Raw genomic sequence first — 57,671 nt, 5'->3', positions numbered from 1 at the left:
TGTTGTAGGGTGACCAAAAAGCTCGATAATCGGAAATTCTTTTAAACGGGCCAAAAAGTAAGTGGTGAGTGACAATTCATATTGGTGAATATTACTGTAGGCTGACTCTAGCTTTGATCTAAGCGTATCGCCTTCGCCCAAGGAGGCTAAATATTCGATAGTTTTAGAGAATGCTGAAAGTGCCTCAAAATTTAGCGTCCCAGTTTCCCAGCAATTCGGAGCGTAGGTTGGCGCAGGCTCAACCTTGTATGGTTGGTATTTCTCTAGCAGTGCTTTACGACCATATAAAACGCCCAAATGCGGTCCATAAAATTTATACGCTGAACCGACAACAAAATCAGCATCTAACTGGCGTACGTTAAGTATTTGATGTGGCAGAAGATGGACTGCGTCGATAAATGCGACACTGCCATTCGCTTTAGTCAGTTCAATGACCTTTTTAATATCGACAATTGTGCCCGATAGATTACTCGCGGCAGTAACTGCGACAAGACGGGTTTTTTCATTAAGCAGAGACTGAAATATGTCTAAGTCCAGGTTACAGCTGGCATCTTTGATGGGCACATAGTGCACTTTTACGCCTTTGTCTTTAGCGGCCATCGCCCATGAAGAGCGATTTGCACCGTGGTCAGCGTCACTGAGAATAATCTCATCGCCGGGTTGCCAATCTTGACTCACCGCTCGACTAAAATGGAAAGTCATACTCGTCATATTCGCGCCAAACACGATTTCATCTTCTGATGCTGCGCCAAACAGAGCCGCTGCTTCTTTTCTGCAATTATCCACCAGACTTACGGTGCTTTCGCTGACAAAAAATTGGCCACCGAGGTTCGAATTACCACAGCTCAAATAATCGCCAAAGCCTTCGATCACCGATTGTGGTAACTGTGTTCCTCCGGGTCCATCGAAAAACACGGGTGACCGACCATTATTTAGTGCCTTTAACGCGGGGAATTGGTCACGCAAGCTCATTACACTGTTTTGATTAAGCGGTAAATACGAAGACATCACGCACTCCTTTTTCGCCCGCTTCACTTGAGAGGGTCTCAGAAATATGGTGGAAAAACCTAGAGTCATTCAGGATAACAAACTGGTTCTCTTCCAGAACGGTATTTAAATGTGGGTGCTGCTCGACGGGAGAAACAAAGATCTGTGTAAAGCCGCCAGCGATATTCTTCCGTTGCACACAGAAAATACCAACAAAGCGGTAACCGTCTTGGTGGATTCCCTCCGGTGCAGGCGCGCTTGTAGCGTTAGATTTACACGTGACTCGAATTTGGTGAACATGGACGACAGAATTATCTTTATCTGTCCCTGTTCGCTGCATGAAGGATTTAAGTATGTGCTGGAAACACGGTGTTTTCACCATCTCGTCATCCATTTCAGCGAAGTCTCGCTCTACATCACCAACAATTCGGTTAAAATCTGATGACTGGGTAAATGTGCTGTGAGGTAACCTCACTAGTCCTGTGTTTCCTGCTTTAAACTGTGCATAGGAGCGATAGCGGTGATCACTGTCTACGTACTTATCAGCCGGTAAATCGTCAAAGTAAGACGAAAGTTGAGGGGCAACATTTTCCGGAGTTTGAAAAACTTCTATAAGAAATTTATTTTCCATTTCCATGGTTTGTCCTTGTGTAGCTCATGCTTTATTTGGTTAACAAAAATTTAACAACGAGCTTATTATCTCGCGTATTAAGATTTTATCAATACATAAACCCAAGTACGTTGATATATTCTAGAATTAAAACCTGTCTAATCAAAAATTGAAACTAACAACCATAAAAAACCGTCAGATCAGGATGTAACACTACAATGATTTATTAATGCAACATCATTATGAGGTATTTATATAAAAACCAATCAATAAAACCATAAGAAAAAGTAAGCTTGTCGAAAACTAATTCAGCTCGAGATTTTGCTGTGAATTTAGTGACAAATAACATCAATGTCTTGACGACAATTTTTGCCGTCAAGGCATTGGACGCTATTCCAAAACTTTATACGTAATGCGTAATGCTATAGGCGAAAGAATAAATGAAATAATACCAGCAGCGGGCCACGCTAACAGAAATGCATTTCCCCACATGTCTAAAAATTCTGGCGTATACCCTAAGTTGATATACGTCACCCACAATGTCATCAATGAAGAAAGAAAAAATGACATTATTACAGTGAACAAAACACGCTGTTTCATACTAGATACCTTGATGGTGTTGATGATGGACGGCAAATACTATATTTTATAGCCATATATGAAATCTAGGCATTATTTTTGGTTCGTAAAACCCAAATATGGAATTGAGTATGTTTGATGATATTTCGTTATTTATAGCAGTAGTGGAAGCCGGCAGTTTAAAGTCAGCAAGTGAGATTTTAAAAGTTCCGTCATCTACCGTGAGTCGACGCATAAAAGCATTGGAAGTCGAATTTGGTTGTAAGTTATTGAATCGAAGTAGCCATCACTTTGAAATGACAAGAGAAGGCCATAAGCTGTTTGACAACGCATATTTCCATGTGAACTCAGTTGGCTCAATTATTAATGAAATTCAAGATGACATATCAGGGGATAAAGGCCTCATCAAGGTTATTGCACCAACAAACTTGGTTGCCAGTTGTTTACAAAGAAATATGTCTTGTTATTTGCATCAAAATCCAGAAATAGATCTGGAACTGGAGTTGAGTAATAGGCTTACTGAGTTCTATTCGTCCAACGCTGATTTTGCGATTAGAGTCGGTAAACAAAAAGATTCCGACCTTACCCAGCTCAAGTTAGGCCGAATTGAAACAATACTGGTTGCGAGCCCTTTATATATTGAATCCCTAAGCAAACTAGAAGACCCCCAAGATCTTGAGGGAGCAGACATAATTATCAGCAAACCGTTGACATCGTCGTTGGCGCTAATTGAGTGTTCAAACACAGATAATCGAGTAACCTTCAAGCCTAAAAAAAGAAGGATATTGGTCAATGATTTACAGGTTGCAAAGCAGTTTTCAACCAATGGGTTAGGTATCACATTGTTACCATCAACGGAAATAAAAGAGGAGCTCAAAAATCAACAATTGGTGCGAATTCTACCAAATTGGCAAGGCATAGATAGAGATGTGTATGCCGTTTGGTATCGAAGACAGCTATTGAGTTCCAGAGCGTCGAAGTTTATTGATTACTTGAAAATGAATGTTGAATTTTAAATTGGGTGTTTGTAATTGGCGCTAAATCTTAATGTCATTGAGCTTATGGAATTCCTCACTTAGAACAATTGATCCAGAAATAGTGACATCCATGAGATGCAGTTCGTTCGGATTGGGATAGGGCTAAAGAGGAAGATATATACAGCGATTGTGTCTTGATGTTGCTTCTAACAGAGCAAAGAAAGTTTTGTGTGTTATCTATGCGGTGGGATGAGATTAATACCGTGAATCAAACGTGGATTATCCCTACGTCTAAGATTAAAAGTAAAAAGCCGCATGTGGTTTCGCTATCAATAGAGTCCATGAAGATCCTTAATCGTCGTTCTAAAAATGCACAATCGGGTGATGAGTTCGTATTTCCGAATAGGCGTTCACATAGTGGTCATATTGCAGAGAAGTCGGGAGAGGGGAGTTTCTGGCGAAGAATCATTAAAAAGATGGGGAAGAGCCGAAAGTTGTCATCAAGGAATGGGTAAGCAGAACACCGATAGTTTCTGAGCTACTGAGAGGAGAGGTCATATTGAAAAAGTGGCGAAATTAGATAGCTTTGAAATTAAAGTATGAAGGCCTGATTTTTATTCAATATTCAATATAGTAGAGTGGCTAGCGAAAGCTATCACGCATTTATGCCCCTGCGAGATTTTCAACGGGTAGATTTTAGTTAGCGGTAGGTTTTCTTGTATCAAAGGATTTCTACGGACACCTGTTTTCTCCCAAAACCTTTTAAAAGTAGCATTTATAACAAGTAACATATACCCGCATAATCATTCATGTTTGATATGATAATTAACTCCAAACTGGGTGAGAAATTTTGGAAAATTCCGTTGTTTCGATAAAAGTAGAATCACGTTGAGTATGAAAAAGTGAAGTGTAGATAATTATGGTATAAATAAGTAAGGTCGACCGTCAATATTACTTTGGCTAAGTGTTGTTATTGCATCAATAGGAAAACTCCAATGCAGAGTACAGCTCCCTTTTTCTGTCATCAAAACGTGCGATCCTTTGTCAAGCCAAAGCTTCTCTCCAACAGCTACCTCACTACCATCAATAAAGCATGATTCTGTTTTGTCACTTTCAATGACGTACCAACCTGAACGTAGCAATTTTCCTTTAACACTTGATTCAGTCAATAATCCCAAAGTTAACAGTGAAGGTGCAATTGAAACATAGTGTTGATATAGTTGATGATGATCGTTTTCAAGTAACCAGCTTGGTACCCGATAGTTTTCAATTACGAGTATCGGTTTTACTTCCTGTAGCTGATCCCACACGTTGTAGTTACCACCATGATAGTTTTCAATCTTTATAGCAGAAGTTCGCCAGTGATAAGTTGACGGTCGGAATAGTCCTATGCCTTCAAATGCAAATACAGCGTCGTCTTTCTGTGTTTGTTGTTCTATAAAGGTTTGTAATGCGATTTGGTGCTCGTTACTGTGCCGAATTGGGTATTGACCAGCCCGAACAAGTAAAATAACAAATACTGCAATATAAAAGCTCACTCTAGCCTTCGTCCATTTCTCCGTTGAAGTAACAGCATATTGCACAGAAAAAGCAACAAACAAAGCAACCAAAGGATAGAGTGTAACTAAGTTGTAAGCATGATAATGCGGATTGGCAGCAATGGATAAAACTACTAATAGAAATACAACAATAAGACATTGTCGTTGTATCGAAGAAAGCGTTCTCCTCTCAATTATCGAAATACGCATTCCAGTAAGAACGAGTAACCAGAATAGTATATCTCGAATGAAATACTGTACAAGCACATTAAACTTAAGCGAATTTCCATCGCTGTTGTGCGTGCTTGAATAAAAAAATAAATCGCGAGTGGTATCGAAAAACAGATTTAAAGAAGGTAACCCGATTGTTGCTGTAGATAACACTGCACATAGAGCAACACCACTCAGCAACGCGCAAAAATCAATTATCAATGCTCGTATGGACCACTTTTCGCTTAATCGAGCCAATTCATAAACCCCAATCACTGCACAAATCAAGATTGCCTTAAATTTGAACAGTATTGCTAAGGCAAGAAAAAATCCGGCCCAAAACATTTTTTTAGCGTCACTATTACGCTGAACATAAAGAATAATGATTGTTTGGAGCCAGAGAAAGAGAATGATGAGGTCTGGGCGAAGGTCTATCCCACGAGCTATCATTGCAGATGAAGAAAAAAGCAAAAGTAACGTTGTGAGTGCTATGTTTATAGAAAAGAAATAACGAATGAGCACATAAACTTGGCAACTAATGGCACATAGCACTAAGAGAAAAACAGAACGAAATACATAAACAATTTCAAATTGTTCGCCAATCAGATAGTAAATCGGTGCCATCCAGTCGAATAGTAACGTGTAGCTATCAACGTTAAAATCGACTTCTGGAACCTTTCCAGAGCTCATTAACCAAGTGGTATAAAGAGCCATGTAATCATCATTGACGAGAGCGACATTAAATACGATGTAAACATAGAGACCAAAAGACAGACACAAACCAAGGCAGAGTAATTTCCTTACTTCTATGCTATTCATATCTTCTTCAGCATCCAGATTTGTTTTGTTTTAAAAGCACTTGGCCAAACGGATTCCAACCACTTTAGAGGACGCATTAAGAAACCGGGAATAAAGTTGTAAACAACGCTAGGGAAAATGAGGATGGATTGAGTACATATAACTTTAAAACCATGGGCTTGAGCTAACTCATTAATGCTGTTTGTATCATTTGTATATATCTTTCCACCAAGTTGCTTAGAAAGTAGTTTAGTCCAAGTTCTAGGAGACCAATTTAAGCTATCAAAAATCAGATAACCCTTCGGCACGATTAAGCGTTCAAACTCAGAAAACAACCGCTCTTGGTCATCACAATGAAATAGAAAACGACTGGATAAAATGACGGAAAAATACCTATCAGAAAAAGTTATGTTGTAGATGTCTTGATTCGACAAAGTGATTTTTTTCGACAGTGGATTCAATTTGCACACAGATAGCATCTCACTAGAATAATCTGCCCCATAAATTCTGTTGAACCCAACTGAAGTAACGGTAGGAAACATTCTCCCAGTCCCACATGGGATATCCATCAACGAATCTTTCAAAGTGCACTTTTCAAGGAACAGAGAGAATAACTGCTCTTCAGACTGATGGACGAACAGCCCACCGATATTAGAAAAGCGTAATTTTTCATATTGCTTGACTGTATTGGTGTCACTATAGAAATCTTGTTTTTCTTGTCGGTTCGTTTTGATAATTCACCTCGATTTATTGTGATTATGAGCGAACTTGATTAAATACAATACACTTCATTAGTAGGTACATAATCGGGAAACGAATTAATACAACCAAAATCTGTGCAATAAGAACATCTATACCTGCCACACTTTTCAAAATATAGAGTAATAGCAAACTGAATGTTAACGATGCCACCATAATGATAAAAAACTTTAGAAACCTTTTCGTACTGACGTCAGCCGAAAAAGTGTACTTTGAGTTCATCATATAACTGAGCGCAGTCCCAGCAATAAAAGATAGAGCTGACGCCGCCAAGTAGTAGACATTAACGTAGAGCAGTCCACAAAATACAAGATAGCTAAAAGAGGTATTGAGTATACCGACCGAACCAAATTTAACTATTCTCATCGTTACGTTTTATGTTTTGGGTATATCTAACAATGTAGTCGGGCCTGTCTTGTCCTTGCTCAAAAATTCGCCCAACATAAGACCCAATTAAAGCAATAAAAAACAGCAGAACTCCAGAGAAAAAGATTTGGAAAAAAATAATAGATGTCCAACCATCAACTGCTGTTCCGTAGATAAACTTACTGAGGAACGCCTTGGTCAAGTAGATCAAGCTAAGAGACCACATTAAGGTCGAAATCATGAACATTAACTTTATGGGAAAGCGGGAGAAGTTAAGTACGGCATCAGAAGCCAACGCTATCATTTTAGCTAGCGAGTATTTTGTCTCACCAGCATGCCGACCATTGCGTTTGTATTGAACAATCGTTTGATTGAACCCAACAATGGCGAAGATCCCCCTCAAGTATTTATGTTTCTCACGAAAACTAGTGATGGCTTCTCGTACTGGTTTTGTAAACGCTCTAAACTCACCACAATCTTCAATCAAATTAGCTGAAGAAGCGAAAGATAAGAAGCGATAAAATAATTTTGCACTAATAATTTTAAAAGGTGTTTCATTACTTCTAGAAAGACGCTGTGCATGGACGATATCGAAGCCTTCACCAACCTTCTCTAAAAACTGCTCCATCAATTCAGGAGGATCTTGAAGATCAATGTCGATGGTTATATTAATGTCTCCTGTCGCCACTTCAATGCCTGCAAATAGGGCAGTTTGTTGCCCAACATTCGCAGCAAGGTGAACAATCACTAGTCGACGATCTTGCATCGCTAATTGATCTAAAATAGCAGCACTTTTGTCTTCACTTGCGTCATTAACTACCACAAACTCAAACATATACCGATCGTAACGTTCGGCAATACTACACAAACGGGCGTAGTACTCTTCAATCACAGATTCTTCATTAAAACACGGTGCTATAAAGCTAATCTTGTCCATAAGTTATACACTCTCTTATTCGAGGCCGAGTTTTTGGGAGTAACCAGAAATAAACCCTTCTAATGTGAAATTCTCTTTAAACTGTTTCAATTGGCTGTTGGATAAACGTTCGAGTCGGTTTTGATCAACGCACTGTTCTATCGCTCTAGCGCTAGCAGTCATATCTTTAATGTCAATTTTAATTGCGTTAGATTCAAACTGAATTATGTCAGTCAATTGCACAAATTCCGGAATAGCGATAGGTAAACCACAAGAAGCTGCTTCTACAATCAGATTGGGGGTCAGACTAGTTCCGATACAGGTTCTCAACGGCAAGATGAGTAAATCTGCTTTTGCCATCTCTAAAGCAACATTGATATCCGCCTTAAAGTGGATACATGTATCGAGATTACGTCCCCTCACCATTTTCTCAATGTTTTTTTGACTACCAAATCCACTTAGACAAAGCGTGAGATCAAAGTCTATGATATTGCGCTTTTTCAATGTTGCTGCTAATTCTATTAATACATCTAGCCCTTTTGAAGGCTTAGCATGCCCAATGTAAAGCAACGACATTTTGCTCGATTTATTTAAGACTTTTGGTGGCGTAAATCGTTTTGAGAAAACGCCATTCTGTACGAAGTGTATCAGAACGCTTGATTGAGACGCCAATTGCCGTTTTTGATATTGACTATGAACTATCGTTTGTTGAAAGTAGCGTAATAACCACCGATATAGTGGTGCAGTAATAAAAGAGTTAAACACCAATAAATGGAAATAACGAACCCAATTCCGAAGAAAAAATTTCCCATTAGACCTAAACTCTTCATAAGTCAGATATGACTGCCAAATGGATAACGTCGTTTGCTTATGATAACGAGATTTTAAAAAGAGAAATACAATCAGTAATTCTACTGGCGTGGCAATATGTATGTTCACTTTCGACATCGGTTTCAATTGAAGAAGTAGGTTAACTTCCTTACAAAGCCGAATGAGATTCAGAAGGCCTTCTATAAGGGATTCGTAACGGCTCTTCTTACGGAACGTGTGTTGATTTATTGCTACATGAGACTGAAATTCGATAGGTGAAACTGTGACTATTTGATGCCCATTTTCAGTTAAGCACTTAGCTAAGTTCACAAAGTTTTTACTCATCGCTTCTTTTTGGTCGCTTCGAAACCTAGCAATAGCTAAGATGACAAATTCCATTTAATTCTCCACCACTTACCTCACAATGTTAATATGATATCAAATTTAAGTGACCTAAAAGTCCTGGTAGACATAAAAAATTGGCTACATTGAGAGGTAACACATAAGTGAGACGTAACTAACTTTAAAGAGAAAGTGCTTAAAAGGTAACTGGGGTTTGCATGTTCTCCTGCAAATTTGAAAAAATAACTCTTATAACGTAAATTATTAGTGGAAGCTTTAGCCCTGTTTTGTGCTAATCAATCACCGCCAAAAACGGTAGTAGTTGACACTTGGGATGCGGAAAGTCACCTCGATGGTGATATCGTCCAAAGTTACTCACTAACAATGGTCCAAAACCTTGCTAGTGAGTAGAGTCTATTAGATGTTAGTAGCCTTGACTCTCTACAAACATTGTCAGTACAGTTACGAATCGTGACTATGCGAAAGCAACTTAAGATTGTTAAAAAACTTTTCATCCGATCCGTTCCTGGCTCTGCCCTTATACATGAAGCTACCAACCTAACCTGATTTTGCAGACCTTCAAAACCGTACCTCGGTATGAATTAGCGTATCAATTTTTCACGTTTACATTCCATATATCCACTTCGGATAAATACAATTTAAAGGAACTAAATATGAATAGTCTAAATCTATCAGGCAAATACTCAAACATGGTAAATCGAGAAAAAGCGGCAGAGTACCTAGGCGTTTCTGCGGGTACGTTAGCGGTTTGGGCAAGCACAGGGCGATACCAATTACCCTTTATAAAAATTGGTAGAAAGGTTTTGTATGCTATCGCTGATCTGGATGCATTTCTAGAAAACAGAACCGTCACTCAGACTTACTAAGCGATAAGGAATTCAATATGAACACTTTAGCGTTAGTAAACAGTCAAGGTTTAAAGCCAAAAAGGACTTTGCTTTTTCCAGATAAAAATGAGCAAGGACAGCCACTAGGTACGGCAGAAAACCTATTTAATCTGCTTGAGCATTTAAATATCAAGCCTGCGCAAAATTTGATGAACTTAGAGTTTGAATTATTTATCAACGGAGAACCATTGGCACAAAGTTATGATTCAAAGCGAAGCTTTTTGATCAGTGAGTGCTTAAAGGAAAATTTACCCAAAACTATCATCGACGGCCATCTATCTGCTCTTTGTGAACGAAATCCGTGTCATCCTGCACGTGATTATTTAGAAGGGCATCAATGAGATGGAAACTCTCGTGTTAAGCCGTTGATTGCGGCCATGAACGCAGTAGACCTAGAGATAGCCATGCTGAAATGGCTTATTGCGGTTATTGCCTGTTTGTATGATCAGTTTTTTTCTAACAAATTGGTACCAGTTCTACAAGGTGGTCAATCATTTATGAAAACCACCTTTATTAGCCTAGTCGCTGATTAACTATCTAGTTATAAGACAAAAACACCAAGTGGATCATACATTCTATATGAACTTATATTTATATGAACTTATATTTATATGAAATAGATTAGGCGTATTGCAAAGTGTTCTGGGACATCACACCTATTCGAAAAGTACCATGTGTTTTTATTTTCAGCTGGATTAATTGATTACTAGTTCTTAAACATGTCATCAGCACCACTGTGGCACCACAGAAAGAAGAGAGTTGGTTTAATTTTTTGATTTTAAAGAAATAAACAGAAGAAATGGTGTCCCCTACAGGATTCGAACCTGTGTCTAAGACTTAGGAGGAGTGAGTCATTTTTTGACAACTATAAATTAATCTTAATAATCAATTAATTATAATGATAGTTATAATTTCATAGTTTAGATGTAGTGCGTTTATTGAAAATTTAATATTAGTATTTACTTATAATGGGTGGTTTCTCATTTCAGCTAAAGAAATTTGTCGCCTATTATTTGATGAGTTTTGAGACTTGGCGTGCTCAAAGTTAAGGATAGTAAAAATAGGTATAGCTGAAAAAGTGGTCAAACGGGTTAAAGAGTCTATGAATTACTGGTAATGATACAACTATTTGGTATCATTGCGTCCGCGTCCCCATAGCTCAGCTGGATAGAGCGTCCCCCTCCTAAGGGGAAGGCCGTAGGTTCGACTCCTACTGGGGACACCATTTCTATTGTCAATATCTATATCATATAACTGGTAGTTAGCAACTCGATTTAGGGTAATCGCTGCTGCTGTCTATCGTAGCCGTTTTATGCCAATCATAGATTTGAGATTCGTATAATTAGAGTTATCTTGTAGCGATACCTACTTTCCCTGCTAGCTTCAGATCTTCGACTTTGAATTCAGCGCTAAATAGTCTTCTTTTAGGTTTTGATGACAAGTGCCTTTGGTATTTCAGGTATGGTTCGCGGTGAATACCTCAATATCTTTCTTTATAGTTGTTGCTGGAGCGTTTTCTGGTTTAAGAGTTTCTAGCCCTCCTATAGTCGCCCCTGCTCTTCTTTGAGGTGGAATATTAACCTGAATCGTAACTCCCCTCTCATAAAACTACAGCCGCTCCTTCGTTCAATAAAAAATCATGCTACATCAATGCTTTATTTCATACAATTACATTAAATAATGTGAAATGCATTGATTCAAGAGCAATTACTCTAATGTAGGTGTGCTTTATACTACATATGCGCAAGAGTGAATAATATGAGCCTATATAAAGTAACAAAGCACTCGATGGTTTTAATCATTACGCATCAACCATCAATTGCACTCAGTTAACGAGCTGCAATACACGTAGGCCACTTTAGGCACAACCGTTGTACTTAAATTATCTCTTAGAAGGAATTATCTTTGAAACAGTATCTAGTATTATTTTCTGGTGTCGCCATGTTATCAGGATGCCAGTTAACACCCAAAGCAGACGTGAACGAAACTTATAACATCCCTGAACCAATCGAAGTAAGTATTAGCATCGATAGCTCCGTACCATCATCCTATTTTCAACAAGAAATCAACAAAAGACTATCCAACAATGGAAAAACTTTTGTAAATACACGCTTTGTATCGAATGTTCCTAATTTACCTGCAATCTACACTACGCAAGGATATGAGCATGATTCCATTACTAACCCAAACTTCGCTAGATACGTCATAAGAACGACTTCTGATCAAAAGGTTGAAGGTGGATATGACCACAATTACCTGTTCTACAAAACTGAGGATGGTAACCACAAGTTCTACTTGAAGGCTGATACAATTGAGGGGGGAGGGTATGGATTTACAGACTCAAGTTCAAAATTAACCCAATTCTCGTTTTCAGAGCTTGAAAACCAGTTTAGAAAGAATCTCAATGAGCTTAACTATATAAGCTACACCAATGTTCAAGATAAAGTCGAAACCTATAATGGAACCTCCACACTAAAAAATGATGATGTTACAGCTTTCGCGAACATACAGCGTATTTACAAAGGTTCATACTTAAGCACAAATACCAAAACAGATTCTGAAAAAGGAGGGAGCTTTGTCGTCGGAAACACCAGGGTTGCATTCGTACTTTACCCCTATAAGAATGTCTCCAAACTTGAGTTTTCGTTTGAACAAAAATTTACGGAAACACAAAAATTCAATAGTTTCAACTCCGAAGATCCACTCTACGAGCAGAAGTACCCTCTCAAAACGACCTATGTAAACAATTTTGATAAGCCTATTATCAAAGAGTTTATGGCTGCGTTTAACAACTAAAAGTAATCAAGACTCCTGGAATGAACTACATGGGGGAGGTGAAGTGTATTGCTACCCCCCCCCCTCTAGGCTAATAATCGATGCAACAATCATCACTGGTTCATTATATCTTAAGTGGTATTTATTGCATTTAATGAAGCTTATATAAATAAGGAAGTTAATATGCCATTTCGAATAGTTGTAACTTTTCTTTCAATGATCATCATTACCTTATCCAGCCCCACTGTGGCAAATAGCTACCAACAGGGCAACTATCCTCGCTTTTCTAATGCCAAGTTATTTACCACAGGTGAAACAGTAAGCGGTAGACCCAACGTAGTGTTGTCAGCTATTGAAAATGGCACAAGCATAGATTTAGGTTCGACAGGTCGATTGTCTGGTGTAAAGCAATATCTATTCCCCTCTAAAAATTTTGGTTCTAATTACACAGTTGATAAGCTAGCGTCAACCTCCTTTACACGCTCAATATCGAATGTTGTCGGAGAGTTTGCTTGCGCAGAGTATCGTTTTAGGAATAGGTTACCCGAATCCGATGGATGTAATGGTTATGTGCATGACGACGGTAAGAAAGAAGGAATGCCATTTGTTTCGGGCCAATTTCAATCAAACCCGCTTGAAACGCATATTGATGATCAAGTAAATGGTATTAGCTTCACTACATACCTAAAAAGTGTAAACGATGTACCATTAAATTCTGCATTTGGCAGCGTACATGAAATGGGGGAGTTTTTTGGTAAGTTTGCAAACAAGAAATCAATAATACTAAGTGTAAACTTAGAGGCGTATTGGTGGAGCACTGACAAGCAAAGGACGAATCGAATCAATATCGAGCCTGAAGTGTACTTCATAGTACTACCTAAATCAGTTGATATTGCCAACCAAAGAGACCAAAACTCTGCAGCAAAATTTGCAATAGAAAACTCAAAGATATTAATCATTAAGTAAAAAGGCGAACATTTTACATACCGACCCTAGCAGATTATTGGGTGGGAATTTTAATGAAATATATAAAATCACTAGATAAAAAAACATTCAAGTTAGTCATACTGAAGCAAGCAAATATTAAGGACAGAAATATGAAATTCAAAAACATTGCCATAAGTGCAATTTGCGCAATCGCCTCAATGATAGTACCAAGTAATAATATCGCACAACGTATTGCTGAGATATTCGTTAAATGTAGCGAGCAAAGCTAACGCAATTCAACTTCCGCCTCACTATAAAACTAAAGTGCGTTGATTTGCACCAAAGGATTAACAATGAACGTAAAGACTCTCGTATTATTAGTTGGGTTACTTAGTTGCAGCATGGCTACGGCTAGTGACGAAACATACTTGAAGCTAGATATCCCCTTTAATCAATCTACGGATAGCAAATCTGAGGCTGAAGCGTGGGGAATGTGCGGCAGCGCTTATGCTTTCGGAATGTATCTTGTTCAAGGAAATGATAGCCTTGTGCAAAGATATGCTAGATCTAGTCGTGGGGCACGAATAGCAAGCATCATGTCTAACTTCAAGCGAAGTATGATTGAGCAAGGGATAGATGGAGCAGACATGCCAAATACAGACAGTGAGTTATGGAAAAAATCCCGAAAATTCGGCAATACCTTATTTGCAGACCAAACTTCTATATTAATGACTGATGCCCAAGTTGACCGAGAATCTCTCAATACTAAATTATTAAACACTTTGTCCCAATGTGATCAAAACGTAGATTCTCAAAATTATTATGTAAACTTCTGGCATTATTACGCCACTATTAGTCTATTAGCTGACTAGGAGGTGTTAACATTAAATCATGGAGTGAACCTGCGTTACTATTCCCTGCTCACTCGTATAAATCGTAAGCGGCACATGAACCCCGCATTCAATTTAGCTGACTGGCATCTTATGCTCTTAGCTCCACAAATTAAGGAGATAAGAGCATGGTTAATCGACGTAGTGTTCAGGAATGGCTGGGGCTATTACAGCAATACGAAAGCAGTGCTTTAACCCAGAAAGAATTTTGCCGACAGAACAAGCACAGCCTTTCTATTTTCTTTGCTAAACGATTCTCCCTGCAATTTACAGACGACTGTCGTCAGGGTGGTTTTGTTCGGACAGAAGTTATGGAGAAAACTACCCATTTCCAAGTTGCTCAACCCGCACTGGCGAATATGACGCTCAATTTTAACGACGTCAAGTTGAGCGCACCCGAGGTTTACTTCTATCGGGAGAGCGTGGATTTTTGAAAGTCCATTAACGGTCTTGCCGCCTTTATCGAAAATGAAACTGACCTATCGCTTAGCACAGGCGCATTGTTACTTTTTACCAATAAACAGCGCGATAAGGTAAAGGCAAAGCGGATATGGCCTTGGTTAAAATCCAGAAGCTATATGAAATAGTGTCAAGAATAAAAGGGGTGAGCGCGGAGCTAAGGCGAACTGAGCTGCAAGCTTATGCAAAACCGCTACTTGATGAGCTTTATCAGCGGCTACCACACAGAAAGTGATGGGCTCTAGCTCGTTATGTAAAGCTATTAACTACGCGTTCGGTCAATGCTCTAAGGCTGATACGTTATATAGAGGGTCAGCCTTAGAGTATCGATAACAATCGTGCTGAACGTGCAATTGAACCGCTAGTGATTGGCTGAAAAACTGGTGCTTCTCAAATAACGGCAACGGAGCACAAGCGAGTGCCATGCTTTACAATATCATCGAGACGGCAAAAACAGACGGTCTTATCCTCTATGACTATCTGTTCAAGTCTATGAAGAGGCTGACTAAACAAAAGTTTGGTATCGACTCGCAGTTGTATTAGAGCTTCAAACATTAATATCTCACCCATGGAGCGAATACTTTATTAGTTCAACAATTTCAATGAATTGTAGTGACCTATTAATGATTAATATACTTATTATAGGATATAACCATATGATTTTAGGTCATTTTATATTGTGATTATTATCAGTTTACCTAATGATTGTTATTTAATAAGTGGGTCTTAACTTATTGAAAGTAATGAGGTAGATTAAGTATTAGCTTAATTATAAAAAATACTTAAAATAGGGAGTTTATATGTTTGTCGTTATTATGTGGTTGGTTTTTGCAGTATTAGTAGGGGTTTATGCAAGTAATAAAGGGCGAAGTGGTGTCGGCTTATTTTTTGTTTCTCTAATTTTATCGCCTATAATTGGCTTAATTATTGCTTTAATTATGTCTCCAAACCAAGATAAAGTAGAGCAATCCTCTATTGCATCTGGCGATATGAAAAAGTGCCCTTTATGTGCTGAGCTTGTCAGAAGTGAGGCGTCAGTCTGTAAGCACTGCTCTGCTGAGCTTACTTAATTAGATTTGTGTATTTATTAATAACTAATTAAAGAGCATTGTGGCTAGAGTGGAAGAATTACATTGAAGTATCAGGTATATCAAGCCCGACATGGTCATGTTATCACTGATAGTTTCAATATAGATCTCGATACGTATCAGTTAGTAGAAAAAATTAACAATACAATTATAAATTGATTTCTCATTGTACTTAAGTAGTATCTTGAAACCTTTTTGGGCATGTACATGATAATTACCAAACTGCCAATACCACCGCTTAGTGAAATGATCTTTAAAGTGGTCAATATGCATAATTTTTTCCCTAAAAAGGAACTATATGATCACAACTAAATGTGATCGTAAAATGACCTAAGAAATGTTCGCGATCTCACTTTGTTCGCCTTAGTCAGTTCAAAAATATTAAATTTAGATTAATTAACATTTTTATCAATCATATTTTTAAGTTTAATATGTTCCTTTCTTCGCTTTAACAAATCTAAAGGAAATATGTATGGTTTATTTGATTCTTATTATCGTTTTAATTTTTCTTGGCTTTGCCATGACTAAAAATGTACAAAACAAAACAGACGAAACCAAAAAAAAAGCTACGAAAGAAAAAGTGGTTGAAGAAAAATTAAGTATGGTTCACAAAGCAAAAGCATCTGAGTTCATTCAAATGTATATCAAAAACGAAGATGAGTATCAGCAAAACCCAGCGTTAAAAAGAGTTTTCGTAAACATTTGTACTGATCCAAACATTGAAGAGACATGTAACATAGAAAGCGCTATTCAATTAATGGTCGCTCCTCCAGATAATAAACTTGAGAATATGGAAAAACTTAAAAAGCTTGCTGAATTGAAAGAGTTGGGAGTGCTCACTGATGAGGAATTTAATACTAAAAAAGCAGAACTCCTGGCTCTAATTTAGAGAGATTGCAACTAGTTTGTATCCATCTGTGTTAGTCGAATATGTTAGGCCATCTTTTATATTTCCCAGTTTAGAAAGTCATACAAGCGGCAAGCCTGCCGCTGCGGTGGTCTCGGGTCTAGTGGTCTATTGAACTAAATGGGATTTAGGCTGTAATAGACTTGTTCAAATGTATCAGCGATATGTTTCAATGGAACAGGGTAACAATTGAACATCTCGAATCAGCTATTTTTAGATCAGCGGATAAACAGCATCACCCCATAGTTCACCACTCCCATCCATCATTATAGAAATAATTGTTGGAACAACACTTTCTAACACAGCGGTACAATCTCTTAGTTGACCCCTATTAGCTGAACGGTTGTAAGTAGCCCCGCCATGGATTAGCTGATTTCGTAAAGTGTATAGCCTGGAAAATACGATACTCAGGACTGTTACGGTGTCATTACTAGACAGAGCTTTGTTAGCAGTAAATTTTGCTTTGGACTGCTCATGCTTCCATTGGTCTTGGCTAATATCACCAGATTGGTATTTCCAAAATGACTGGAGGATAAATTCATTATCTAAGATTAGCCTTATTGAAGTGGAGTATTGAGACCAAACTAATTCAGATAATTTGTTATCCCTATCTAATGATACGATTTTAGTCAAAAACTCTTGGTACAAACCACGTTCACCAAAATCAGCCTTATAATCGAAATCCTGAGCATAGGCTGCGTTGAAGGCTATCCAAAGAAATATGTATCTCGAGTCATGGTCATCGCACATTTCTGCCTTTTTCAGCCAACTAAGTGCACGGTGGACGCGCAGAGATAGCGCTTGAGGGTAGGAATCTCTCTCTTGACGGTGGCGCTATTTAAGTACCTGATACATATGTTTTCCCAGAAGTTATTTGACTGTCTTAATGTTACCCGTGTTGGCATCTTATGCAAGTTGGTTATTATGGTGTTATGAGTTAGAGTAAACTTTAAATTGATTCATACTATTAGCCTAAATCTGCAACAGGTATCGATTTCAGAGGTGGGCGAGAGAGGGTTACCTGAAAATGGAAAGAATATTAATGAGGAAAGCGAATGGGTTCTTTCTCAATACAAACTGAGCAAGCTATAGAGTACAGTTTTATGCAAGACTTACAGCTTCGTAGCCGTGTAACACGTAAATGGTTCGACCTCACTGAATCTGCAAAGCAACTCATAAAGTCAAAAGATGCAAAATCTATCGCGAAAGCAGAAAAGTTATTGTCCAAAGCATTGAAGATAGCTCTTAAGGAGCCACTAGCGAGAGCTTCAACTTGTCATGACTTAGGGGTCTTGCACTTTTCATATCACGCTGAATTACCAGGTGGTACTTACCATAACCTAAATAAGGCTATTCAGTATTTTAATCGAGCAATAGACACTCCTCAAAGGCAGCGTTTCCCTGAGAAGCACGCTTCCAGTCTCTCGCAATTGGCAGCTACCTATCGTAGGGCTGCACATGATTATCTTTGGCCTGATAAAGATTTAGATTGCCTAGAAAAGGCCAAGTCACTTCACATTCAAGCAATTGATTTATTGCTTAATAGTGAAGTTCCTAAGGTGATTAGAGATGGTCAGCTTTCAATTATCCACTTTAATCTAGCGAGCGTACTTTTCGATCAAGGGTTTAACCAGAAAGCATGTGAGTCACAAGCGAAATCAGTTGAATTGTACTTAGGTTACATGAACTACAATTTACCACCTTTTATGAATGTTATGGCTCCAGAACAAGGTCTCGGGTTAAGTTTTGCGAGGTTGATACATTTCTCAGACTCTCCAAAACACAAAGAGCTATGCGAGACCATTTTAGATATAGCACCTCAGTTCGGAATTGACCCTATTAAAATTATGACAATTAACCCTGAGGTAGATATAGCTAGACCTGAACAACAAATTGATTACTTGGTGCGGACTGCAAAAACCAAACCGTCACCAGAAAACTTAAAGCAGCTATTGAAAAAGCAATACGAACTGATGGAAATTCGGCGAACTTGCAAGAGTGATGCAGAAGCCGATGTATTAGCATCTCTAGTTCAAAGAACATGTTCAGGACTTGCTCGTATACTAGTGGAACAGAACGATTTAACTGCTTCATTCAAGTTACTTGAAAATTGTAGTGCTCTACGTTTTTGTGAAAGCGCAAACAAACATTGGCAAGTTCCAGAAAAAAAAGTTTGTTTGCCTTTACGTAGTGATTTACTTCAGGTGGGGTCTACTTATTTTAATCTGAATGAACTTGCGTTGATGTTAGAGCATTTAAGTGAAGAGGATGTTGAGGCAGCACTAATTGAGGTTTTTGAAAGATCAGAGGAAGATTCAATCATAGAAGAAGTTCGGGCATCTAGCTACTTCTACGAGCCTGAACTGTATCCTGCGGTGCTTAAGGGTGCGATAGACGGTAAAGATTCGATTGCATTTCTACGACAAAAATCAAATGACTGTTTAACTGACTTTCTTAAGATTGAAAGTTTAATTGACGAGCTAGATCCTGCATTTTTGAAACGGAGAAACGGTGACTATTCAGTTCAATTCGAGCACTTTTATGATGCATTATGTAAGAACCCTAATTTAACTTTGGTCAGAATTGACATTGAGTCGAATTACGACGATGTACTTATTTTGGTCGCTACGATGAATGCTGGAAAACCAATGGTGACAGGCCATAGCATTAGCTTACCAAGAAACTTAGTTAATGATATTGGTGAATATGTAAAAGGAAACGCTGATGGTCTTAGAACTTGGGTTCTAGACTTCATAAACTGGCGTGAAATATTACCTGATGACTGTAAACGCCTTGGATTGTTAACCTCTTTTTTTGCATCACAGATACCGTGGGCTGCTACTGGAATAGAGGGTGAAGAACTTTATACATTGGTTGATGAGATTAATTGGCTTCCAACTGTTCTTTACCTTTGCAACCATGTAACGCACTTTAATAAGCGTAATGGTACAAAAAGTATCAATGGCGGCGACACACGTTTTCATAATGTAGCGAATGAACATGCCTCAAACCTAATGACAGATATTCAGAAAAATGATTTTGTTGGTGCGATTAGTAGCAGTGAAGTCTTATCCTATTATGGCCATTGCGTCCATGAGGTTCCCAACAGACCCTCTCTTAAAACGACGCATTTCGAATTGAACGATTTAGAACTCGTCAATCAAGTTGCTGGTATGGAACGAGTTGAGTTCTGGGCTTGCCAGAGTGGTAGTAACATCCCTTTGAGTGTTTTCTCTATTCCAGTAAATGAAGCGTTTGGTTTTGATATGCGGATGATAGAGTGGGGTGCAGTGAGTTCAATTGGTTCATTGTGGGCGTTGCCAGATATTGTTACAGCATATATAAAGTCTCACTATGACCAACTTGTAAAAAATGGTACTTCGCCATCTAAAGCTCTACTTGCAGCTCAGCGTTGGTGGGTTACACAAGGAGCTAAAGCTGAACTTAACAAAATGAGAGAGCTTGGATTGTCTCCCTACCTTAATACCTTAGGTTGTAATGAATCTGTAGACGGGCTTTTGGGGCCAATGAAGACAAAAGAGTCGCGGAATGAGGATGAGCTACAACAAGCAGAAAGATTGTTCCTACATCCTTCTTCTTGGGCTGGTTTAAGGTTTTGTGGGATAGCAGAGCAAATCAACCAAGCAGTTTGTAAAGAAAAAGTAGACCTTACGGATGGTGAAACCAGTCAACTAAAAAACCTGTTAGCCAAACAAAAATTTAAGTCTGGATTTATAAATTATGCGTGATGCTGATTTGTCGCCAATTAACGATTGGAGTGTAGAAGGTCGTAAGCAGTATCTTGAGGATCACAGAGTAATCGTTGAGGTGATTTTATCTAAGGCTCTAGAAGAGTTGTATGGGCCCAAGTTATCTAGTGTTTTTGGTCGTCAGGACAAAGCGAAAAATAAAATTCTAAATATGTTCGTCTCTGAGAGTTTTGATCATAAAGAGCTGCTCAAAAAGAGCATTCCTTGTAATTTAAAGCTTTTCAGTCAAATTGATTTTTGGTGTAAATACAAAACAGGCATCAGTATTAAAGGTGCTCAGCAAGTACCTTTAGATTCTGACCTTTTAGGTAATGACGGTTTGGCAGGCAATGATCTTGAACACGATATAGAAAAGCTCTCAAACTACTTACCTTTGTATAGCCACTCTGTCGCACCAGACATGGTTGGCTACTGGTTATTAGCGAACAAAAAATTATTAGATGAGTTGAGTGGCTTTATTTATGTTGACGTAAATGTTAGTCAAAATCTAAAGGGGTCACCAGCAAAAAAGTCAAAGTACAAAGCGGATGCTTCCTTTAGATATATTTGCATTTATCTTCATCTCGACGCAAAAGTGTCAGGTTTTGATAAGTATCTGGCTAAGTATTTAACTAGAGGGAAGAACGAGCCCCAATATGTTTCAGAGGGGGGGGAATCTCACACTGAAAAACATGAGGTTCGTAAGTCCATTACTCGATTAATCGGATACTTACATATGGTTAGCGGCGATGACCCTACTGCTTTATGTCAGAAGCTACTGAATTCTGCTGGTAGAAAAAGTTTATTAGACCAATATGAAATTAGTCGTGATTATCCTGAGTACGAAAAACTAAAAAATCAGCTATCAGAATTGAAGTCTCCAACAAAGGAGGAAACTTGATATGGCGTTAGATAAACTTTCATTGGACGAGATGGTTCAGGGGCTAAACACTAATACAAATGACTGGAAAGAACTAATTAGCGAGCCAGAACGTGAACGAGTATGGAGCGAGGCTGTTAAGCGTAGAGAAAACTTGGATCGGTTTTGCTATTTTTCTGCCAAATGGCCGCAGTTTGTAAATCATTACCAGCAAGCAAAGCGCTTTCTTAAAAAGTCTATCAACTCTCCAAAAGTCTCTCTGATGGGAGAAGAAGAGCTATTAGGTGATTTAGCTTTATCATTAAATGAGAAGGACAGAGTAACAGATGCGCTTCTTGTTACTGTCGAATGGGGAAGCCAGCAGATAGTGGAGATTCAAGGCGAGCAATCCGTTCAGTTCAGTAGTGAGTCAGAGATTCAAATACACTATAGGTACGAGGACTCTGAGGGTTGGATAACATCAGATCAGAGCTGGGAATTCATCCCAGATGAGGGAGCTGTAATGCTTACTTTTATAGATGTCGATGTGATAACTGATGACCTAATTGAAAGTTTAATCAAAGCTAAATCAGTGTCTTATATGATTTTGTTGCCATCAGTGAAATAAAAAGCGAAAAAAAACCATTTTCTATGCGTATAGACGTACCAACACAAATAAAGGTATGTCTAAATGCAAAACATTGTATTCAAATTCCCACAACACAGTTCTGAGCTGTCTAGCTCAAATTCTGACTGTATCTGTCTTGTCGACAAAAAAATCTGGCGCGAACTGCCAGGATCTACCCGCCAAAAAACAATCGATGTAGTAAGTGCGATTGCAAACGGTACTTCGTGTACTTCGCTTGGTGGAAAAATCGTCAAATCTAATCCATCCCTGATTCGATTTAGAATCGGACGAAGCTTGCGTTTGATTCTATCGCAAGGGAAGCACCACCAAGTGTTCAAGCTTTTCCGACGCCAAGGTTATGAAAAGCACTTCAAGCACCTTTGATAAACCGCGTTATTTACTCGTTATAGGTTGCGAAGTGTGTACTTGAGAAAGTCGTAAGCCTTTGTAGCCGCTTTTCAGAATCAGGATTATGGATCTTACTATGAGCAAAACTAATAAATGTCTAATAGTTACTTTTGATTTTACCCAAAGAGGTAAAAGTGCGACCAGCTTTGCGGCGGGAGTATTGCTGTCTGCATGTAAGCAACACCAACACTATGGTGATAAGTTTTCAGTAGATCACTTATCTATCGAAATGAACGAAAATAAAGTGGAAAACCCGTCTGTAAGAGAGATTGCTAACGAAATCGACAATCAATACAAATTGGAAGAGCTACATGGTTTAGCTATCGGGTGTTACATGTGGAACACTGATTTGATTGAGCCCTTGATTACACAATGCAGAAAGAAAGGTTTTCAGGGCAATATCATCTTGGGTGGGTATCAAATTCATGAGGATACATGTGAGAAGCTCTACCCTGGTGGTGATATCTATCTGCCAAGCTATGGAGAAGTATCGTTACCAGAGGCCTTCATGCAGGAAAAACTTCTCCATAAATTAACTCTGACTAATCAGGTAGATTTTGGTTCACTTGACTCACCGTACTTGAATGGTGCCATCGAGATTGCTGAGAACCAGCCAATGATACATTGGGATACCCAACGAGGCTGTTACTATGCCTGTTCATTCTGTGCTCATCGTGATGTCGCAAACAACAAGGTCTATGATTTCCCACTCGAAGCTATCAAAAGTGAACTGCGCCTGTTTAAAGAGAAAAACGTTCAACGGATAAACGTGCTTGACCCTATCTTTCGCAAAGGGCGCAGATCCTACGAAATCTTGGAGTACGCAATAGAAATTGAATTGGAAGCAGAGCTGGTTTTTCAAGTTCGCTTTGAGGACATTAATGAACGCCTCCTAGGATTGTTTTCTAAACTTAATACTTACCTTGAGTTCGGCCTACAGACAGCCATCAAGGCTGAATCTGTCGTAATTAACCGTCGTAATAGTATTGAGAAAGTATCTTCAGCTATCGAAATGCTTCAAAGCAAAAACATGTCATTTGAAGTCAGCCTTATCTATGGGTTACCAACTCAAACACTAGATAGTTTCTCTCAAAGCGTCCAATTCCTTCAGAGTCGTGATGTCTTGAATATCAAGGCATTTCCACTGATGCTGCTGGAAGGAACGCAGTTATCGGTAGATAAAGAGATATATGGAATTAAAGAAGGTCTCATTGATGAATCGGGGATCCTACATGTTGTCGAAAGTGACAGCTTCACGAACGAGGAATGGAAAGCAATGAGAAATCTAGCTACTAAACTAACAAAGCAGGGGGTGACAACATGTTTATTGTAATCGAAGGCCTTGATGGTAGTGGTAAGTCTACAATATCCAAAATCCTGGCAAAGAAGCTAAATGCTAAATTACTAACTACACCTGGATCTGACTTCAAAGATACTCGTAAACAACTCGATGCCGTTTTTAAGAACAATCCCAAGGCAAGGCAGTTGTTCTACATGGCTACAGTGCTCAATGTGGCTGACGAAGCTCAAAGTTTAATAGCTTCTGGTCAGAACGTAGTGGTAGACCGTTATTGGTTATCAACTCAGGTCTATCATTGCTGGATGACCAACGAACAACACTACAAGTTGCATGAAGTAGAAAGCGATCTCTTGAAACCTGATCTTACGGTTTTCCTTGATTTGGCAATGTATGAGAGGAACAAGAGAATTAACGATAGAAAGAATTGCACGATAGAGGATAGTAAGACATTGACCTATGAGGCGGACAACAATTTGCGTAATCTGTATGTGCAAATGAGTGATGCGGAGCCTGTGGGTAAGTGGCTTCGAGTTGATGCTTCACAGGGTATTGGTGCAATCGTAGACACAATACTGGACAGTGTTCGTCAGATAGCGCCGTTCTAATGTCATGAGCGCTGGGAGCTGTAACTAGGGCTCCCAGCTTTATAGACAAATTAAGCCGTCGCTATGCGACGAAAAATCGAGGTTTAAGTATGAATCGTATTTAGATGGCTGGTCAAAAATTAACCGTATCTACTCATGTTTCTTATTTTATATATAAAAAGAGCCAAGTGAGTAGATTTGTAGTTGCCTATTGGACATGGCTATGGAGGCATGACAACCAATAAGCCTTAACATCGCTAGTTTCCTGCGTAGCAGGGCCAATGAGGATATTTTTTAGTCGAATGAACTGTTGACAGCGCCAATTTGTCGCGATACTGTATAAATGAACAGTAAAAGAATCATTATAATAATTACAGAGATTCACAACATGAGTATAAAGAAAATAAAAGCAGAGCATACTGCTCGTCATGCTGTATATAATCAGCCAGAAACAAACAATAAGTCAACTGCTTTCCTATTGGTCGATATTACAGCTAGCGACTTCCTCAAAGCTTATCCCGACTCCTATGTTATTGAGCCATTTTGTCCAATTGTGGATGTGCTAAATTACTATCAGCCGACCAAGAGACATCAGATAACTCTGGTTACAAGTAGTATAGAGATTGCCAGTACTATCAAAGAGTATACGTATACTTCAGCATCAGGCTTTTTATGTTTTGATACTGGAGAACATTTCTCATCCAATAATTATCTGCACATGAACGCGCGTCTATATGCGATCTCTGGCGATATGTACTTCAAACGCATACTTTGTTCTATCGCAGCATCATCTGTGGGAATTGAGTATTCAAGGGCAGGATTTAAGAAAAGATTAGAGAAGTATGGCATGTCAAATGTTGAATCGGGTGAGATAGCAAAAAGTAAGAATGATTGCCTAATCAAAGTGGTACGTGAAAACCTGTTGTTAAGCCCTGACGAAAATATCACCAACATAGCGGAGCTTTCTGAGGTGTCAAAGGCTTTAGTTTTGGCTATTAAAGCTATGACTGGTGCGGGAAAAAATATTGAACTACTTGACCCCTTGATAAGAACGTACTTAGCCTCAGGAAAAAAAGTATCATTTATCTCTTCTCTAAAAACAATCATTAACAAAAATAGCACGACGCATAGTGGTATCGGTGAAGGCTTTGTTAGTTACGAAATTGGCGCAAGTAACATTGACTACCTTAACCCTAAAGCTTTTTCAGTCTGTGTTAACTCTCTGGGGAAAAAGATTTTTCTTGAGCAAGTATTATCCAGTGATCTTGTAGTGATTGACGAAATCGAATCATGCATCAGAAATATTCTTTTGGGAAACGACAACACAAAGTCCAAGAATCGTATGACGGTAGAAACTAGGAAGTTAATTATTGATTCATTGATTCGGGTTATCAAGACTGCCCCTCACCTGGTTGTTGCTGACGCAGATATCTCTCCATTAACTGCGAAACTACTAACTTCGATAAGACCAGACATCCGAATTTTCAATATCGAGCAGGACTACAGCCATATCACTGTAAGTACAGCAACTAAAGACATGGTATTCCAAGAAGCTACGGCTGCGGTTACTGCGAATGATAAGCCTGTTGTAGTTCTATTTGACAGACTAAAGGATCTTAATGTTTTTTTGAAAGGGTTGAAGGGTCGTGACAATAAATCTCTAAATGATGAAACTGCTTTAGATGAGAGCATTCTAGTTCTTAATTCTGAAACCCATGGTAGAGAAGCGCAGAAGGCGTTTCTTGAAGATCCAAATGCGGTAATAAAGTCGGGAAAATACCGCGCAATTTTGTGTTCTCCAACTTTAGGTAGGGGGTTCTCTATCACGGAGCACTACACGGACAAAATATACATTATTGCCAATGGTACCTTGGATCCTGCTGGCTTGATTCAATTTCCTCGCCGTTTTAGAACCGCTACTGAGTTTGTCTATGGCGTTAATATGGAACGCTCCAAGACTGTTGACCACACTCAACATTTAACAGAGGTGCAAGGAAAAGGTGCAGCAGAACCATTCTTCGCAGAGCTTTTAGCTGAGTATAAAACTGAGCATGAACTGTTGACTGGCAATATTGCGATTACTCTTCCTGAGGCCTTAAAAACTCTAAAATTTAATCTGATAGACCACCCATCTCTCGATGCATCTAAAGAGGATAGAAATCTTGCATTCAATGAGAGAAAGCAAAACGAAAAACAACTAAAGGCAAGTGAAGTAAAAGCAGTTCTATCAGAATCAGATATCTCTGAATCAGAAGCTGTTGTGTTAGAGGGTAAGCAAGGGAAGACAAAAGCTGAGCGATCTCGCCTTGAACGTCACAGTATCCAGAAAAAAACAAATGTTAAGGATATAACGAAAAAGGAAATTGATTTTTGTACCAAGTTCGATATTGAGGTCTATAAATTATTTCACTCAGACGCTCACTATTATCGTCGATCTATACTACGTCAGGAATTTGGAAAGTTAGCGTCAGGATCTGACTTCACATTATGCGAAATTGTTGTAAATCAAAAGATTGCATCTTCATTAATCGAGCGGCTTCAGGCTACAAATATTGGTAAAGTTGATGTTTATTTGCCTGAATCTCTGCGGATTGGAGAAGCAAGAGTAAAGCCTGAGAAAGCACTCTGCATGACTAGGGCTGTGTTGGATGCTGCGGGATTTCAGGGTAGGAGAGTTAAACGTGTGATGGATGGATGTTCCGTTAACTGTTACGTCTACACTATGTCTCCTTATACACGGAGCCTCGTTGATTATTATACTTAACCGTTAGAAGGGCTGACTGGGAACTTAATCTGCTCGTGTTAGCGATACGTTGGCAATTGAACTTGGCACTTCTTTCTGCGGTGCCATAAAGCGAGATGGTACGGATTGAGTTCAATACAAACAGCAGCAAACTATGGTTTGCTGCTCAGATCAGAAACCCCCATTAGCGCAAAATCGTATCCTTGAAAGCAAAGTTTAGTCTGATATGTTATGCATGTCAGTGGAAGGCGTATCTTACTTTTGGATAGATCCTACTTAGAAATTTAGTTCTTCTATTTGTCTTCGGATAATTTCTGGTAATGCAAATCACTAGATGTCTTCGCCGTCCACCTCTACTCAAGTGAACAAATTCTTCATATCACAAACTATAAAAGTCAAAGATATAACTTATAAGATTGCAAGAAGATAATAGTCAAGCTTATAGCTACCCGTAATCGGAAAGGTTATTTTTTGTTCGCACCGCAGATTCCTAGTTGTAGTGCAAATCTGATTAAATCATATTACTTATTATTATGACTTGAGTTGCTTAGTCAACAAGAGCAGTATTGGAGTAATAAAACCTTACTACATGCAAGGTAAATCAAAGGATTAGAATGGAAAACCTCATAGACGTAGATTTGTTTTCTCAAGTAGAGGAACACCTGAAGTGTTCCGAGCAAAGCTGGTTAATGGGCGCAGGTATTAGTTTTGACGCTAAACTGCCACTCATGTACCCGCTGACAAATAAAGTTAAAAAAGACTTAGAAACGGACAATCAAGGCATATTCGATAAGATTGTTGCCCCTTTGTTCATAGAGTTGCCTCAAGAGTGTCATATCGAACATATTCTCAGCCATTTAGGTGACTATGCAGCCTTGGCGGAGAGGTGTAAAGATAAAAAGGTCAGCATCAATGGTGCTGAAGTAAAGTTGGAGGAACTGCAAGAAGCCCATCGTTTAATACTTGAATCGATCTCAAATGTAATTAGAAGTGGCTATGTTGAAGACAAAGAAGGAAACACAACTGAACAAGGAACTGTATTTAAACCAATAGTCGAAATTGACTCTCATAAAGAGTTTATTGATACTCTGTTCAATCACGCAGGCGCTGGTATTTATGAGCGGAGAAAACCCGTAAACATTTTTACGACTAACTATGACACCTTGCTAGAAGATGCTTTGGCGTTAAACAAAGTCCCCTACTGGGATGGTTTTTCTGGGGGGGCAGTAGCTCACCGAACTCAGCGTTATGGTGAACCTGTCCCTACTAACGGTCAACGTGCCAACTTAATCAAGATGCATGGTTCAATAGACTGGTTTCTTTGTGAAAAAGGACATGTCTGGAGAGTCAGAGATAATGATCGCTATCCGAAGGCTGACCGCCGCGTGCTGATCTACCCTCAAGCCACAAAATATATAGCAACCCAACAAGATCCATTCTCAGCACAATTTGATCTATTTCGTAAAGCCCTAAACTCTTCAAATAGTAATGTGTTAGCTGTGTGTGGCTATAGTTTTGGTGATGACCACATCAACAACGAAATTGAGTTCGCCCTGTCTAAAGATGACAACAGAACCGTTTTAGTCGCTTTTCTTGAATGCCGAGAAGAAATTCCATCCTGCCTAGAGCGATGGCGCACTTCGAGTTATGGCTCGCGAGTAATTATTGCATCTCTTCATGGTCTCCATGTAGGTGCGAAAGGCCCCTTAAAAAGAAAAGATAATGATGACTATTGGTGGACATTCGAAGGTGTCACATCAGTACTTAAAAACGGATGTGAGGTATAAATCATGTTTACACCAACTGATGAGCTGAAAATAGGCCAAGTTGTTGAGGTCTCAGGGACGACTATCAAAGTTGAAATCTCTAATAAGGTCTCTGAACTAGCTAGAACTTTCGATGGCCGAGTTTATCCAATAGGACAAATCGGCAGTATGGTTAAGATCCACTACGGTCGAAAGGTAATTTTCGGTTTGGTTACAATGCTTCGAATGCGCTCTGAAGAATTGCTAGAGGTTGGCATGCCTATAAATACTGAATCTGATCAAAGGCTTATGGAAGTGCAACTATTGGCCGAAGGTAGTTGGAATAACTCTAGTTCCCAATTGTCCTTTAAGCGAGGTATCAAGACATACCCATTGCCTCAGCAAGGCGTGTTCTTATTAACAAATGACGAGATTTCATGTGTTTATCGCTCTGCTGAAGGTGAACGAGAAGAGAAGGTAGATCCCTTAGTTCCATTTGCTGTATATAGCGCATCGGAGTCAACTGCTTGCAGAGCGAATATAAACAAAATGTTCGGGATGCACTGTGCTGTATTGGGCTCAACAGGTTCAGGGAAATCGGGAACTGTCGCCGCAATAATTCATAGCGTTTTGGAGCATAACATTGGAAAGAAGAGTTTTTCTCCGCAAATTGTTGTAATTGACCCACATGGTGAATATGGAACTGCATTCAGTAAAAGGGCTATACAATATAGAGCTTATGACATAGCAGCGGGTGAAGATCAGCAAGAACTAATAAAATTACCATACTGGTTAATGTCAAGCGATGAATTTACCAGTTTGATAGTTGGCAAAACTGAAGAAAGTGCCACTAGCCAAAACAACATCGTTCAAAAAGCTTTGACGCATGCTCGAATGGTTGCGGCAGGAATTGTGCAGCCGTGCCCTAGAGAGTTTGGCACCGAAGTATTAAAAGAACTAGAAAACCATGATGATCCAAATCTTTGTGATAAAAAAGACACATCGGACATTCTTGAGTTTGATAGAGATAAACCAAGACCGTTTTGCTTAGATGAGTTTGAGAGTCATATAAGATTTATACAAGGAGGACGTTTTAAAAAAGGTACAAAAACCCTTGAGACCTTGCCACCTACAGATTTAGGGAAAGCTCGTATTCCATCAGTCTTAGATAAGGTGAGAGTTCTCCGAAGAGATAAGCGACTCTCTTTTATGCTGCAATGTTGGGAAGGTGAACAAGATGAAATTAGACTTCACAAGGTTTTAAACCAGCTTGTTGGGGTTCCTGTTGAGGAAAATAAAGATATTAGAATAATAGATATCTCAGGTCTTCCTAACGAAGTTGCGGGCCCTCTAGCAGCCTTGATTGCTAGGTTATTATTTCAATATAAAGTATTTCAGACGCAAGAAGAGAAAGAAAAAGATCCAATTCTGCTCGTATGTGAAGAAGCACATAGATATGTGCCTGATCATGGAGAGGCGCAATATGCAGCAGCACAAGGAGCAATAAGACGCATTGCAAGAGAAGGTCGAAAATATGGGATTGGCCTAATGCTAGTAAGTCAAAGGCCCGCAGATGTAGATAGCACTGTGATATCACAGTGTGGCACTTGGGTTGTATTAAGGCTTACTAACTCTGCGGATCAACAGCATGTCGCCCGCTTTCTACCAGATGGCTTGTCTGGGATGGTTGGATCTCTACCTATTTTGTCACAACAAGAAGCCATATTCGTTGGTGAAGGAGCCGCTCTTCCTTCGAGAATCAGGGTCAGAGATCTTCATAAAAACCAACTTCCTAAATCAAACACAATACCTTTTGCTGAAGGGTGGGCTAACGGCCGTCTAGATCTCGAGAAGCTTGAGGCTATTGCTGAGAGAATGTGTAGCTGAACAAGCTAAAGCACGGTTCTTATTGACTGTCTATTTAGAGGGAAGAAATGTCATTGGAAGAAATAAAGGCTAGGTTCCAAGATGTAAGTGATACGAGAGAAGGTCTACTTTCCCTCATTGATGAGATGTACTGTGAGGAAATAAACTCTGACGAGAAGGTTTTGAAGCAGACTCTAATAGAGCTGCATAACTCAGGAAGTATTGAACTTGTCAACATTGTAAGCACGGTTGAGAAGAGCTCAAGTAGATATAATTTTTTCACTGTTTTGCACGCCTTTGAAAACGTGCTGCCGTCTTTACATGCAAGCATTGAAGATGTCCTACGTTGCCTTGTTAACTTGACGCAGTTGGCAGGAAGAGATTTGGCTGCTGGTGGGGTCTATAGAGCTTATGAACGTTTTTGTCGAATGGAAACTAATCGTCCAAGAGATAGTGTTAGATTTATCCTAGAACAAAGTGACCTTAGCGCATATGCTCCTTTTCTCTCTAGTTCAATTCTCTCGTATGACTCAGGTAGCGTGGTTGAAGCTATCCAGACTACGGAAAGCTTGATTGCAATAGAAAATAACGCTGTCAGACATCAAGCTTATTTTACTCTGGGGCGTATTGATGCAGGTGAAGTGCAAGCTTGCACTATTTGGGAGCTACTTTGTAGCAGTGCCACTAACGAGGAAGAAAGTGGCTGTCGTGCTGCAATACTAAGGGCAATACTCCACTTTGGAGAAAAGTTCCCACTCTACTGGACGAAAATCGAAGACCTTATATCTACCTTTTCAGAGGTTACTCACCCAGAGGCACTACATATAATTTCGGAACTTACTGCCTTTCAAAGAATCAATTTTCCAGAAAGTGTCATGAATCTTCTCCTAAATAAATTAGCTAATGTTGCCCCAGACCATAAAGGCACCATTGATAATATAGATCATTTGCTAGTCAAACTGGTAGAGAAGGGAGCGTCTTCAGATGCCGTCGAGCTATTGGAATCGCTTGTGGCCGCTGATGTGGAAATTCTAGCATTTGACTATTTCACCCACGAGTTATTGACAAGACACAGAGATTTATTGAGTCACATCATTACAAAATGGTTGTTGTCTGGTACATCTTCACTTTGTCGTGGTGTTTCAGATCTACTTAATGATGTTTCAGGCAACGATATAGAACTAGAAGCTGAAGTTGCATTACTAGACGATGGAATGAAGCAAGAATTTGTTGGTCATAAGGCTGTTGGTTGGCTGTTTACTCGCCCTGTTGTTGCGGTGAGCTTCATTCTATCCATCTACGATGTAGCTTCGGAATCCACTCGTAAAGAACTTGAACAGGTATTGTATGACCCATTACTTTTAAGCTATCCAGGAGAGCTTAAGCAGTTCTTCCAATCGTGTGTTGATAAAGGTGTTCAAGTTAGTTTATGGGAACGTCTAGTTGGCAAACTTCAGGCGTACCATGCTGATATCGAGCAAGTATCTGGTTTGAAAGAGTTAATAGCTCCGAGTGAAAATTTACAGGCGTATTGGAAAAACTCCAATAAAGACATGCAAGCAGCTTACGAAAAAGCATCAAGATCATCATTCATAAGCCAAATTGTGACGACACAGCGATTATTGTACGGGAATAGCTCAATTTACTACGTGCACCAAGGAGATGGAAGTCGAGTACGGCAAGAGATGCAAATGCACTCTTTCACTCACTCTACCGAAATGCCAAGGCTGAACGTTTTAGATCCTGAGAACTTAGATTATAAATTACGGGTTTACCGCTACGGGAGAATGAAAAATGAAGTTGATTCTTAAGCAATATTTAGCTTCATTGAAAGAACGAAAAGAATTGGATGCTGTGCTGCCCGATTTGTTGAGCAGTATAGGAATGAATGTGTTCATTTCGCCCACTCGCGGTGTCAAAGAATATGGTGTCGATATAGCAGCCGTAGGACGGTTAACTAATGAGGAAGAAAGAGTATACTTATTTTCTGTTAAATCTGGGAACCTTACTCGTGACACTTGGAATGGAAGCGCAGATCAAGCTCTTAGACCTTCGTTAGATGAAATTCAAGACTCATTTATCCCTAGTCGTTTACCACCTGAACACAGAGGTAAAAAGATTGTAATCTGTCTATGTTTTGGGGGCGATATTAACTCTGGGATCAGGCAAGAAGTATCTGGCTATGAGCAAAGGAACACTAGAGACAATATTGCTTTTGAGGAATGGAATGGTGATAAGCTGTCGGAGTTGATTCAACAACATTTGTTGAAAGAAGAGCTACTTCCCAGTTCTAGCCAGGCTTTGTTGAGGAAGTCCTTAGCCTTACTCGAAGAGCCTGAGAGCTCTAGTCAACATTTCTCATTGTTGATTGATCAGGTAATGTCAAACGCTAACGATGCAGATTCGGTAGCATCATCTATAACGCGAATTAACGTTTGTCTATGGGTTCTATACTCATGGTGTCGGGATGGAGGTAATTTAGAAGCTGCATATCTTTCGTCGGAGCAAGCATTGCTATTGGCTTGGGGCAAGGCTAAAAAATATTACACAGGAAGGAACAAGGCTTCAAAATCATTCGATAGTATTCTCGAAACATATCAACAAATAACAGATTGTTATGTAGATCAATGCTTAATACCATATGTTGGATTAAAGTACGCAATATCTCACGCAGTCCAATCCCCAAGTTCCATCGACGTAAATATTAAGCTGTTTGATGTGTTAGGACGTTTGTCAGTGAAAGGACATTGGGTTTTAGATGCGCTGATAAAAAGTTATACGGCAACTCCGCCAACAGATGGAGAGAACCAAGAGCAAGAACTGCTGCGCCTCCGCCTCAGAGAAATCACTAAGTCTATTAACCTTTTGGTGGTTAATAATCCTCTACTACTGTCACCGTATAAAGACTCCCAAGCGATTGATTTAGCTCTTGCTTTAACGCTCCTTTCAAACAATTCAGAACTTGATGAGTTTGTTAAGAGTTGGTTGTCGGAAGTGGTTAATATGTGTATGTTCGCTTTTGGTAGCAATGGTATGTATCCAATTGTCCATAACTCCTTTGAGAAGCTGCTTGAGCATCAAAACAAAGACAGAGCAGATGGTAACTACAAGTACAAAGTTACTGAGGCTAGTATTTTATACCCACTTCTTACGGTATTTTGCTCTCTTTATGGTCTCAATTCAGTCAGCCAAGAACTGGAAAAATTCGCTACAGATAAGCTAGCGCATTGCACATTACAGTACTGGTATCCGAATAAGTATAGTGAGAAATTTATGTATTCGAACTCAGATATGCACGGTTCGACTTCGACCAACTTTCCAATGAACAATGATTTAGCCATAGAGCATATAACTCAGGAATGTGATTCGTTAGATTCGTTCAAGAAAATGTCTGCTGCTGTAGAAGGTAAGTTGCCACTGCTCCTAACAGCTTGTCGTTGCTACCGATATCCAGTCCCTTTTCATTTTCTTGAGGGTTTCCTAGAAGATGTGTTCAGCGATAATAAAGTGTCTTTTTAGCTCTACGACTACTATGGTGGAGATAAAACTATGTTGAAAAAGTAGTGATTAAGACAAACCTGACTTTGAATCGCGATGGCGTCAGTTTTACTGTGAGATGAGGTCTCGATTTAAGAGCCACATAAAGCGTTACTCTAATTGACAGCTTTCTATAAATAATGATACTGTATAAATATACAGTATCATTATTTTGCAGGTTGACACATGATTATATTAAAGGAGCTGCCATCAAAAGATCAGCTAAGTGCAGATGAGCTAAGTTCTCTCCTGAAGGAACTAGGTTATATTAATCATTTAAATAATCCATGTTCCAAAACATTGTCGGAAATTCTGCATGTAAGTATGAGAAATTCACAGCGTATGCTCGCTGAGAATGGAGTTTCAGGTGTTTACTTTGAACATTTACTTTTGCAGTTTGGGCTTAAAAAACCAGAATACTCAGTGCATTGATTTGTAAAGGTTCTTTATACTCAGGGCCACCATTTGGTGGCTACCTTATTACCGTTAACCCAAAATGCTCAGTCGAGAGGTAAGGGAATGGCCGTAGCCTTTATATAAAGAGGGTGCGCGGGCTCACCAGACTTGTTTACCTTCAAAGCAGTTAGGTCTTGTAGCACGGCTTTGACCTCTGATGACCGACCTAAGAAGGCACCATCATTACCCCATGCTGCTACAACAACACCAGCAGATCTAGACAGTGAGAGCAGGCTGTCATTGTTTCGAGCACCCACGGGATCTTTTGCTTTCTTCATATCTTCGGGTTGGGTAGCCCTAAAAGCAAAAAGGTTGGCCATGCAAAGACCACCATATCCCCAGTCTTTGGCAAAATTAATGCATCGACGAATAGTTGGATCATCTTCTACTTCATCAGCGGTAGAAGGGTTCAGGCCTATAAACATGGCATAGGGCTTGGAGTCATCCCAGATTCGCCAAAGCTCATATCGGTATTTTCTACATTCAGACAAAACGGCAGATTTAATCATCAACAACCTCAATGGTTATATGTTGAGCACCATAGTAAGTACCTTCGTCGTTTTCGTAACGCAAAGCTTCTCCACAATGAGGGCATTCGAACTCTTCATTTGGCTCAATGGACTCTTCCTCAAGCCATTCCCAACCAATATGTTTTTCACAAGTAGGGCAGTGCATAACAAGTTTCCGTAGCTGTTGTTTCACTTTTATTCATTCAAGTACAACTCCGCCATTCCATCTAAGCGGCTCTTGACCTCTTTCCAATGTGGCATAACACTAGTCAAAAGACGCCAAAATCGCTCACTGTGATTATGCTCCGCTATATGACAAAGCTCATGAAGGATCACATAATCAATGCATTCTTTTGGCGCTTTAATTAGATGTGGGTTCAACATCAGGTTCCCCTTGGCTGAGCAGCTTCCCCATTGTTTCTGCATTGGAAGAACACGGAAACTGGGGATACCTTTAACCCAAGTTGCCTGCGGAAGTAGTTCTGCTAACCGTTGATTGAAGATTCGTTCAGCTCGTACCTTGTACCAGTTTTTCACAAGAGCTCTAACCATTGCGGTTTTATCTTCGTTAAACCTAGTTAGTGTTACTTGAAGCTTACCTCGTGTCATTTTTACCGAAGGTAAAGCATCTCTATCCTCAACGACTTTTAGAACGTAACGTCGTCCTAAATAAAATTGCATCTCACCACTGACGTAGTTCTTTGACTGAACATATTCGAGATGAGCGCGAAAATCTTTTAGAGCGTCATATACCCACTTAGCTCTCTTCATTACCGCCATATGAATATCAGCCCTATTCGCGTCTTCAGGAGCAGTAATTACTACTTCACAATTAGGATGAACCTTGATAGTTATCTTGCGTTTCTTACCTTCAGGATGAGGCTTACGGACAACTTCGTAGCTAACAGCTTCATCCCCGTAGATAAAGCTGTATTCTTCTCTATTCCGTTCTTCTGAATTAACCGATGTCATTAATGATGGCCTGCCACGCCTAAACGGGTAATTTGAATAATGTCCGTAATGACAACTTTCGCCTTATCCATTCCAATCGCTTTAAACAATACTGGTAATAAAGAACGTCGAATATGGTTTTCTATCTCTTGAGGATTTATTGAAAACTCAGCAACAGCAGCAGTCACAATTTCATCTATTTGCATTGAATAATCAAAACACTCATCTCCTGAAAGTGGGTTTTCATCAGCTAAGTTTTTAAGGAACAGGCCATAGTATGCCTGCACATGGCGTTTTACCTTCGGATCAAGTTCACTAAAACGGTCAGATGGAACACCTTCAACCTTGCGCTCTTTCACCTGTTCTTCAAAATCAGCAAACAACAAGTATTGTTTAACTGGAGCATCAAACATTTCTTTGGCTTGCTCAATAGCCTGTTTGAGTAGCTTAGAAAAATATTCTTGTGCATAAGGATCATCCGCTAAATCCTGCTCGATCATCTTGGTTAAACGACCTGTAATAGCATCTTTCTTATTTCGCGCTTCATCATCACTCATCTCTTCAGGATGAGCTGCTTTTCCCATATTGCCGACTAGATAAACACCTTCAGATTCTTGTATTTCAACACCGCCGATATGTTTATCTAACATCGTGCGGATGTTTTCCGCATACTCGTCATAATCCACAGTTTCTTCAGCGTCCTCACGAACCTGCTTGCGAAGTTCCGACATCGTTTTCAGTGTCTTTTTATACAAATCTCGTTTGTTGTCAAAACTCCTATCTTCAAAATAGGTGGCTGATTGCAGAGCCACTTTTAAGCAGTTGGCAAATGCGGTTAACGCCGAATAAAAGTCTTCACGTTTTTTCTGGTTTGTATCAGTAAGCTGCCCATCAATGGTATCAATTTTAGGTGCAAGAACCTGTCGTAGGGCCTGGCCATCTTGTTTGTTCTGAACTCCTTCGAAGATTGACCATATATCTGCATACAGCCCTGGGAGCTTTTTGTACTCGGTATCCATGCGGTTATATAGACCCTTTAGGTCGTCGATATCGAAGCCGCCCTGGGTTCTTTCCGCAAGATTCTGATAATCGGCAATGGTCGCATCCAGTTCTTTCAAGATGCCGCGATAATCAATAAGATAACCAAATTGTTTCTTCTGGTGAAGGCGGTTCACTCGTGCAATTGCCTGAATTAGGTTGTGTTGCTTTAAAGGCTTATCAATGTACAGAACTGTGTTTTTCGGTTCATCAAACCCAGTTAGGAGTTTATCAACCACGATCATGATGTCTGGGCCATCGTCTTTGCTAAACTCATCAATGATGTGCTTTGTGTAGGCTTTTTCATCTTGGTTGCCTACGTTCTCTTTCCACCAATTTTGTACGATATCTTTGCTTTCGCCATCTACGGTATCATGCCCCTCACGGGTGTCAGGTGGCGACATAGCCACAACCGAAGTTACTTTACCAATTTGATCTAATAACGTCTTATATTGGATTGCAGCCGCTTTTGAGTCACAGGCAAGTTGTCCCTTTAATCCTTCACGTTTGAAGTTTTGGAAATGATCAGAAATATCGTGCGCGATAAGTTCTATACGGCCTTCGGTTTGATAGATTTGTCCTTTTTGGGCGAACTTTCTCTTCAGGTCAGTGCGCTGTTTTTCGGAAAGTTTGTCAGTAATTCTGTCAAACCATGCATCAATAGCCTTATCATTGGTGCTCAGATCTGGGATACGTTCTTCATACAGCAGTGGGGTAACGGTTTTATCTTCAACGGCCTGTTGCATGGTGTAAGAGTGAATGATCTTACCGAACTTGTTCTCAGTTTTGTCATCTTGAAGCAGGGGAGTACCTGTAAATCCAATGTATGCAGCTTTTGGTAGTGCTTGCTGCATTCGAATGTTGTTTTCACCGTTCTGGCTGCGGTGCCCTTCATCCACTAGAACGATAATGTCTGGGCTTTCGTTGTAGCACTCAGGCAGTTCTATCGCAGTACCGAACTTATTGATGATAGAAAAGATGATACGCTCGTTCCCTTTGCCGATTTGCTCTGCCAATCGGCGGCCTGTCGTAGCGATCGCATGTTTCTTGTCCTTCTCGGACAAGGCCCCACCAGAGGCGAAGGTTCGAGAAAGTTGACTTTCAAGGTCAACTCGGTCAGTTACTACAACCACACGACATTTAGTCAGTTCCTTCAGCCAGATAAGTGCTTTGGATAGAAATACCATAGTGAAGGACTTACCAGAACCAGTGGTATGCCAAATCACGCCACCGTTTCGAGCACCTTGGTCGTCGAATGAAGTCACACGGTCAATCAGAGCTTTAATGCCAAATACTTGCTGATAACGAGCGACAATCTTGCCAGCCTTCTTATCAAACAAGGTGTACAGACGAGCCATTTCTAAAAGGCGGTCATGGCGTAGCAAAGACACAAGCAATCGGTCTTGGTCGGTAACGACCAGTTCACCGCCAGCGACCAGACTTAAGTACTCGTCTAAAACTTTGCCTGGGCGGTGGTCAAAAATAACCTCTAACTGCTTCTGACTTAGTGGTGTGTTTTTCAATCTAGAAAAAGTAGCTTCAGTAATCTCTTCTTCTTTCCACTTAGCCCAGAATTTTTCAGGTGTACCACAAGTACCGTACAAACCTTCATGGCCATTAACAGAAAGCAATAACTGGCTATACGCGAACAGGTGAGGGATCTCATCGACCTTCTGGTTACGAATGTTTTGAGAAATACCTTCTGAAACAGTTGGCTTACCCTCATGAGACGAGTCAGGCCTTTTGGCTTCAATGACTACCCAAGGCAGGCCATTTACAAAACAAACAATGTCAGGAATTCGTTTACCCGTTCCATGTGCATTCTCAACCTCCAGCTCTTCCGTGAAGTGGTACTGGTTATTCGCTGGTGTTTCCCAGTCAATTACATGGATGGTTGGGTTTGCCTTTTTCCCATCAATAAACTCGGTGACGCTAATGCCGTATGTAAGTGCATCATAGAGTTTTTCATTTGCAGCTTTCAGCCCTTCATTCATAGCTGGATTAGCTAATTCTTGGACTATTTTGTCGATAGCTGCTTCTGAAAGCTTGTGCTCTTTGCCCATGAAGGAGTAGGTCTTATGCTTTAGCATGTTGCGAAGCACATCAGGCAAAATCACCGTCGATAGGTTGCCTCTTTTGGCAAGACACGCAGTAGGTGGAATAAACTGGTAGCCAAGGTTAGTTAAGAGTGTAATTGCTGGTATTTTCGCACTCTGCTCTTCACGGAAGTTGGGTAGAGGATTGCTCATATTCTTCTTCTCTATTGTCTATGCTGAATTATCGGTGCTGGCTCAACACGATGACATTACTCATATCAATCGGTTTGCTTTCAAGTGCCCACTGTTGCCATTGACTTACCAATTCTTTGTTTGGAAAAAAGTGCGACTTCTTGTGTTTACTGTTCCGAGGAAACTGACCTGCAAATAAGTTAAAGCCAAGTAAGTCAACATCTTCAAGCAGCATTCCATCTTCATAGCAGTGGCGCTCAAGGTGCCAATGAACGTCATTTAGATGCGCTTGGACGCTACGGTCACTTCGAGGGTGGAAAGCACAGTCATTAACCTCTCTGTCATAGTGGTCAATACAGTTCTCAATCTCGACGGTATCGACACCATTTTCATTGGCTAAGCTATGAAAGCATGCCTTTAACATTGGTTCAAAGGTGTTGAGAAACTGATAAATATCACCTTTCTTTCCTGCTAGTACCGTAATACAGAAACGACTTTGATAGTCCATCGCCATTAGGTATTTCTTGCGCTTAATTGAGACACAGTGAAGTACCCATTGCCATTGGAATCCACCATTTTTTTCGGCATCAACACCGTCTGGAAAAACAGGTCTCTCAATCGAATCTGCAATGGTTCTATGTGGCGCAGGCTCTAGGGATGACAACTTCTCGCCTTTACGAGTGACTGTAAAAAACTCTGTAGCGGCCTTAGTGCAGTTAAAAACAAGCATTTATCCTTGCCCTTTATGATTCATTTCTAAGAGATGCTGACGTTCTTTTTCAAGTTGTATCCTAAGCTCTTCTTCACTTGGAAGTGTCATCATGTACTTCGAGGCAAACAGTTGTTCACTGTCGTTTAGCACCGAGTACTTGGCAACGGTATGGTTGTTTTCGGTGCATAGGATCAAGCCAATAGTTGGATTATCATCTACGCGACGCTTTTTCTCTTCATACATGCGGACATACATATCCATCTGACCAACGTCTTGATGAGTAAGCTTGTGCATTTTTAAGTCGATTAGCAAGAAGCACTTGAGGTGGAAGTTGTAGAACACCAGGTCGATGTAATAGTCACCGTCATCAGTACAGATCCGCTGCTGTCGCTCAACGAAGGCAAACCCTTTACCCAGTTCAAGCAGAAACTTTTGCAGGTTATCAATCAGTGCCTGTTCAAGTTCACTTTCTTGAAGAGATTCCGTTGGTAAGCCAAGGAAGTCGAAAATATAAGGATCGCGCAGATAATCTTTTGCAGATACCGCTAACGCCTGCGTTTTTTGCTCTGCTTCCTGAAATACTGATTGCTTTTCTTTGCTGGATAATAAACGTTCGTAGTAAAGCGATCCGATTTGTCGTTCAAGCGCTCTGGCTGACCAGCCTTGCTCAATAGCTTCATTCATATACCACAAGCGGGCTAGCTTATTTTCTACACGGATCAGCGTGCGATAATGTGTCCAGCTCAATTCGAGACGCAGTGCGTCTCGATTTTCAAAGCATTGATAAAATGCACGCATTTTACGCAGATTGGTCAGGTCAAACCCTTTCCCGAACTCCTCAGTCAAAGACTCAGATAGCTGCTGCAATACACGTTTACCATATTCAGCACGAGCTTCGCCTTGCTGCTCATCCTCAATAATCAGGCGACCAATATGCCAGTAGGTTTGCACCATTGCAGAGTTAACGGCAGTAACAACCTGTTTATGACCCTGATTGAGTAACTCACGTACATTGCTAAGCAGTTTGCTGTCCTGTGATAATGAATCATTTTTCATTATGCTGCCTCCGTTTCCTCAGTATCCACTTTTACCCGACGCTTACCAGTCAACAACTGTTGCATCAAAGCCTTTTTCTCTTGTTTTAGGTGAGAAAGTTTGGCTTCTAATACTTCGATTTCTTTATCGGCGGCAGTTAGTACTGAGGCGATTTTTTGTTGTTCTCTTAATGTTGGTAGCATTAATTTAAGTTTATTAATAATTTGGATAGTTAATTGTGGTTGAGCACTACCAAATGAAGCTATATCTATTTGATGTTGAATTAACATTGAGCGACATAAACAATATAAATATTCTGGATAAATTGAGTTTTCATTAGCTGTTAAAGTGACCATTCCCGAGTTGACCCTCATTGTCGAGTATGGAATTGACTCATCATAATATGCAAAGTGTCCAACGGAGCCACGAGTTGTTAAGATTAAGTCCCCTCTAGTTACCGTGCCTTTCCGAAGTTTTTGATGCTTATCAGAATCAATAAACTGTGTTGTTTCAAACTTAAAACCATTTTTAGTGACGTTCTGAGCACTTAAAAAAAGGCAAAAACCCGAATCCGAAAAATCTGTACTCTTGGGATACTCTTTTCCTCGATCTCCATCTGTAACTTTTATGCCGCAAGTTTTAAACGTTTCACTTTGCCACTCCCCCCCAAACACCTCACCCGTCTCAGGATTCACCAAACGCTTCTTACCCGTCAAAAGCTGCTGCATCAGCGCTATTTTCTGCTGCTTGCTGGTTTCAATCAGCTTTTCATTGGTCGCAATTGCTTTATCCCAAGTTGAGAGGATTTTGGCGATTTTGCGTTGTTCTGGGAGTGGGGGAAGAGGTAACTTCATTGACATAACATCAGGTTTTGTGATGTTTTTCATACTCCCGCTTGTTCCAGTAGCACTTGAACTTAGAGTATACCGAGTATGGTTAGACCCGAACCAGTAACTTAACCAACACATATCTATTTTTGAACCATTAGGCTTCACTTGCCATAAGCGATCTGGCAGAAACGTGTTTTGAGGAGCCAATTCAATATAAGCATTAGCGCCAACCAGCAACGGTGTATTCATACGACTGATTATTATCGAATCTGACAACACGGGTTCCTTAAGTCGCTCAATCTCTACTGCATCTTTAACAGATTTAACTTCCTTTGCGACAAAGATCCCTTTGGAAACACAACTCGTTTTTAGAATTTTAAATTTTGCAGATAGATTTTTATCATCCTCAGAGTTAACTGAGATACCAGCATCAAGCGACTTTACGACGTCTTTAACTCGACTATCACACCAACCATTAGGCACCATAACCCAACTCCTCTAGGTAACCTGCCATTTCCGCTTCTAGATCAGCTAACTCATTTTGTAGCGCCAAACGCTCAGTACGAACAGCGACTAAGTCAATTTCTACTTCTTCCTCAAAGGTATCGACATAGCGAGGGATATTAAGGTTGTAGTCGTTCTCGGCAATCTCTTCGAGTGATGCTACGTATGAGTATTTATCGGTAGTTTCACGAGCCTTATAGGTATCAACAATCTTTTGGATGTTCTCAGGTGTTAGCTGGTTCTGGTTTTTACCTGACTTGAACTCACGGGAAGCATCAATAAACAGAACTTCTTTGTCGTCTTTTTGCTTTTTGAAAATTAGAATTGCGGCTGGAATACCTGTACCAAAGAATAGCTTTTCAGGTAGACCGATTACGGTATCTAGCAGATTTTCGTCGATCAGTTGTTTACGGATTTTTCCTTCCGAGGAAGCTCGGAAAAGCACACCATGTGGGACAACAACACCCATTCTGCCTGTCTGTGGTTTCAGCGTTTCAATCATGTGAGAAATGAACGCATAGTCGCCTTTGGTCTTTGGTGGAATACCTCTACGGAAACGACCAAAGTGATCGTCAGCAGCGCCTTCATGGCCCCATTTATCTAATGAAAATGGTGGGTTCGCTGTTACTACATCGAAGTGAAGTAAGCCGCCATCTTTATCCTGTAGTTTAGGGTTACGAATGGTATCACCCCACTCAATACGGTGGTTATCTTCACCATGCAAGAACATATTCATTTTAGCTAGTGACCATGTGGATCCAATCGCTTCCTGCCCAAATAGAGCATATTGCTTTGAACCATTGAAGTTTTTCTGAACTTGTTTACCACACTTCATCAACAATGAACCTGAGCCACACGCTGGGTCGCATATCGTGTCGCCTTCGTTTGGCTCCAAAACGATAGAAAGAAGGTCTGATACTTCAGCAGGAGTATAAAACTCGCCAGCCGATTTACCGCTGCCAGCAGCGAAGTGTTTGATGAGATATTCGTATGCGTTACCAATGACGTCCAAAGAACCAACACGGCTTGGGCGTAGGCTAAGGGTAGGTTTACCGAAATCTTCCAACAAGTGTCGCAGGATGTCATTCTTCTGTTTTTCGTCGCCAAGTTTATCTGTGTTGAAGCTGATGTCCTGGAACACGTTTTTAAGCTTAGTACCGTTAGCTTCTTCAATTGCATGTAATGCTTGGTCGATGCGAGAGCCATTACCAGCTTCATGGCGTGCGTCGTATAAGTCCCAAAATGTTGAACCTGTTGGGATCTGAAACGATTGCGTGCCCATCATCTCAGCGATGAGTTCGGGCTCATCTCCATACTCCGCTTTTAGTTCATCATATTTGTCCTGATGAACATCTGAGATGTATTTTAGGAACAGCATGGTGAGGATAAAGTCTTTGTAGATTGATGGATCTACTGTCCCACGGAAGGTGTCACATGCGCCCCATACTGCTTTGTTTATTTCATCTTGATTAATCGGTGTATTTACCATTTTGTCTGGCTCTTAATTTGAATGTTTGATTAAGTCAGCAGCGATAGCATTGAGCTGCTGCTGACGATTATTTATTAGCTTATGAAGCAGTGCATTTTCTTTAATGCTGGCTGCATAAAGCTTGGCAATCGTGTTTTGTGTATCGATATCAGGAAGTGTGATAGGCGCTTCCGCTAATACGGGTTTTCGAATGCTTATTTGCAGGCTACCTTCGGCACTTCGTCTGAAATAATTCTGAGCTGGCAACTGATTTAGCTGCCAAGTTAGGAATTGGCTATTTACCTTATCTTGGTATTCAGACTTTACTCGAAGTAAAAATAGACTAGGCGAGCAGGTTGTATTCTCTAAATGGCGGTCGACATAACAAGCTAAGTGGCGAGCCCCTTTAGCACTAAAGAGTATATCGTCCTTTTGCAGTAAATCTGCTGGTCGTTTACCCGTCAAGTCAGTGACGATCAGGTCATCGTATAAAAGCTCCCCTAATTCGGAGATGTTTCTCGCCTGAACAGCCTTAACACTACCAGTAGGTATATCTCGGATAGCTCCCCGAAACGGGTAACCCGCCTGAATAGTTACAAGCTCAGAAAGTTGGATGATTCTTGAGGTTTTGTTTCCCTCAATCATTGCATATGTCTCTGTCATTTTTATTAGTGACTCTATATTGACAGCAAACCAAAATCTTTCAATTCGTTTTTACAGTATTTGAATGATGCAGAAATATTTTGACATTGGGTTAAAGAAAAACTATAGTTTTATTGCAGTATTTAAATGGTGTAGTGTTGATTTGGTCAATTTGATACCATTAAGTTAAACTGACGAAAGGAAGTTGAATGCTAAAATCTGTTGAATCGACAAGTATCGAATATTCGAATCAATCACTATTTCAACTTATGAGCCATGTTAAAGATGTGGTTGAGCGGGGTGTATCGGGTCGTTACTGGATTACAGCAGAGCTTGCTGATATCAATTGTCATAAATCTGGCCATGTCTACCTACAACTAACAGATAAAAAAGACAATGAACAGGAAGCTCAAGCTCGTGGGGTTATCTGGGCCAATCGAAGCGACATCATTACTTCTTTTGAAAAAAGTACGCAAATAACATTTGGAGCTGGGCTCAGAATTTTATGTCTGGTCGAAGTAAAGCTGCATCCCAAGCATGGTTTGAACTTGAGCATTTTGGATATCAATCCTGGTTATACCGTCGGAGAGTTCAAGCTCAAGCTACAAGGTATTCGGAATGCATTAAAAGATAGTGGTGAAGCTAAACTAAACAAATCACTAGTTGCGCCTAAAGATTTTACACGAGTTGCAGTTATCGCTCCCCAGAATGCTTCTGGCCTGGCCGACTTTAGAAGCAAGGCCGACCTTCTACAAAAACATAACCTTTGCCATTTCGATTACTACTACGCGACTTTCCAAGGAGATCGAAGGGTAAATTCTATTAAAGCCGCATTCGCCGAGATTGCTCAAAACCCAGCGGAATACGATTCGGTTTGTCTCATTCGTGGTGGCGGTGATAAGGCAAGTCTAAATGAACTCAGTGAACTTGGATTAGCGAAGGTAGTTTGTGTTTTTCGTTACCCAGTCTATACGGGAGTGGGGCACGCTGATGATTCGGTCATACTAGATGAATATGCAAACCGCTCCTTTGAGACACCTTCGATGGTCATCAATCATATACAACGTAAGATTGTTCGTAATGCTCGGTATGCTAAAGAGCTCTACACAAGAATGAAGAGCAAAGCCGAATTTGTCTGTGGTCAGCAAAAACAGATACATCAACAGGACTTCAAGCAGGTTCAGAATGGCAAATATACGATATTGAACAATTGCAAAAATCAGGTAGAGCAACTGGGAGAACAGTTGTTTGAAAGGTCTCGGAGTAGAGTAAGAGATAGCAAATCCATTGTGGTTCGACAAACACAATTATTGGTTGGCAATGCTCGCCACCTGATTAATGAAGACAAATTGTTTCTTCAGCAAAATAGACAGCTAGTTGTTCAACGTGCTTATCAATCAGTAAACCAATCAAAAGTTACTTTGGTAAACCAGCAACAACTTTTAAAAACAGCAAGTCAGAGTGTAGTGGTTCGGGCTGATCAACATGTTCAAGAACATTACAAAGGCCTTCGACAATCATCTGCGCAGCTCATCACCAATGCAAAACAACAGAATCGTCAACTTTGGCTCAATATGAGCCAGCATGCGAAATCAAATCTCCAAGCAGCACGTTATCAATCGAATTATATTATCAAGAACATAGCCTTTACTGGGCGTATGCTTGCTGTGAAAAATAAACAAGAGATTGGAAACTATAAAGTTAATTTATTCGGCGGTGCTCAGAAAATGGTCGCAGCACAAAGGCAAGATATCGTAATTACGCGAAGAACAATCGACCTGTGTGACCCCAAGCATATGCTAGAAAGAGGCTACGCACTGGTATACAGCAATAAGGGGGACGTGATCAGAAGTGTAAGTCAGGTTAGTAAAGAGCAGAAGATTAAGATTCAGCTTCATGACGGTATGGTATCTGTCATCAATTGCAACTCGTAAAGGAGAAATGTTATGAATCAACAGACAAGCACATATATGAATAACTATCTGAAGCTCAAAGCGGCGTCAGAGGGATTATCGAATCAGAATGAACCTGATGTCGATAAGATTGTTCCTCTAGTTGAACAAGGTGTTCAGGCCTATGAATACTGTATAGGTCGGATCAATGAGGTCGAGAAATTACTTCAGGATATTGAGACGAAGTCGAACTAAATATCTGTGGTGGTGATTTATGTCAGCAATGGATGTAGGTTCGCTAATGCCAGTTACACCTAGTCAGTTTATTAAATGGGCCTGGGAACTTGATCTAAGGATCTGTTCTGCTGATAAAGACCTCCTTGGCTCCTTGTTTATCGAGAAGGTTTCAGCACTTGCTGTTACTCAGGGAATAGCGGTGTACTACCTAGACTTCAGTACTTATGAAAGTCCAGAGCAGGTACTTTTGGCTCCAGAAAATGATGCGTTTAAGAGAGCGCTGGAAAACCCGTCGGGTAAGGTTTTGTTATGGTTTGATAATTGTGACAGCCTTGCACCATTGTATTGTGCTCAAACCTTCCAGCTTCGCAGTATCTTAACAACTAATAATAGTAGTGATATACAATCTGTATTTATAGCTCAGCGAAGCGGTTTGATTCGATTATTCTACGATAGTCGAGCTGCTTTTTATCAATCAAATCATAATATTACAAGCTGCGGGGATATTTGAGGAAATGCCTATGTGTGATGAAGAAGAAGTAATCGCTACCCATAAGTGTGATGCAACAGAGTCATCTGGTTGCGAAATCTATCAACTGAATACCGGAGGCTGGTGGTTAAGCTTATCTATTGAAGCTACATCAGTAGATCTTGAGAATAACCATTATCTTGAGTATGAGGGGCAAACGACCTCTTTGATCATACTACCAGTAGCTTTTTGCCCCTACTGCGGTAAGCAGTTGGAAGCAGCATCTAACACCCTCCCAAGTTATGTACACAATGATTTTTCTCGTTGGTGAGCTTTTAAGTATAGTGAGATGCGCAATATAATGTGATATAAATCACATTTATAGATACTGTTAAAATTTAATTTAACAGGAGTTCCCCATTTTCTCATTTGCTGTTGTTTCTGAGCAAAAAATATCCAACATACCCACAACTCATTGAATAAGAAACGCTTCCTAACCTTCAGGGTAGGCCATTTTTAAACCAACTTTGTTTCATGCAATAGTGAATTATTATATATAATAATTTCCATTTAAAACAGGGTGTTGACGCGCGTTTCTCTTCCTAATATGATTTTTAACGAAAGCAAAAACAATAATAAAAATAGACTTATAACATAAAGATAAAGGCGTTTTGCAATGAAAGAAAAAATCGAAAATGAAATCCGTAACCTTGAAGTTGAACTTGAAAAGGCACAATCCAGTTCACGTGCTAGAACACTAACATTGGAGAGTGTTTATGCAAAAGTTAATGAGCTCCAAACTAAACTTGATGACAGCCTTCACAGAAAAGATCAGCGAGGTGTTAAAGCTAGTATCACCGTTTATACGAAGGTAGCCAGCAGTTATAACGGTGTACCAGAAGCTACATTTGTAGATCTTGTTAAAAACACTAAAGGTTGGAAGCTAGAGGGTGTCCGTCGAGATACAGGCATTTCAGCAGATATTCAGATCCATAATCTTGATAAGTATAAGGAGCAGATAGCTTACAAAATCGTTCGAGACACACAAAGGATTGTCTGTCCTGATAGTCAGGATTGACAGATAAAGCTTTGGTGGCGGGGAATCCATCATCGCTTAAACAAGCAAAAAAACAAGGGGAATACAAAATTATGATTATTCAATAGAAATAGGTAAATCCAATGCAATTAAATATTATAAAAAGAAACAGAAAATACTATGCAGCTAAAACTGCTCATGGTGCAGATTGTAAAATACTGATAGACGACCATTCTGAAGAACTAGAGCTAGGTGACCAGATACTCGCGGTAGAAGATATCTCAATTGGTTCAAAATATGGCACCGACTTAATCTACAAGTTGAAAGCAAGTGCTAAAGAGCAGGTTAGACAGGGGATCACGTCTCTAAGGGCTGACTACAACGCGATTCTCGTAGATGAATCCCGAGCTCTTGGCGGCTCATGGGATAAAGATGAAAAGGCCTGGATCTTTCCTGGTTTCGTATCTAAAGAAGTCGATAAGCTTGATGAAATTTTCAACAGTAACCTAGTCACAATAGAGATAACCGCGCGTGAGGAAATTTGCGAATACCAAAAAGGGATAGATTTCCTTGGGCGTCCTTTGTGTAAAGCATTTGGGAGAGACTCTGGCGCTCGAATCAATTCAGATATCGCTGTGATATCTGGCTACGCAACATCTGGTGGATCTCGTAATAACTGGCAAACCATCTTGAGCGAGGGAACAGTCCTCAGGCTTCAAATGCCATCAAAGCTCCTTGAGCTTTACCAAGACGACCGATTTGACGTCAAAGTAATCCAATAACTATTTATACAGGAACTAACTGCCCAAAATTATTGAGCGGTTGGGTTCTGTACGACCACTAAAAATTATTAAAAAGGTAAATATTATGAGAAAACAAATAATTACGTTTATTAGAGGTATTCCTGGTTCAGGTAAAACAACGATTGCTCAGAAGCTAAATGCCGAGTTGGTTGAAGCGGATATGTTTTTTATCAACAAAGATGGCGAATACAAACATGATAAACGCTTTATCAAGGATGCCCATAGTTGGTGTCAACAAGAAATGAAGAGATTACTGTTGGCTGGTCATAACGTTGTCGTTGCCAACACGTTTATCAAAAAGTGGGAAGTTGAGAACTATCTGAAATTAGCACAAAGCCTTGGCTTAGATCTAGAGGTTGAGGTCATCGAGGCCAAAGGTCGTTATCAGAATGTTCATGGTGTCCCTGATGAGATTGTAGAGCGAATGAGAAATCAATACCAACCTTTTGTGCTGGTGCAAATGTGGAACTCAGAAAACAGCAAGTTAGACATGGCGTGATAAGGAGATTCTGATGAAAAGTATTGAATATTTCTATAACAAATACATCCGTGCAGCTCGAAAGGCGGCAAAAGGTCTAACAGGGCTTGAAAGGGCTGAAGCCATCTATCTCTATTTTGAGTATGAAACGGAGCATCCGCATGCTTGGTACACATATCAGCAAGAAATGCTTAACCGTTACTCTGACTATCAATTTCCAATTGATCTAATGCAGCAGATGGCAATGCTAACAGCAGAAACTGATTGGTTAGAACTAGACCGTAAATCCAATAACTACAATTTATAAAGGGAAAAAATTATGATTACATCAGCCTATGAAGAAGTTTCTATCATCGATGTTTGTGCTGCTCGCATAGCACTAACTTACCTAAAAGAACAGAATCAGGAAATTCTGTATTTATATAGTTTGGATGAAATTTACGATAGATTTGCAAAGAGCATCGGGTTTAAAAATCTTGATGAGCTGCAAACTGTAGATTCTGCTCTTGTTCTCAAATCAGAAATTGGCGCATTTTATGAGTCATTCGGCCTAAGTTCATCACAGGTTGATGAGCTGACCACTGCCCTAATGCAGCCGCAGGTGAATGTACCGATTCTTGCGCAACTTCATGTACTTGTCGATTTTGATACGGAAGGAGTTCACTCTCAACCATACCTTTATCCAGATAGTTCTTTCTATACCGAGTTTGATGAAGAGTTATTCTCTCTGAGCGGCCGTTACAACGGTTGCATCGTCAACCATGAAGATTGGCTTGAATTTATAGATCGTGTGGAAAAGGGCATGAAGGATAATGAGGAAACCATTAGTAGTCTAGAGCTGGATAAGGTAGCGCGAACGGATTTTGTTAGCGACCTAATATCACGACTTTGGGGCGATGTTGACCAATCACCATATGACATCCCAGAGTTCCTTCCACCAATAGAGTCTGCTTTAACTGAGGCCAAAATCAGGAGATATGTGTGTGATAATTATGAGTCTGGTACGTCGGTTTTAGCGTTGTATCGCTATGCTCAGGCGGAGAACGAGGGTCTACAGTGATGGAAATGTCGTTGAATGAGATAACGTTTCTCTGTGAAGTGATTCATAGAGATAACCAAAAAAATCTCTTTTACCTGTCTTATTTGCTATGAACTACTCACACCAAGCGAATGGAGAGTTTGTCACTGCTTCAGATATGTGTCCACAGAAGAAAAAAGATGGATATCACCTCGTTCGTAATTCTGCTGTTGTAGATATGTTTGATATCAAGAAGCAGCGGGAAGAGGGCGGCTATAATGTGAATTATCTTAGATTTCTCGGTCACCACAAACGGATTGGCAAAAATCATGAACATCATGATTTTATGAAGAAAATAAGAATAACATTGAATGAACACTATGGAAGTAACTATAGGGTGCAGATTACACCAATCCTGATCTTTGTATACCTAGCCGTGGTTACAAACAAAATAACAACATCTAGAGAGTTGAAGCAATACCTTCTATTACAAGGGGTCAGTTATGTTGATATTGCTTACAAGCAACTGAAGCTGCTTCACAGGTTAAATTTACTTTCAATAGAAAGATGCGATGATAGCAATCGGAAGCTTGGCTACAACATACAAATTAGTTGATACCGTTGAAAGTAAGGTAATGATCGGAAACAAGAGTCATTTTGGTAGGATGTAAAATACTGAAATGACACATACTAAAAACCTTCGCTTAGAACAAGCAATTAATGTTCTTCAGACATCTTAAGGCATGAAGGTCAAAACTAACTTCTGCTAACGACGTTACAGTTTGCTCTAGTCGGTGACATTAGATGTCACCTAATGAACTATTATTGTTAATCGCTGTTCAATCTAGCTTGAACTCAATAAGGTTCATTTAATGAAATTGCTTCACGTAACTGATATACATTTTAACCTAGAGCACATGTCATGGATTCGCAATCAGGTGGGTATTGCAGACTTAGTTTGTATCACAGGTGATTTTATTGACAGTAGGTACGAGTGCGAAGTGCCAATAGAAGATCAGGTTAATCAAATAAAAAACTGGCTATCGGGCTTTAAGGTTCCTGTGCTGGTGTGTTCGGGTAATCATGATGAAATTGGAGATGAGCTCGATTCATCTTGGCTTAAGGGAGTAGGAGGAGTTTTCACTGATGGTTCGATTACAGAAATAAAAGGGGTTACCTATGGCTGTGCAGGATTTGGGACAACAGACTTTAGTCATTTTACCAAGTGTCAGGTATTGCTACATCATGAGCCGCCAGCGGGACTGAAAGTAGCGAAGCAATCTGGAAGAGATTTTGGCTCACGACACCTGACAACAGCCATCAAAGATGGGACACTTTCTTTGGATTGGTTATTGTGTGGTCATGTCCACGCGCCTTTGAAACACACTTCGAAGTTTCGGAACTGCTGCATTTCAAATCCAGGCTCTAACCTAGATAGCAGTATACCTAATCATCATTGGATAAATATTTAGTCTGCTAGCCCTCTGTAAGCCTCTAGCTTTGAAATTTTATCTATGTTGTCTAGCATCGTTTTTACAATATCACTGCTCGTCCAATTTAAAGTGATATTGGCATTATCAATTTTGATGAAGCCGTGTGGCCTTGGAGAAGGAACGCTAATTTTCTCTAATAACGACTCCAGTAGATAACCTATTGCTCTCCTCGCTTCACGAAACTCCGCACTATCTTCAAGAGTTAGTCTCCAACTCTGATAACAAGCCATTTCATATGGGGGTTTTTCTTCTAAGGTGCCAAAAAATATGAAGCCTTTGGTATCAATGAGTTTCGGATAGATATCAAGTAACTCGAAGATGATCTGCTTTTCTGCTTTCATTTGTATTCCTTCTTACATTTAAACTACCAGTAAGAATAGAATCGGGAGTGACAATTAATGTCATAGGGGATAAATTGAATAACGACATTACTTGACGTGGGTCAATCTATAGTAACCTAACTTTCTAAATAATAGAGATAAAACCTTATTCTCGATAGGGCTCAAAATGAATAATTTAGCTCAGAAACGTAGACTAAAAAGCGCCATCCTTCGAAATCTTATCATGGTGGACAATGTACCAATATATCCACAGCGAGGGGCTACTACTGCTGAAATCCACAAGTTGCTAGAGGATGAGGGTTATTGCATTTCAAAGCGAACTGTTCAACGAGATCTAGAGAAACTAGCTGAATGGGCAGACCTTGATCATGAGGACGATGAAGAAGGTTTTAGGCGTTGGTTTAGGGATATAAAAAAGCCAGAAATAATGGATATCGTTCCTGCTTCTGAAGCTTTTCTCCTTGTGCTATCAGAAAAATTGCTCCGTAAGGCAGTACCTGTCAACTTATCTGAAAAACTTGAGGAGTGGCTCAACAAAGCTGACGCGAAGCTATCCGCAAAACATTTGTTTTCAAACTGGAAAAGTAAGGTGAATGTCGTTTCCGATAGCTATCCACTCATCTGTGATGAGCGGCATATTGACGAAGAATATCGGAAGGTGATTTACGATTGTGTTCTCAATGAGGAACAACTAAAGATTTCGTATCAGTCAGACGAATCAGAGCAAGCAAAAGAGTACTCGCTCAACCCTCTAGGGCTGATCATCAGGGATCAAAGTCATTACCTAGTTGCGACAAAAGATGAGACCCCAGAGTTGCCTCAGTTGTTTTTGTTTCACCGTATCTCGTTCGCTGATAAGACATACTCTGAAATAACTAAACCAACGTCTTTTACTCTTGAAGAGTATTTTGCGAAGAATCCTACTGGGTGGTTACTGGAAGATTCTCCAGAAGAGATTGTGTTTAAAGTTAAAGGCTATGCGTTAGATGTGGTTACTCACAACAAAATGGCGCAAGATCAGATGATCGAGCAATTGGATGACGTGTGGTGGAAAGTGACTTTTTCGTGTTATCCCACATACGATCTGATCAGTTGGATTCTGAAATTCGGTCAAGATGTGGTATGTGAATCTCCGAGTACGATTAAGAAACAAGTTATAAAGCGGCTAAATGCAGCACTACATAATTACTAATAGAGGAGATTAAAATGTCACACTACAAAGAAGCTATCTTACAGTTGGAAGCTGCATATCAAGAGGCCCTCTCTAGCGCTGATTTTTCGAAGATTTATGCTACACCCCATCTATCTGGCGTTTTCCTCGCCTGTCCAGATGAAACTTATTTTGAGTCAAAGCGAAAAGTGTTGTTTATTGGGCAGGAGCCAAAAGCATGGCGAACATATTGTCCAATAAGGCATGGTGAAAAAATCACGGAGAAACTCATTCGTGAATCAATGTTTGACACTTTAAAACAAAGTAAATTGCCAGCTAAGAAGCACAAGCTAATTAAGTTTTACAAGCGATGTTCGTTGGAACTCGCTGAAGGTGTTCAAGAGTTCCAACATAGCGCAGTTTATTCTAATCAGTTTTGTATGAGCTTTAAAAAAAGGAGCCCTGACAGTAGTCCTGCTTTTTCCATGATAGCTGATCTTTCGAAGCGCTTACTGAAAGCACAGTTTGATATTCTAAAACCCGATGTTGCTATTTTTACAACTGGTTCAGACAGAGATAGCTATATTAAGCAAGCATTGGAGAATTACAGGACTGTAGAAGTGATTGTACCGAGAAGGCTTTGGCACTTTCAAGTTAATGACACTCATTGTTTTCGTATAAATCACCCCAGTGCGCAACAGGCGATAAAGCTAGAATTTGTGCGTTATCAGAATGATGCAATTGAAAAGGCCAAGTCATGTACACCTATTTCAGTTTGTTGTTCAGACTAAAGATTCTTTTCTAATATAGTGATTGACTGAGTGAGTAAGGAATCTAAACGATCCCACTCTTCTGTATGGAAAGGGAAACCAGAAGAAATAGCCACCAACAAATCCAAAGTTTCTGTTACTTTTGGCTTAACGGAAGATCCTAATTTTTCCGATAAGTCGTTGAGGTACATAGCTTCTTTATACAAATCAATATTGATGCTCATAGATTTAATATTTTTAACGTCGTACTGATATTGGGTGAAACCATCTTGAGTAATGGTTTGAACGTTATAATAACGATACTTCTTCACTACTAACTGAACGGTTTTAAGCCTATCATAGCTACGTTTAGTCACAAGCTTTCGCTCAGAGATACGTCTAAATATCGGTGGAAACGCCCCCAAACCTAAAGCAATCAAAGCAGCGAGAGCCGTTGATATAGAGGATATTGCATTCCAGTTTGTTTCGATTTCCACGTTTTGCGCCTCCTACCGAATAGAATTAAAATATAACGGAACAACCACGAAACCAATCTGAGCGTGGAACCCTAAATTGTAGGGATTTACTTTAAATATTTTTTAAGCTTTTGATATAAATGATATTTTTATCAGATATGGATTGCCCGTGCGATCGGAAATACCTTTGAACTTATCATATGTTGTACGAATCCTTAAAAACTGATTGCCATCTTTAGATGGCAGAGTTGATGGTCTTAATCCACCACATTCTGCGAAATCAAATCACCCATTTCATCCTTACTAATCGTACCTGGCATCAGCGCGTTATAGCTTAGGTGGCGCTTCTTAGTTAGAAGTCTATTGAGATTGGCATCAAATGAACCATCTTTGTATTTTGGGTGAATGGCCATGGGTAAATACACATTCACATCTTTCTTCTGGCCAATACGGAAGGCTCTATCTGTGCTTTGGTCTTCAACCGCTGGGTTCCACCAGCGGGTTAGATGAATAACATGGTTTGCTGCTGTGATTGTTAAACCAACACCGCCAGCTTTAGGGGACAACAGCATTACGTCAAATTCACCTTCAGCGCCTTTCTGGAATTCGTCTACAAATTGCTTTCTTGTGTAACCATCAACTGAGCCATTGATTCGATGGGGCCGTGATGGTAGTTGATATCGGCGTTGAAGGTATCCAGATAGATATTCTTGAACATCAATTGCTTCACAGAATACAAGCGCTTTTTCTCTTGATTCATGAACTTTGTCCAAGATCTCTATTAAAGCAGTAAGTCTTGCTGACCGTTTTACAACGCCATCAGTTATCCCGCTTCCATCGAATTCTTCGGCAATAAGTGATGCCCTGCGTATCTTTTGGATAGTTTCCAAAACACCGCCAGCCATACCTTTCCTTAGCTGAGCATCTCTTACAATATTTTCATATTCTGCTGCCTGTAGCTCAGGCATTGGCTTTGGTACTTGGTGGATGAATTTTTGTGGAAGACCATCTAGGTGCTCCTCTTTCAACCTTCTTAGCATTAAGGGCGGGGAGCTTTTTTCCACAAGCAGAGATTTGAGCCTTTTGGCCTCAGCAGGATCGCTTTCTGCTGGTTTGGCGTATTCGTTATGGAACTGGTTAAGTGAGCCAAATAGGCCTGGTTGCGCAGTATCAACGATACACCACAAGTCTTTTAATTCATTTTCTACAGGTGTACCCGTCAACATTAAAGTAAAATCTGATGACAGAGATTTGGCCATTTCTGTCATGCGTGATACTGGATTCTTGATCTTTTGGGCTTCATCAAAAATGGTGACTCCCCAGTCAATGGAAAGGAAGTATTTGATTTTATCCCTGAGAGTTTCATAAGTAGTTAGCACCCAGCCACTACCTGATAATAGGGAGTTACGCTCAATTACGTTGTAGTTTTTTATATCTCTAATCTGTGCACCAAATGCTTCAAATACATCCCCAAGTCCATCTTCTTCCATATGGAGTGTTACTTCATCTTGCCAGTTTTTAAGTAGTCCAGAGGGAGCAACAATGAGAAATGGCTTAGTAGCGTATTGGTTGTTGTTCATTAGTTCTTTAACCGCCCCTAAAAAAGCTAATGCTTGCATCGTCTTACCTAAACCCATGTCATCAGCAAGCAAAGCACCGATCGAGCCTGATTCCCAGTGTTCTGCTAACCAATTAACACCGTACTTTTGATGTTCATAGAGCGTTTTTGTTTTTAGTGAACTTGGAAGCCGATCGATTTTAGGCCTGGCATCACGCTTAATCAGCTCGAATGCAACTTCTTCAATATTGTCTTTCAGGATAGGCGCAACAACATCAAGCGGTAAATCTGGTGGGCCATCAGGCTCATCGAAAGGCTTTAGCATTTTTATGAGGAGATTCTTGGTTTCCAGTGAAACGGGAACCCGCTGTCCTTCAAAAGATATTTCAGGAATCTCATCGTCTAGTGCTTTATTAACTTCATCTAAAAGACGCTTCATTTCATCTATTGTGAAATTGACCAAAAGGTCATCAATAGGGAAGAACAGTCGTTCGTCATCATCAGGAACCCAGTCACCTTCACGCTTTGCGACATAAGCACACAACTTGGGTGACCAAATGCCAATGGTATCGATTCGTTGACTAATAAAGTCAGGGGTTTCAACAAAGATAGCGTCAAGATCTTCGGGGTGATCTTCTTGATTCAACTTTTCATTGATTACCTTATGTGGGTTTGACACGAATGCCAACCTCTCTTGGCTATCCCTAGTCTGGTAATCTTTAATCACGTCGAGAACTTTTTGTACTCGCTGAGGAAGAACAACATATACCCCATTTCCAACAGCGTAATTTGAGCGGGTAGTACTCCAAGTCTTGAATTGATCTTCAAACTGTTTTTGCTTCGCTTTAGGTATAGCGTAATCAACATCTGATTGTCCCTGAACGTCCCAGTCTTTTGAATTGCTAGGCTTAATCAATAGCGGGTTAAATACACCATGTTCTTTTACATCTAAGGTAACTCTGTCTGCGCGGCAAATGGTGATGTCTTGTAGCTGTCCATCAACAATAGACTCTTCAGGCAGGAGTTCCTTGATTTCGCCCCAGCGGACAAACTTTTCATCTCTATCGGATGTATTAGCGTTGTTAAATTGATCAATTTTATTAATGATAGAGTAGAGTGGTTCAAGAATTAGTTCTGTTTGTCCTCGGAGTTTTAGTGATATCCCAGAAACCTTAGCTCCCATTATGGATCTGCCTTCGGGAGTCATTAGACGATAAGATAATTGAAAGTCTGGTTGGCTAATTAGGCCCTTAGCTACAATTTTAACTCTGGTATGAGACACTGGAGGAAGACATAGTTTTTGTACTTCTAATTCTGTTAGCGTTGCGATGAA

The 57,671-nt window shown here is 40.0% G+C and carries 56 protein-coding genes, 1 tRNA gene and 1 pseudogene (2 of these 58 only partly in view); 37 read left to right on the top strand and 21 right to left on the bottom strand.

Annotated features, from left to right (window positions below; genetic code table 11):
- The 3 genes from AACW90_RS05665 to AACW90_RS05655 form a co-directional block, all read right to left on the bottom strand.
- A protein-coding gene (locus AACW90_RS05665; protein WP_390232023.1) for a cysteine desulfurase-like protein crosses the window boundary here: on the bottom strand, positions 1 to 1,008 show its 5' portion. The gene continues 234 nt to the left of window position 1, outside the view; the window shows 1,008 of its 1,242 coding nt (coding positions 1–1,008); its start codon is at positions 1,006 to 1,008; its stop codon lies beyond the left edge, outside the window.
- A complete protein-coding gene (locus AACW90_RS05660) occupies positions 986 to 1,624 on the bottom strand; it encodes a 2OG-Fe dioxygenase family protein (protein WP_390232020.1) in 639 nt (212 codons plus the stop codon). The genes AACW90_RS05665 and AACW90_RS05660 overlap by 23 nt, the downstream gene beginning before the upstream one ends.
- Positions 1,625 to 1,987: 363 nt before the next feature.
- Positions 1,988 to 2,197: a DUF2798 domain-containing protein gene (locus AACW90_RS05655; RefSeq protein ID WP_390232017.1), complete on the bottom strand. Its 210-nt coding sequence runs from the start codon at positions 2,195 to 2,197 to the stop codon at positions 1,988 to 1,990.
- Between the two features lie 110 nt (positions 2,198 to 2,307).
- Between AACW90_RS05655 and AACW90_RS05650 the strand changes: the two genes are divergently transcribed.
- Positions 2,308 to 3,192: a LysR family transcriptional regulator gene (locus AACW90_RS05650; RefSeq protein WP_390232014.1), complete on the top strand. Its 885-nt coding sequence runs from the start codon at positions 2,308 to 2,310 to the stop codon at positions 3,190 to 3,192.
- Between the two features lie 137 nt (positions 3,193 to 3,329).
- On the top strand, positions 3,330 to 3,668 hold the full coding sequence (locus AACW90_RS05645) for a tyrosine-type recombinase/integrase (RefSeq protein WP_390232079.1): 339 nt from the start codon (positions 3,330 to 3,332) through the stop codon (positions 3,666 to 3,668).
- 402 nt (positions 3,669 to 4,070) lie between these two features.
- Here the strand turns inward: AACW90_RS05645 and AACW90_RS05640 are convergent, their stop codons facing one another.
- From AACW90_RS05640 to AACW90_RS05620, 5 genes are all read right to left on the bottom strand, one after another.
- Complete coding sequence (locus tag AACW90_RS05640) at positions 4,071 to 5,720, bottom strand: glycosyltransferase family protein (protein ID WP_390232011.1); 1,650 nt, start codon at positions 5,718 to 5,720, stop codon at positions 4,071 to 4,073.
- Positions 5,717 to 6,304, bottom strand: coding sequence for a class I SAM-dependent methyltransferase (locus tag AACW90_RS05635; RefSeq protein ID WP_390232076.1), 588 nt, complete (start codon positions 6,302 to 6,304; stop codon positions 5,717 to 5,719). The genes AACW90_RS05640 and AACW90_RS05635 overlap by 4 nt, the downstream gene beginning before the upstream one ends.
- A 151-nt stretch (positions 6,305 to 6,455) precedes the next feature.
- On the bottom strand, positions 6,456 to 6,824 hold the full coding sequence (locus AACW90_RS05630; RefSeq protein ID WP_390232008.1) for a GtrA family protein: 369 nt from the start codon (positions 6,822 to 6,824) through the stop codon (positions 6,456 to 6,458).
- Positions 6,811 to 7,761 (bottom strand): glycosyltransferase family 2 protein, encoded by a 951-nt coding sequence (locus AACW90_RS05625; RefSeq protein ID WP_390232005.1) that lies wholly within the window; start codon positions 7,759 to 7,761, stop codon positions 6,811 to 6,813. Before AACW90_RS05625 ends, AACW90_RS05630 begins: the two co-directional genes overlap by 14 nt.
- Before the next feature lie 15 nt (positions 7,762 to 7,776).
- Positions 7,777 to 8,949, bottom strand: a complete 1,173-nt coding sequence (locus AACW90_RS05620) for a glycosyltransferase family 4 protein (RefSeq protein ID WP_390232002.1) — start codon at positions 8,947 to 8,949, stop codon at positions 7,777 to 7,779.
- Between the two features lie 617 nt (positions 8,950 to 9,566).
- Between AACW90_RS05620 and AACW90_RS05615 the strand changes: the two genes are divergently transcribed.
- From AACW90_RS05615 to AACW90_RS05565, 11 genes and pseudogenes are all read left to right on the top strand, one after another.
- The gene (locus AACW90_RS05615; RefSeq protein WP_390231999.1) at positions 9,567 to 9,779 is read left to right on the top strand and encodes a helix-turn-helix domain-containing protein; all 213 of its coding nucleotides are present in this window, start codon (positions 9,567 to 9,569) and stop codon (positions 9,777 to 9,779) included.
- A gap of 17 nt (positions 9,780 to 9,796) precedes the next feature.
- Positions 9,797 to 10,141, top strand: a complete 345-nt coding sequence (locus AACW90_RS05610) for a hypothetical protein (RefSeq protein WP_390231996.1) — start codon at positions 9,797 to 9,799, stop codon at positions 10,139 to 10,141.
- A 36-nt stretch (positions 10,142 to 10,177) separates the two neighbouring features.
- The gene (locus tag AACW90_RS05605) at positions 10,178 to 10,333 is read left to right on the top strand and encodes a hypothetical protein (protein ID WP_390231993.1); all 156 of its coding nucleotides are present in this window, start codon (positions 10,178 to 10,180) and stop codon (positions 10,331 to 10,333) included.
- 615 nt (positions 10,334 to 10,948) lie between these two features.
- Positions 10,949 to 11,025, top strand: a tRNA-Arg gene (locus AACW90_RS05600).
- 680 nt (positions 11,026 to 11,705) lie between these two features.
- On the top strand, positions 11,706 to 12,596 hold the full coding sequence (locus tag AACW90_RS05595) for a hypothetical protein (protein WP_390231990.1): 891 nt from the start codon (positions 11,706 to 11,708) through the stop codon (positions 12,594 to 12,596).
- Positions 12,597 to 12,758: 162 nt separating this feature from the next.
- On the top strand, positions 12,759 to 13,541 hold the full coding sequence (locus tag AACW90_RS05590; RefSeq protein ID WP_390231987.1) for a hypothetical protein: 783 nt from the start codon (positions 12,759 to 12,761) through the stop codon (positions 13,539 to 13,541).
- Positions 13,542 to 13,855: 314 nt separating this feature from the next.
- Positions 13,856 to 14,374: a hypothetical protein gene (locus AACW90_RS05585; RefSeq protein WP_390231984.1), complete on the top strand. Its 519-nt coding sequence runs from the start codon at positions 13,856 to 13,858 to the stop codon at positions 14,372 to 14,374.
- A 146-nt stretch (positions 14,375 to 14,520) separates the two neighbouring features.
- Complete coding sequence (gene tnpA / locus AACW90_RS05580) at positions 14,521 to 14,826, top strand: IS66 family insertion sequence element accessory protein TnpA (protein ID WP_390231981.1); 306 nt, start codon at positions 14,521 to 14,523, stop codon at positions 14,824 to 14,826.
- A 104-nt stretch (positions 14,827 to 14,930) separates the two neighbouring features.
- Positions 14,931 to 15,394, top strand: a pseudogene (locus tag AACW90_RS05575) (IS66 family transposase); the annotation flags it as partial.
- Positions 15,395 to 15,651: 257 nt separating this feature from the next.
- The gene (locus tag AACW90_RS05570; RefSeq protein ID WP_390231978.1) at positions 15,652 to 15,921 is read left to right on the top strand and encodes a zinc ribbon domain-containing protein; all 270 of its coding nucleotides are present in this window, start codon (positions 15,652 to 15,654) and stop codon (positions 15,919 to 15,921) included.
- Positions 15,922 to 16,411: 490 nt separating this feature from the next.
- Positions 16,412 to 16,828 (top strand): SHOCT domain-containing protein, encoded by a 417-nt coding sequence (locus AACW90_RS05565; protein WP_390231975.1) that lies wholly within the window; start codon positions 16,412 to 16,414, stop codon positions 16,826 to 16,828.
- A gap of 231 nt (positions 16,829 to 17,059) precedes the next feature.
- Here AACW90_RS05565 and AACW90_RS05560 read toward each other — a convergent pair whose 3' ends face one another.
- Positions 17,060 to 17,596, bottom strand: coding sequence for a hypothetical protein (locus tag AACW90_RS05560; protein WP_390231972.1), 537 nt, complete (start codon positions 17,594 to 17,596; stop codon positions 17,060 to 17,062).
- Positions 17,597 to 17,901: 305 nt separating this feature from the next.
- On the opposite strand from AACW90_RS05560, the gene AACW90_RS05555 reads away from it, so the two are divergent.
- The 11 genes from AACW90_RS05555 (at position 17,902) to AACW90_RS05505 (ending at position 34,247) form a co-directional block, all read left to right on the top strand.
- Entirely contained in the window at positions 17,902 to 20,595 is a 2,694-nt protein-coding gene (locus tag AACW90_RS05555) for a CHAT domain-containing protein (protein WP_390231969.1), read from the top strand.
- Complete coding sequence (locus tag AACW90_RS05550) at positions 20,588 to 21,496, top strand: hypothetical protein (RefSeq protein ID WP_390231966.1); 909 nt, start codon at positions 20,588 to 20,590, stop codon at positions 21,494 to 21,496. The genes AACW90_RS05555 and AACW90_RS05550 overlap by 8 nt, the downstream gene beginning before the upstream one ends.
- 1 nt (position 21,497) lies before the next feature.
- Entirely contained in the window at positions 21,498 to 22,082 is a 585-nt protein-coding gene (locus tag AACW90_RS05545) for a hypothetical protein (RefSeq protein ID WP_390231963.1), read from the top strand.
- 63 nt (positions 22,083 to 22,145) lie between these two features.
- Entirely contained in the window at positions 22,146 to 22,466 is a 321-nt protein-coding gene (locus AACW90_RS05540) for a ParE family toxin-like protein (protein WP_390231960.1), read from the top strand.
- Positions 22,467 to 22,566: 100 nt separating this feature from the next.
- Positions 22,567 to 23,823 (top strand): B12-binding domain-containing radical SAM protein, encoded by a 1,257-nt coding sequence (locus tag AACW90_RS05535; RefSeq protein WP_390231956.1) that lies wholly within the window; start codon positions 22,567 to 22,569, stop codon positions 23,821 to 23,823.
- Positions 23,811 to 24,395 (top strand): dTMP kinase, encoded by a 585-nt coding sequence (gene tmk / locus AACW90_RS05530; RefSeq protein WP_390231953.1) that lies wholly within the window; start codon positions 23,811 to 23,813, stop codon positions 24,393 to 24,395. The genes AACW90_RS05535 and tmk overlap by 13 nt, the downstream gene beginning before the upstream one ends.
- 367 nt (positions 24,396 to 24,762) lie before the next feature.
- Positions 24,763 to 27,138 (top strand): hypothetical protein, encoded by a 2,376-nt coding sequence (locus AACW90_RS05525; RefSeq protein ID WP_390231950.1) that lies wholly within the window; start codon positions 24,763 to 24,765, stop codon positions 27,136 to 27,138.
- Positions 27,139 to 27,731: 593 nt separating this feature from the next.
- The gene (locus tag AACW90_RS05520; RefSeq protein WP_390231947.1) at positions 27,732 to 28,904 is read left to right on the top strand and encodes an SIR2 family NAD-dependent protein deacylase; all 1,173 of its coding nucleotides are present in this window, start codon (positions 27,732 to 27,734) and stop codon (positions 28,902 to 28,904) included.
- Positions 28,905 to 28,907: 3 nt separating this feature from the next.
- Complete coding sequence (locus AACW90_RS05515; protein WP_390231944.1) at positions 28,908 to 30,749, top strand: ATP-binding protein; 1,842 nt, start codon at positions 28,908 to 28,910, stop codon at positions 30,747 to 30,749.
- Positions 30,750 to 30,796: 47 nt separating this feature from the next.
- A complete protein-coding gene (locus AACW90_RS05510) occupies positions 30,797 to 32,539 on the top strand; it encodes a hypothetical protein (RefSeq protein ID WP_390231941.1) in 1,743 nt (580 codons plus the stop codon).
- A complete protein-coding gene (locus tag AACW90_RS05505) occupies positions 32,523 to 34,247 on the top strand; it encodes a hypothetical protein (RefSeq protein WP_390231938.1) in 1,725 nt (574 codons plus the stop codon). The genes AACW90_RS05510 and AACW90_RS05505 overlap by 17 nt, the downstream gene beginning before the upstream one ends.
- Before the next feature lie 518 nt (positions 34,248 to 34,765).
- Here AACW90_RS05505 and AACW90_RS05500 read toward each other — a convergent pair.
- The 9 genes from AACW90_RS05500 to AACW90_RS05460 are packed head-to-tail and all read right to left on the bottom strand — an operon-like array spanning position 34,766 to position 44,659.
- A complete protein-coding gene (locus tag AACW90_RS05500) occupies positions 34,766 to 35,230 on the bottom strand; it encodes a DUF1643 domain-containing protein (RefSeq protein WP_390231935.1) in 465 nt (154 codons plus the stop codon).
- Complete coding sequence (locus AACW90_RS05495) at positions 35,223 to 35,423, bottom strand: hypothetical protein (RefSeq protein ID WP_390232082.1); 201 nt, start codon at positions 35,421 to 35,423, stop codon at positions 35,223 to 35,225. The genes AACW90_RS05500 and AACW90_RS05495 overlap by 8 nt, the downstream gene beginning before the upstream one ends.
- Before the next feature lie 2 nt (positions 35,424 to 35,425).
- Positions 35,426 to 36,202: a M48 family metallopeptidase gene (locus tag AACW90_RS05490; RefSeq protein WP_390231933.1), complete on the bottom strand. Its 777-nt coding sequence runs from the start codon at positions 36,200 to 36,202 to the stop codon at positions 35,426 to 35,428.
- Complete coding sequence (locus AACW90_RS05485) at positions 36,202 to 39,468, bottom strand: type I restriction endonuclease subunit R (RefSeq protein ID WP_390231930.1); 3,267 nt, start codon at positions 39,466 to 39,468, stop codon at positions 36,202 to 36,204. Before AACW90_RS05485 ends, AACW90_RS05490 begins: the two co-directional genes overlap by 1 nt.
- A 28-nt stretch (positions 39,469 to 39,496) precedes the next feature.
- Positions 39,497 to 40,177, bottom strand: coding sequence for a DUF6933 domain-containing protein (locus tag AACW90_RS05480; protein ID WP_390231927.1), 681 nt, complete (start codon positions 40,175 to 40,177; stop codon positions 39,497 to 39,499).
- Positions 40,178 to 41,215, bottom strand: coding sequence for a PDDEXK nuclease domain-containing protein (locus AACW90_RS05475; protein ID WP_390231924.1), 1,038 nt, complete (start codon positions 41,213 to 41,215; stop codon positions 40,178 to 40,180).
- Positions 41,215 to 42,510: a restriction endonuclease subunit S gene (locus AACW90_RS05470; RefSeq protein ID WP_390231921.1), complete on the bottom strand. Its 1,296-nt coding sequence runs from the start codon at positions 42,508 to 42,510 to the stop codon at positions 41,215 to 41,217. The genes AACW90_RS05475 and AACW90_RS05470 overlap by 1 nt, the downstream gene beginning before the upstream one ends.
- Positions 42,500 to 44,017: a type I restriction-modification system subunit M gene (locus tag AACW90_RS05465; RefSeq protein ID WP_390231918.1), complete on the bottom strand. Its 1,518-nt coding sequence runs from the start codon at positions 44,015 to 44,017 to the stop codon at positions 42,500 to 42,502. The genes AACW90_RS05470 and AACW90_RS05465 overlap by 11 nt, the downstream gene beginning before the upstream one ends.
- 12 nt (positions 44,018 to 44,029) lie before the next feature.
- Complete coding sequence (locus tag AACW90_RS05460; protein ID WP_390231915.1) at positions 44,030 to 44,659, bottom strand: restriction endonuclease subunit S; 630 nt, start codon at positions 44,657 to 44,659, stop codon at positions 44,030 to 44,032.
- Positions 44,660 to 44,847: 188 nt separating this feature from the next.
- Between AACW90_RS05460 and AACW90_RS05455 the strand changes: the two genes are divergently transcribed.
- The 11 genes from AACW90_RS05455 to AACW90_RS05405 all read left to right on the top strand — a co-directional run bounded on the left by AACW90_RS05455 (position 44,848) and on the right by AACW90_RS05405 (position 52,043).
- Positions 44,848 to 46,572: an exodeoxyribonuclease VII large subunit gene (locus AACW90_RS05455; RefSeq protein ID WP_390231912.1), complete on the top strand. Its 1,725-nt coding sequence runs from the start codon at positions 44,848 to 44,850 to the stop codon at positions 46,570 to 46,572.
- A gap of 12 nt (positions 46,573 to 46,584) precedes the next feature.
- On the top strand, positions 46,585 to 46,785 hold the full coding sequence (gene xseB, locus AACW90_RS05450) for an exodeoxyribonuclease VII small subunit (RefSeq protein WP_390231909.1): 201 nt from the start codon (positions 46,585 to 46,587) through the stop codon (positions 46,783 to 46,785).
- A gap of 46 nt (positions 46,786 to 46,831) precedes the next feature.
- Complete coding sequence (locus AACW90_RS05445; RefSeq protein ID WP_390231906.1) at positions 46,832 to 47,278, top strand: hypothetical protein; 447 nt, start codon at positions 46,832 to 46,834, stop codon at positions 47,276 to 47,278.
- Positions 47,279 to 47,288: 10 nt separating this feature from the next.
- On the top strand, positions 47,289 to 47,567 hold the full coding sequence (locus AACW90_RS05440; RefSeq protein ID WP_390231903.1) for a hypothetical protein: 279 nt from the start codon (positions 47,289 to 47,291) through the stop codon (positions 47,565 to 47,567).
- Between the two features lie 345 nt (positions 47,568 to 47,912).
- Positions 47,913 to 48,314 carry a hypothetical protein gene (locus AACW90_RS05435; RefSeq protein ID WP_390231900.1) on the top strand — a complete coding sequence of 134 codons (402 nt, stop codon included), beginning with the start codon at positions 47,913 to 47,915 and terminating at the stop codon, positions 48,312 to 48,314.
- Positions 48,315 to 48,415: 101 nt separating this feature from the next.
- Positions 48,416 to 49,054: a hypothetical protein gene (locus AACW90_RS05430; RefSeq protein WP_390231897.1), complete on the top strand. Its 639-nt coding sequence runs from the start codon at positions 48,416 to 48,418 to the stop codon at positions 49,052 to 49,054.
- An 85-nt stretch (positions 49,055 to 49,139) separates the two neighbouring features.
- On the top strand, positions 49,140 to 49,574 hold the full coding sequence (locus AACW90_RS05425; RefSeq protein WP_390231894.1) for an AAA family ATPase: 435 nt from the start codon (positions 49,140 to 49,142) through the stop codon (positions 49,572 to 49,574).
- A 13-nt stretch (positions 49,575 to 49,587) separates the two neighbouring features.
- Positions 49,588 to 49,860 (top strand): hypothetical protein, encoded by a 273-nt coding sequence (locus tag AACW90_RS05420; RefSeq protein WP_390231891.1) that lies wholly within the window; start codon positions 49,588 to 49,590, stop codon positions 49,858 to 49,860.
- A 12-nt stretch (positions 49,861 to 49,872) separates the two neighbouring features.
- On the top strand, positions 49,873 to 50,613 hold the full coding sequence (locus tag AACW90_RS05415) for a hypothetical protein (protein WP_390231888.1): 741 nt from the start codon (positions 49,873 to 49,875) through the stop codon (positions 50,611 to 50,613).
- Between the two features lie 88 nt (positions 50,614 to 50,701).
- Positions 50,702 to 51,187, top strand: a complete 486-nt coding sequence (locus tag AACW90_RS05410) for a hypothetical protein (RefSeq protein WP_390231885.1) — start codon at positions 50,702 to 50,704, stop codon at positions 51,185 to 51,187.
- A gap of 256 nt (positions 51,188 to 51,443) precedes the next feature.
- Positions 51,444 to 52,043, top strand: coding sequence for a metallophosphoesterase family protein (locus AACW90_RS05405; RefSeq protein WP_390231882.1), 600 nt, complete (start codon positions 51,444 to 51,446; stop codon positions 52,041 to 52,043).
- On the opposite strand, the gene AACW90_RS05400 is transcribed toward AACW90_RS05405, so the two are convergent.
- On the bottom strand, positions 52,040 to 52,405 hold the full coding sequence (locus tag AACW90_RS05400) for a hypothetical protein (protein ID WP_390231879.1): 366 nt from the start codon (positions 52,403 to 52,405) through the stop codon (positions 52,040 to 52,042). The two genes, AACW90_RS05405 and AACW90_RS05400, sit on opposite strands and share 4 nt — an antisense overlap.
- A 166-nt stretch (positions 52,406 to 52,571) precedes the next feature.
- On the opposite strand from AACW90_RS05400, the gene AACW90_RS05395 reads away from it, so the two are divergent.
- Together AACW90_RS05395 and AACW90_RS05390 are read left to right on the top strand one after the other, a co-directional pair.
- Entirely contained in the window at positions 52,572 to 53,597 is a 1,026-nt protein-coding gene (locus tag AACW90_RS05395; RefSeq protein ID WP_390231877.1) for a helix-turn-helix transcriptional regulator, read from the top strand.
- Between the two features lie 14 nt (positions 53,598 to 53,611).
- Positions 53,612 to 54,346, top strand: a complete 735-nt coding sequence (locus tag AACW90_RS05390) for a hypothetical protein (RefSeq protein ID WP_390231874.1) — start codon at positions 53,612 to 53,614, stop codon at positions 54,344 to 54,346.
- Here AACW90_RS05390 and AACW90_RS05385 read toward each other — a convergent pair.
- A complete protein-coding gene (locus AACW90_RS05385) occupies positions 54,343 to 54,801 on the bottom strand; it encodes a hypothetical protein (RefSeq protein WP_390231871.1) in 459 nt (152 codons plus the stop codon). The two genes, AACW90_RS05390 and AACW90_RS05385, sit on opposite strands and share 4 nt — an antisense overlap.
- A 236-nt stretch (positions 54,802 to 55,037) precedes the next feature.
- Positions 55,038 to 57,671, bottom strand: partial view of a DEAD/DEAH box helicase gene (locus tag AACW90_RS05380; RefSeq protein ID WP_390231868.1) — the 3' portion only. 213 nt of this gene lie beyond the right edge of the window; the window shows 2,634 of its 2,847 coding nt (coding positions 214–2,847); its start codon lies beyond the right edge, outside the window; it ends in the stop codon at positions 55,038 to 55,040.

Source organism: Vibrio frigidus (assembly GCF_042465995.1).
Lineage (GTDB): Bacteria > Pseudomonadota > Gammaproteobacteria > Enterobacterales > Vibrionaceae > Vibrio.
This window is presented reverse-complemented; position numbering and strand designations above follow the sequence as displayed.

Excerpts from the sequence above, each read along its gene's own strand:
- AACW90_RS05440 (WP_390231903.1), top strand. The coding sequence starts at position 47,289 with ATGTGTGATGAAGAAGAAGTAATCGCTACCCATAAGTGTGATGCAACA.
- AACW90_RS05445 (WP_390231906.1), top strand. The coding sequence starts at position 46,832 with ATGCCAGTTACACCTAGTCAGTTTATTAAATGGGCCTGGGAACTTGAT.
- AACW90_RS05640 (WP_390232011.1), bottom strand. The coding sequence starts at position 5,720 with ATGAATAGCATAGAAGTAAGGAAATTACTCTGCCTTGGTTTGTGTCTG.
- AACW90_RS05420 (WP_390231891.1), top strand. The coding sequence starts at position 49,588 with ATGAAAAGTATTGAATATTTCTATAACAAATACATCCGTGCAGCTCGA.
- AACW90_RS05490 (WP_390231933.1), bottom strand. The coding sequence starts at position 36,202 with ATGACATCGGTTAATTCAGAAGAACGGAATAGAGAAGAATACAGCTTT.
- AACW90_RS05565 (WP_390231975.1), top strand. The coding sequence starts at position 16,412 with ATGGTTTATTTGATTCTTATTATCGTTTTAATTTTTCTTGGCTTTGCC.
- AACW90_RS05460 (WP_390231915.1), bottom strand. The coding sequence starts at position 44,659 with ATGACAGAGACATATGCAATGATTGAGGGAAACAAAACCTCAAGAATC.
- AACW90_RS05405 (WP_390231882.1), top strand. The coding sequence starts at position 51,444 with ATGAAATTGCTTCACGTAACTGATATACATTTTAACCTAGAGCACATG.
- AACW90_RS05535 (WP_390231956.1), top strand. The coding sequence starts at position 22,567 with ATGAGCAAAACTAATAAATGTCTAATAGTTACTTTTGATTTTACCCAA.
- AACW90_RS05610 (WP_390231996.1), top strand. The coding sequence starts at position 9,797 with ATGAACACTTTAGCGTTAGTAAACAGTCAAGGTTTAAAGCCAAAAAGG.
- AACW90_RS05660 (WP_390232020.1), bottom strand. The coding sequence starts at position 1,624 with ATGGAAATGGAAAATAAATTTCTTATAGAAGTTTTTCAAACTCCGGAA.
- AACW90_RS05455 (WP_390231912.1), top strand. The coding sequence starts at position 44,848 with ATGCTAAAATCTGTTGAATCGACAAGTATCGAATATTCGAATCAATCA.
- AACW90_RS05500 (WP_390231935.1), bottom strand. The coding sequence starts at position 35,230 with ATGATTAAATCTGCCGTTTTGTCTGAATGTAGAAAATACCGATATGAG.
- AACW90_RS05435 (WP_390231900.1), top strand. The coding sequence starts at position 47,913 with ATGAAAGAAAAAATCGAAAATGAAATCCGTAACCTTGAAGTTGAACTT.
- AACW90_RS05410 (WP_390231885.1), top strand. The coding sequence starts at position 50,702 with ATGAACTACTCACACCAAGCGAATGGAGAGTTTGTCACTGCTTCAGAT.
- AACW90_RS05540 (WP_390231960.1), top strand. The coding sequence starts at position 22,146 with ATGCAAAACATTGTATTCAAATTCCCACAACACAGTTCTGAGCTGTCT.
- AACW90_RS05425 (WP_390231894.1), top strand. The coding sequence starts at position 49,140 with ATGAGAAAACAAATAATTACGTTTATTAGAGGTATTCCTGGTTCAGGT.
- AACW90_RS05630 (WP_390232008.1), bottom strand. The coding sequence starts at position 6,824 with ATGAGAATAGTTAAATTTGGTTCGGTCGGTATACTCAATACCTCTTTT.
- AACW90_RS05620 (WP_390232002.1), bottom strand. The coding sequence starts at position 8,949 with ATGGAATTTGTCATCTTAGCTATTGCTAGGTTTCGAAGCGACCAAAAA.
- AACW90_RS05625 (WP_390232005.1), bottom strand. The coding sequence starts at position 7,761 with ATGGACAAGATTAGCTTTATAGCACCGTGTTTTAATGAAGAATCTGTG.
- AACW90_RS05545 (WP_390231963.1), top strand. The coding sequence starts at position 21,498 with ATGGCGTTAGATAAACTTTCATTGGACGAGATGGTTCAGGGGCTAAAC.
- AACW90_RS05390 (WP_390231874.1), top strand. The coding sequence starts at position 53,612 with ATGTCACACTACAAAGAAGCTATCTTACAGTTGGAAGCTGCATATCAA.
- AACW90_RS05570 (WP_390231978.1), top strand. The coding sequence starts at position 15,652 with ATGTTTGTCGTTATTATGTGGTTGGTTTTTGCAGTATTAGTAGGGGTT.
- AACW90_RS05555 (WP_390231969.1), top strand. The coding sequence starts at position 17,902 with ATGGGTTCTTTCTCAATACAAACTGAGCAAGCTATAGAGTACAGTTTT.
- AACW90_RS05510 (WP_390231941.1), top strand. The coding sequence starts at position 30,797 with ATGTCATTGGAAGAAATAAAGGCTAGGTTCCAAGATGTAAGTGATACG.
- AACW90_RS05465 (WP_390231918.1), bottom strand. The coding sequence starts at position 44,017 with ATGGTAAATACACCGATTAATCAAGATGAAATAAACAAAGCAGTATGG.
- xseB (WP_390231909.1), top strand. The coding sequence starts at position 46,585 with ATGAATCAACAGACAAGCACATATATGAATAACTATCTGAAGCTCAAA.
- AACW90_RS05515 (WP_390231944.1), top strand. The coding sequence starts at position 28,908 with ATGTTTACACCAACTGATGAGCTGAAAATAGGCCAAGTTGTTGAGGTC.
- AACW90_RS05480 (WP_390231927.1), bottom strand. The coding sequence starts at position 40,177 with ATGCTTGTTTTTAACTGCACTAAGGCCGCTACAGAGTTTTTTACAGTC.
- AACW90_RS05525 (WP_390231950.1), top strand. The coding sequence starts at position 24,763 with ATGAGTATAAAGAAAATAAAAGCAGAGCATACTGCTCGTCATGCTGTA.
- AACW90_RS05560 (WP_390231972.1), bottom strand. The coding sequence starts at position 17,596 with ATGTGCGATGACCATGACTCGAGATACATATTTCTTTGGATAGCCTTC.
- AACW90_RS05485 (WP_390231930.1), bottom strand. The coding sequence starts at position 39,468 with ATGAGCAATCCTCTACCCAACTTCCGTGAAGAGCAGAGTGCGAAAATA.
- AACW90_RS05550 (WP_390231966.1), top strand. The coding sequence starts at position 20,588 with ATGCGTGATGCTGATTTGTCGCCAATTAACGATTGGAGTGTAGAAGGT.
- AACW90_RS05520 (WP_390231947.1), top strand. The coding sequence starts at position 27,732 with ATGGAAAACCTCATAGACGTAGATTTGTTTTCTCAAGTAGAGGAACAC.
- tmk (WP_390231953.1), top strand. The coding sequence starts at position 23,811 with ATGTTTATTGTAATCGAAGGCCTTGATGGTAGTGGTAAGTCTACAATA.
- AACW90_RS05585 (WP_390231984.1), top strand. The coding sequence starts at position 13,856 with ATGAACGTAAAGACTCTCGTATTATTAGTTGGGTTACTTAGTTGCAGC.
- AACW90_RS05415 (WP_390231888.1), top strand. The coding sequence starts at position 49,873 with ATGATTACATCAGCCTATGAAGAAGTTTCTATCATCGATGTTTGTGCT.
- AACW90_RS05400 (WP_390231879.1), bottom strand. The coding sequence starts at position 52,405 with ATGAAAGCAGAAAAGCAGATCATCTTCGAGTTACTTGATATCTATCCG.
- AACW90_RS05615 (WP_390231999.1), top strand. The coding sequence starts at position 9,567 with ATGAATAGTCTAAATCTATCAGGCAAATACTCAAACATGGTAAATCGA.
- AACW90_RS05590 (WP_390231987.1), top strand. The coding sequence starts at position 12,759 with ATGCCATTTCGAATAGTTGTAACTTTTCTTTCAATGATCATCATTACC.
- AACW90_RS05395 (WP_390231877.1), top strand. The coding sequence starts at position 52,572 with ATGAATAATTTAGCTCAGAAACGTAGACTAAAAAGCGCCATCCTTCGA.
- AACW90_RS05475 (WP_390231924.1), bottom strand. The coding sequence starts at position 41,215 with ATGAAAAATGATTCATTATCACAGGACAGCAAACTGCTTAGCAATGTA.
- AACW90_RS05650 (WP_390232014.1), top strand. The coding sequence starts at position 2,308 with ATGTTTGATGATATTTCGTTATTTATAGCAGTAGTGGAAGCCGGCAGT.
- AACW90_RS05470 (WP_390231921.1), bottom strand. The coding sequence starts at position 42,510 with ATGGTGCCTAATGGTTGGTGTGATAGTCGAGTTAAAGACGTCGTAAAG.
- AACW90_RS05505 (WP_390231938.1), top strand. The coding sequence starts at position 32,523 with ATGAAGTTGATTCTTAAGCAATATTTAGCTTCATTGAAAGAACGAAAA.
- AACW90_RS05605 (WP_390231993.1), top strand. The coding sequence starts at position 10,178 with ATGAACGCAGTAGACCTAGAGATAGCCATGCTGAAATGGCTTATTGCG.
- AACW90_RS05655 (WP_390232017.1), bottom strand. The coding sequence starts at position 2,197 with ATGAAACAGCGTGTTTTGTTCACTGTAATAATGTCATTTTTTCTTTCT.
- AACW90_RS05430 (WP_390231897.1), top strand. The coding sequence starts at position 48,416 with ATGCAATTAAATATTATAAAAAGAAACAGAAAATACTATGCAGCTAAA.
- tnpA (WP_390231981.1), top strand. The coding sequence starts at position 14,521 with ATGGTTAATCGACGTAGTGTTCAGGAATGGCTGGGGCTATTACAGCAA.